Genomic DNA, 45,282 nt, shown 5'->3' on the forward strand with positions numbered 1-45,282 from the left:
GTCCTCTCGATTGGTCATGGCGCTGCTCCCTGCTTGATACCAACAGGAAAACAATCGGCCAGAAAAGGGTTAATCGGGAGGTCAAATTAAACTGGTGTTTTGAAGACTTATTACATCGGTGATGACATTGGGAATCTGCTGCAGGATGGCACCTACCACAGGGAACAAGCCGAGAATGACCAGAATGCCAGCAACAAAATAACCAATATAACGGCTGGCCACACCAGTCAGTTGAATAACCCCGTTATTCTGGCTGAAAGTGGTGTTGGGGAAGGTATTGAAAATGGCAGCCAGCATGGAGTTGAATCCATCACCCAGAACACCACCTTTAATACGACGAAGGTAGTTTTTTCCCTGGATGGGCTGCCTGGAGATCATACAATTAGCGGTCAGGTCTCCGGTAGATTCAATGGCTGTGATCAGATAAATGATGGCAATGGGCAGAAAGGCGACCCAGTCAAAAGAGAAGCCATATTTGAAGGGAACGGGAATGCTGAGCCATGGTTGCTGCGAAATCGATTCCATAATGGCTGCAGTGCTGGTTTTACCCATAAACAGGGCCAGAGCCATACCGGTAATCAAACCAATGACAATGGACGACAGTCGCAGCCATTGGTTACTGGATCGATTGAGCATAATGATGACTGCCAGTACGGAACCACCCAGTACCAGGTTCTGCAGGCTGCCAAAGTCGGGTGCTTTGAATCCTCCAGCCAGATCGGTCATGCCTACCTTGATGAGTGAAATTCCGATAATGGTGATGACAATACCGGTTACCAGAGGCGTAATAATTCTTTTCAGTTTATCAAGAAACTGGGACAGGACTATTTCCACAAACGCACCCAGAAAACAGATACCAAAAATCAAAGAGAGAATCTCATCAGGGCCTCCTCCCTGACTTTTAGCAATAAACCCCGCTGCGAGCACAGAGCCCAGGAAGGCAAAACTAGTACCCTGAAGGCAGATCATGCCTGCACCAACAGGCCCAAATCGTCGGGCTTGAATAAAGGTACCCACCCCGGAAACGATAAGCGCCATACTGATCAGGTAGGGAATGTGTTCTCCCAGGCCAAGGACCCCACCAATGATCAGTGTTGGAGTAATCACTCCGACAAAACTGGCCAGTACATGCTGAAGGGCTGCGAAAAACGCCTGCGGTGCTGGTGGCCGGTCATCCAGTTGATAGATAAGATCCTGATTTCCAGCTTCTGCCTGTTCACTGTGCATATGTTTCCCCTTTCAGCTGTCACCCTGTCAGCTGTTTATTTTTTATAATTGTCAGGCTTGTTAATTGCTGACTAAATCATCAGCTTTTAGTGCTTAAGCAATTAACTGGCCAATTAGTCAGATTTACTGTCGCTTAACAGGATATGGCTTCTAACTATTTGTTTTTTCATCTGTTGATTCATGGATTGCGGTGATTGAAGAGCAGTTGAGAATTATGCTGTAGCGATAAAAATGTTACCTGCCCAAAAAGCAGGCATAAAAGTGACCCTGTTTGGTGCGCATATCTGGAGCGCTGTGTTCATTGTCCGGTCTATAGTGGAGTTATCGAAACTGACTGACTTGGAATATGAAAAGTCTTGTTAAGCCAGCACTTCTTGCCTTGGTACTCTTTGGATGTCACCAGGGAGCCCTCACTGAAGCTGTTACCTGGCAGCAGATTAAGTCCGGGCAGCTCCTGCCGGTAAGAACAACAGAAGGTCAGCGTATTTACGATGAGTATCTTGCTGAGTTGAAGGAACAGAAACTTTCGCCAGAGTTCTCTGTGTATCAGAATATCTTTAGTATGGATAAGCAGAAGGCTATCTGGTGTATAGAGAAGGGGTGCCCTGAACAATACCGGCTGGTAACCAATAACTATGGTTATTGGCTGGAGGACGGTGTCTACCAGCTGCTGATGTTTTCCACAGACCCATTCTGGGACAGGGAAGCCCTGGAACAGAAATCAGAAGAGTTGCTAAAGCTGCACTTTCCAGAGCTATTCAGTGAATCAGGCTTTGAGTGGGTGGTGCATATCAACCCCCCTACCAACCGATCGGTAAAGGGGTTGGCCCATGCCCATATTTTTTTACGGGACAGGCGGAATACACCCTCTAGACTACCGGCGTTAATACATCGACTGTCTTATAGCCGGTCATCAGTGAAGGTGGAGTAATGGTATTAGGGCCTCCAAGGTTTGTGAATGTTTAGTGGAGCTTTTCCCTTTTTATAAGATGACTGCCACCAGGCATGGCCAAAAGCTTCTGCCTATCCTTAAAGACAGAAATCCAGCGATTAATATCTTCAATAGGTTGATGGAATGTCTGAGCAATTTCTTGAGGCGTTTTTCCTTGGTTTATTTGCTTTTCAAATTTCAGTTTCCAGTTGTTGAAGATAGAATCACTCATTTTAAGAATAAATGGTTTATAAGGCTGTGAATCAATATAGGCTTTACATGTTCCTCCCATGCTTGGAACATTGCTTGCAGACGCATAAAAAATATTGAAAAAGTGGGTTGCAGCATCAACAACAATACGAGATTTGAAGGAAGCACAGGAAAATGGGTGTCCTGAAAGATAGTAGTTGTCTAACCAGGTACGAGCCTTTTCTGGGGTGATGTTATACTCCCTTGCCAGTTCATCGACATTTCTTTCATATACGTGTGTATTTTTGTCCCAGTCGGTGAATATGGCGGTTCTTTCTCTAAAGGTAGATACTGGAAATTGTTGCTCTGCTAATTTTTCGATATTTGCTCTTTTGAGCTTGTCGGATGTTGGATTATCGCCATATAGTTTATCTAACATAAAACCTGCCACAAGTAGATGTTTATCGTCTGTCTTTGACTCTTTTTCTAAATTTGAACGCCACAGTTCAATAGTGGTTTTAGGGACTTTATATTTTGTAGCTTGAAAATGAATACTTTTACGGCCTTTAACCTCTTCCTTGAAGTGTCGAACCCATCGCCGTACTGAGTCAACGTTACGTGGATAGCGCTCTTGTATCTTTATTCTTTCTTCCTGATCAAATACAGGACCATTGCCGCCATAAAGCAAACCAAGTAAATGGGTACGAAGATAGATGCTGTTATTTCTCTCTTTACCAGATGGTAATGGCTCAGGATGTTCACTGCCAAAATCACTGGAAAGTTCAATAGCAGTTTCATCAGCGATTTTCTGGCGCTTGGACTCAGTATGCTCTGAAACAATGGAGCTGACGTCTGTGACTGTTAAATGGGGGCGTTTTTTTCCTCTTAAGTTTGACGCTCTCTCTATGGGTATATCGGTAAAATTATCTTCCCATTTTATTTGTTTCCAACGCACGGCATTTTCAATATTAGTATCAAAGTATTCGCTGAGGGCTTCAGCAGTTTTATGGATTCCTGCTTTCAGAAAGTAATCTTTCTGTGCTCTGAGGTCGGACATTGATACACTGTGATCCTGACGAATAAGTAATCCAATGGCACGATCAAAGCTGTCAGCCTGGCCAGTTTCCATGAGGTGAATAACCTGTACGAATGAACTTCTGGCGACAGGAATTTGAGCCCTAAATTGTTGAATTAACTTCTCGATTTCGTTTTCATTAAATCCGCTTTTAAGTAGTACTCTTCTGTCATGTTCATTGTTTCTTCTTGCTCTTCTCCTAATCTCACTTAGCCGTCTGATAACTTCTTCTATATCATCACCTTCAAACTGAGCACTCAACTGTTTGTTCGGGAATCTTGAATTGAGCGCATATAAAGACTTGGTGTGTTTTAATGAAAATACTTTAAGTTTTTCCAAAAACTCAGGAGAGTGCTTTTCTATTTTTTTCATTGTTTTTGCATCCCGGTCAAGAACTGCCTTGACTTTATCTTTCTTGGATAGCCAGGTTTTTGCAGTGGATTCTTTAACCTGGCAGAATGATTTTACTTGCTCTGCCGTTTCCATATTGAGAAATTTTCGTAAATAAGTTGCCGCCCTGAATCTATCAACTTTGCAATTGATTTCTGCCAGTTTTAAATGAAGTTCATGTTTTGAATGAATGTCAGTTCTTAGTGCAGTATCAATAACAATCTTTTGCTTCCCCACATACTTCTTCTTTTCAAATCCATCAGCGAATTCAAAAACCTGAGATCTGGTTAGTCCATAAAGTTGCATGACTTTTTGAATGCTTTTATTATCGCCTTTTTCGATGGCCTCTTTTAATGTTCCGATAACCGTATTTATTCTTCTTCCAATAATATCATCGTTAATGAAATTAAAATTAGGAAACAACACATGCTTTATGTTTAAGAAAGATAATCCATCTATAATGGATAATTTTAACATTTGAGCTGTGTGTTTTCGTAAAAGCTGGTTCTTTTCTACCTTTTCGTGTGTTTTTCTCTGCTCCAGAGAGGTGAGCCTGTATAATTTATCTAGATGGTCTCTAGTAATACCAAAATGATGACAAAATTCACTCTCTAATAATACCCTTCTTTCTGGGCTTGCTCTAGATAGTAAATCTAAGTTTGGCAGTATGTATTTTTTTTTGAAGTTATAGAGTCTGCCATGTCGACTTGTATCATTAATATGATCTCTTTTCTCTATTTTTTTAATCAGCAATAGGCAAAGACCTCTGCTTTCCTTCTTTTCCATAATAGGGGGGGTGCGCATTTTACTTATTTTTTGCTCTCTATCCTCTTCGAGTTTTTTTAAAGATCTTCTAGATTTTTCTTCTTGTAACTCACTCAATCGCAAATAATTTCTATGCTCATCAATAACAGTTCTGCAGCTTAGGTCATATATGTGACCTCTAAAAGCTTTCTTCGTTCTGGCAGTTGTAGCGCCCTCTGAAAATATTTTACCTGCTATTTTTGGCAGACTGATATCTTTAGCTTCATTTAATGATGAAAGCTTCATCAATTGTTTGTCTTCTGGGCTCTTCGTGTTTCTATTCTCAACCTGATGCACTATTAATTGTCGTATAGTAGGTATCCCCCAGCTATCGTCCCATTCGCTATTCCAGTGTGTATCAAAGTGATCCGATGGTGGTAAAAGGTCTAATCGACGACAATCCATTAATGTTCCGTGACACTCCTTAGGATCCCGAAAATCTTTTATTAAAGAGCTGATGACCAGTTGTTCAGTCAAGCGACGGATAGTACTCCGATCTGTTGGACTCACAGGTGTTGAGTCAATAATGTCAACTTGTTTAACCTTCAAAGTTGCTGATCTAAGTTGAGATAATGGAACTTTATGCCCCATTTCTTTAGTAACCATCATGACAAAATTATGGAAATCATCGTTATCATAATTTTGAATGTAGAAGGAAGTTGGCACTGTATCGGAATGTCCGGAGAAATATGGATCGTAGAGGTAATAGCCTCTGAAGCCTGGTGGAAAAGGGAAGCGGCCATGTGCTCCTACCGAAAGAGTCTCTGAACCAGTCACCATTACAGTATTAAAAGACTCAGACATTTCTGGATCATTGACAACAACTGGACTTTCTAGCTCAGAGGATTCTATTGTATTACCTGAATCAAGGCGTTCAGGCTTAACGTCAGGAACAGTATTTTTTATTCTATCTGTGGAGTGGACTTTACTGTCTACTTTAATCAGTTGGAAAAAATGATTATAAATCACTTCTCCATCAAGCATGAATTCATACATGTATGTAGCCAGCTTCATATGAGGCTTTTTCAAACTTGGTGGCATATCATGCCAGCATTCTTTAGACAGGTAACAGTAACTATCACATCTGCCAACTTTATGTAATCGAAGATTAATTCCCATGGCTAATGAGAAATTTTTGTTATCATTATTGAAGCAGGGGATAGCTTCTAACTGATCCTGTACCATTGAAAGTCGCTTATATCGCTGTTTACGCTTAGTAACTTCTATCTTAGGATCTTTACCCTGTTTTCTTCTTCCAGGTATTTCTTCTCCATCTTGGTAGAGAAGCTCTTTTGATTTTTCAACTCTTCTTGATAGTTCATTACATGCTAATCTGAGCTCTCTGGCTGACTCCCGTGTTAATCTATGTGGCTGCTCATAAAAATAAGATACTTCAGTATCTGTCTCATACTTTACTTTTTTATTTGAAGGCCCACCAGAACTGACTTGTGCAATAGAATCATGCGGTGAATCGAATTTAGCACTTGTTGTAAGCCTTGAGGCTAATCTTTGAACGTCTGGCTTAATATCAACTTCAGGAAGGTGAGCCAGGTATTTTTTACTATTGTCATGGGGTTTTATTTTGGTTGTTGTTGAGTTGTCAAAGGTGTCAGGTGCCTGTTTAATTTGTGTAGGTTGGAATAAATCGAAAATGTTTCTGTTGCTTACTGGAAGAGACATGTTTTCACCAGATAATAAATTGTTTGAAATTTGTATGATTGTTTATTTATTGCTTTTAATAGGTTATTTGATGTTGTTTTTTTAAATTACATATTTTAGAAATATAAGTATGTTATTAATAATTTTAGGAAAGCTTAGGCCCCAGAGATTCAGTGATAGAGCTAACACCAAACTTACTTGATGCGATCATCACAGGAAATGCATATTTATGAACAGATTGTAAAGCTGAAAACCAGTCATCATAAGTACGTATGGGAGGTTTTATATCATCAATGACAAGCCATCGATTAGCATCTCTTTGGATTGCGACGTAATGTCCTTGAGTTCCTTCATCATTGGTAAAGTAAACAACCATTGTCTCGAATCTGTACCAGCATTGATAAAAATTATTATCTGTTGAGCAATGAAAACTAATATTGATCATGTCGTTACTATAATTCAGAATAGGTGTTATCAGTTCAGATATTCTTTTCCTGGTCCAGGTTAATTGATTATTTGTTACTAAGTAGGGATAAGCAAAAGATAGGAGCATTACTGGAGGAGCTGAAGCCATTTCAGGATAAGATAGCTCCATGACTACTTTCTGCACATTTGGCCTGTTTGTATTCGTCAAAGATTTTAGATATACAGTTTGCAATGTATCAGTATTTTTCAGCTCATCAAGTCGCAGATTCATTTCATGCATAAAATGTTCACAACCATCGACTTGGCTATGAAAAGTCCAGTCAGATCCATCATGAGAATAGACTTCTTTATATTGTCTGATTGGTGGGAATAAAAAAGTTTCAAATGGTTTACCTTGGTATCGATACGAGGGGGTGTATAAATCATGAATATTCTTGATCAACGTTAATAACTCGTTACAGAAATGAACTGCATCACTGAACTCTGATTGAAAACTACCACTCCGATAATAAGAAGATCCATACCTGTTCTTTTGTTCAAAAAAAACCTTAAGCTGGGTGCTTTGATAACTATTTAATAATTCGTTTAGAGCATAGTTAATAGGATCTGCTCCAGTACTACCTTTAGCTTGCTGCATTTTTGGAAGAATTTCTGACAGATTTTTAATAACCTGATACTCATTAAACTGGCCACTGTAGAGAATGCTTTGCTCTTCACACCGCTCTGTAAGTGTTTGCAAATACATTCTAATATTTATAGAAGAATTGATGCCAAACAGCAGTTCAATTACTGCATTATGAAAACAAAGGCCCTTACTATTGAGAAGTACCGGGTTGCCATTTCTAACAACTTCTACCAGCGGACCGTCATGTACAGCAAGTGGTGCTGGAGCGTCAGAACGTCTTTGAATCTCTGCCAGCAGGCGTCTTTTAAAATCTTCGGATGCTTTAAGGCAGTTACTATGGCTATCACTCAGGACGCTTGATAGCAGAAGAGGCTGAGAGCTGGCAGGTGTTAAGTCATTTCCGAACGTATTATTAAACAGAGTATCTACGTTAAATGCTCCAGGTGAAGCAGCTGAAAAATCTGTATCGCAGAGAAGGTCTTCTAAAGAGCAGTTATTATCTTGGGTATCTAAAGTGGGTGGCTGAATTGCTGGAAGGAGTGAAGCCTGGCTGTTTCCCTGTTGTTGAAAGCCGATGGAATCATGAGTCAAAGTAACTCTTCTGGTACGAACCTGCTCTACCACCATGCTTGGTCTTGGTTGATTCATCGTATGAAATCTACTTGATGTTGAGGATAACAGCGGTGAAGGATCTGATGAACTATATGGCTGCTGGAGTCCTGGGATAAGAATAGAGCCTTGTTGTAATTGGTCGAATAGATCGTCGGTAAAATCAAAACCTGTTATATGGCTTGTACTGGCTTGATCAGCTCTATTTTGGAGCGCAAGTGTATTTAATGCCGCGGGCACAACCGGTGCTACTGCCCATGGTTGTAGAGGATCAGTAAGATCAGAACTCTGAAATTGCTGCTGGCTTGCTTGGGGGGGGAATAGCTGTTGGCCTAACCTTTCGCGAAGAGCTTTATTTTGTTCTTCTTTTTCCTGTAATAGTTTATTTGCATTTTGCAACTGTTGTCTTAAGTTTTGAGCTATACCTGAATCCATCTGAACTAAGTGTATGTTCTGGTTTAATGTGTTACTGGTCACATTCGCATTGTCTTTCGCCCGGTCATTAGCTGCTGTTAATTGCTGTTGCAGTGAAGTAAGCTGTCTATATTGAGTTCTATTTTCATTTTCAAGAATTTTATTCTTTGTCTCCATGGTAACTAGCTCTGCCTGATAGCTCCTCTCTCTTTCCTCTGCCCCTGTTAGCTGTGAAATTTTTGATTCGATACTCCGTTCAAGTGCTGACTTTACCTTTGAAAGAGTACTTTTTTCTTCCAGTAGTCTATCACGCTCGGACATCATTTCTTCAAATGCTGATTTTTTTGATGATAACTCTGTCTGAGCCGTAGCCAGCTCGAGTTGGACCTCTTTGGATGCTTTTCTAACTACTGATAACTGTCTTTCAAATAAGGTTTTTGATGATTTTATTGCTTCTAATTGTTGTGCTGTGCTGTCTTTATCGGTATTTGATAATTCTAGATCTGCTTCTGCTTTAATTAATTCACGTCTCAATCTATGGTTTTCTTTTCTGTATTCCTCAATTTTACTGTTTGTATTTGAGTCACTTTTTTGTGCTGAATCAAGAGTGTTTCTTGCCATATCCAGCTCTGCTGTGAGCTTTGAATTTTGCTCTGTAAGGTATGACAGTTTTTGTCTTAAACTCGTATTGTCATCTTGAACTCTCGTAATGTTAGTGACTTTCTGTTCAAAGTCAGCCGTTTTAGCCTGCGATTTTTCAAGTTCAGATTTAAGAGATCTTTTCTGTTTTTCTAATTTTTTCAGGCTTTTTTGGGTGGATTTTAGCTCCGATTTTAGCCGATTGCTTTCATCATTGAGTTGATTTATTATTTCTAATATTGATTTTTTCTCGTCATTTAATTCTATTTGCTGCCGTAATTTGAGTTCCTGGTTTTGTATGGAATCAAGAACCGATGTTACGGACTTTAGTTCTTTTTCCTTTTCTGATAGATCTTGTAGTAGTTGAGCTTCCTGTGACCTAACAGATTCTAAACATTTTTCTTGCTCATCAAACAAATCTTTAACACGAAGAGATTTTCTCTCAAGCTTTTCATATTTTTTTTGCTCTTCAGTTAGTGATTTTTCTAAATCCATTATTTTCTCTTCACAGGATTTAATGACTCCTGCTTTATTTTTTATCAATTTTCTTAGATGGCTGTCATCAGACTTTATGGTTGATTCTCTTTGAGCTTTTACAAGGTTCTCTTCTAGTCTGGTTATTTTTTCTTTGTGTTTCTGTTCATCATCTTGTAGTTTTTTAATATTTTCTTGCAGTTGTGAAATTTTATCGGAAAAATCTTCGTTTAATTGTTTGATTTCCTCTTTCTTTTTCTCAGAAAATGTTTTTTGTTCACTTTTTAGTTTTTCCTCTAAGGAGGATTTTTCAGCTTGAGTGTCAAGCAGTACCTGTGTTACCGTCGATAGCTCCAGTTCAAGATCTTGTAGTTTTGTATCCAGTGATTCCTCTTTTTCTTTATGTTCTTTTAGTCTACTATTGAGGTCTTTTATCTCTTCTTTCTTTTCTAATAAATCATTTTGCAATGAAGTAATTTCTTCTCTTAACTGGCTGCTTAGTGTTTTTGAGATATCTAATAGTGTATTTAACTCTTCAGTATCGGCCAGTCTTTCCTCAGATGATTTTAATTCGTCCTTTGTCTTTTTTAATGACTCTTCTAAGTGCATCTTGCTGGTTTTTAAATCGGATATTTCTTGGGTTTGTGATTTTAATGTTTCTTCAAATTCTTCTGACTCTTTTTTAAGTCTGTCTATATGCTTCTGATAATCAGCAGATTTATCGGCTTTTGCTTTGATTTTAACTTCAGACTCTTTAAGATCCTCTTTTGACTGTTTTAATGCGTGCTCAATTTCTTTTTTGTTTTGTAGAGATAATTCCAATTCTGTCTCTTTCTCATCTAAACTGTCCTTAAACTCTTTGTGTTCTTTTTCAAGTCTGGTTAGGTGATTTTGTAAATTTGATAATTCCTCCTTCTTACCAGCAAGATCATCCTCCGATATTTTTAGTCTTTCTTTCGACTCTCGTAATGACTCTTCGAGACTTTTTTCTTTCTCGCTTGAGTGTTCCATGTGTGATTTTTGTTCATCTAGTCGTAGCTGTAACTCTTTATATTCTTTTTCAAGCGTGCCTAGGCGAAGCTGAAGGTCTAATGATTCTTCTGTTTTTCTTTTGAGCTCATTGTTAGATATTTCAAGCTTGTCTTCTGACTCTCTTATTGAATGCTCAAGTTGTTTTTCCCTGTTTTTTGAGGATAGTAAACTTGATTCCTTTTCATCGATTTGTGCTTGTAGAATTTTATGTTCGTCCTTCAGTCTGACGATACGCTCCTGTAAATTTGAAGATTCTGAATTTTTTGTTGAAATTTCATCTTCCTGGCTTTTTAGCCTTTCTTTTGATTCTCGTAATGACGCTTCGAGGTGCTTTTTATTTTCTCCTGACCATTCAATATGCTTTTCTTTTTCTTCCAGCTCCCCCTGAAGTGTTTTGTGTTTTTTCTCAAGGGTTGCTATATGATCTTGCAAACGTGAAAGTTCTCCTGTTTTGCTTGTTAGTTCGTTTTTTTGTTCTTCTATTTCTTTTCTTAGCTCTTTTTTCTCATTTTGTAGTGTAGTTATGGTTTTTTGAAGAGATGTGAAAGTTTTCTTTTTGGCTTTTTCCTGTTGATCAGACTCTTCTATTTGCCGTTTAAGGCAGTCAATTCTCTCAGTAAGGTGATTGTTTTCTTCTGTTAAAGATAATCGTGATCTTCCGTCCTCCTCTTTTATTTTTAGTGTTTTTCTGGCTTCATCCAAATCATGCTCTGCTGATTTTAATTTTTCTTTATATTCTTCAGAAATGCGTTGCGCTGATTGTGTATGCTCTTTGAACTCAGTTGCTTTCTCTCTGGATTTTGTTAGTTGATGTTCTAGTTTTTTTATTTTCTTGGTTGTGATTTCCTTATCCGTAGTCAACTCTGCTATTATTTTCTTGAGAGTTTCTTTTTCTTTCGTCAGGTTTGCTGTTTTTTCTTCACTATCATTTAGTTTTGATTCAAATTCTATTTTTTTAGCTATTGCTAGTGATAATTCATTTTCTAGATGATCCTGCTTTTCTTCTAGTTGGGCGACCAATTCAGAGTGCTCTTGCTCTTCCTTAGGCTCAAATTTTTCAGCATCAGATTCAGAAATTCTAATATTAACGGAAAGCTCTCTTTTACTTTTCTGTGAATGGACTTCTTTTTCCCATTTAGATTGAGTATCTGATTTTCTTGATTTTTTATTTGGTGTTTTTTCTAGATCTTTTTTCGGTTGATTAGGGTTTGACGCGATTTTTCTTTTCGATGGTATCGGGGTAGTGCATTGTTCTGGTTCAGTATGAGAAGGTCTGGGTTTTTTACGGGTATGGTGCTTTGGTGTTACTGTTTCTGGAGAGAAACAGGCTCTTAGTGCCTCGTAATCTATATTTTCTCCTATCTCGCCAATATCAGGAACTGTACCAGTGGGTATAGAACTTACACCTGGTTTAAAGGCTATCAGAAAAGGGAAAATAGAGCAGTATTCGTGCTCCTTTTGCCATAATTCTTCATCTCTGAAACCATCTCTCTGAGTCTTCACGAAGTCCACTACGGGAAAATAGTATTGTTTATGTTCCATTATTGCGGCTAAAAGAAACTCATATTTCTCAATATCACTTTCAGTCAGCCCATATTTTTCAGGATGAGCAAATGGGAGCATTAATGTGGCATACAGTTGCTCTGAATTCAGTTTGTTTTTCGTTGTACTTACATTAAACTCGGTCGTGGCGACAGTTCTTCTTATGGGTACTTTGGTTTTCGGGTGAACATCATTTGTCTCATTTTGACTTGGGGGGTTTGGCATTATTTGAATAAGTTCTTTCAGTACCAAGTGGAAAATATCAGAAACATCAGATGTTGTGCCTGTACTTTGTAAGGGGTCATAACCTTGATAGGAGGTATCGATAAGGTTTAAAATTTCATACCACTGATTTTCCCCAAAGAGAGCTCTGCCTTTATCGTGAATTTCATTAGCTTTCAGAAACTGACTGCAATGCCTAATGGTCAATTTACTCCCATCTGATTTGTTTGGTTTTGGATCCTGCAACGAGGAAATCAGTTTTTCTCTGAGAGCTTCTGCTGAAACTTCCCATCCTTTTCGGTCTATATATTCTGCTAAAAATAAATCCAGGCACTCCCATGCTGTTATTTGTTTTTTACCTGATTTGTATTGAGTGTCATAAGAGAATAGCTTTTCACCATTATCAAGTCCTCTGAGTAATAAGTTTTTTGCCTGATCCCACTCAAAACTAACAGTGGTTATTTTATGTGGCTTATTGTCCCATTTAACGATCACAGGTTTGCTATCTATGTTCCCTCTGGAAGGTTCTGGTGCCCATTTAGAGAATATTTGAAGATCAACAATTGGCTTTTTACTGCCTTCATGATATAGAGGGCTGAAAGCATCTAAAATGCTAATAAACGCGTCCCAGAAATCACCAAAGAGATCTTTTCCTGGTCCTTGCCTTGCTACTGAAGTTAACTCTTTGAATATTTTTTGCTGGAGATGAGCTACCTTCAGAGCTGAAGATGTGGAGGTTTGGCGTGCTTTCAGCGTCTTTGCAGGACGAGAAAGTTCATCTATGGCTTGCGATGTGCGGCGTTTTCTTTGAGTAGTTAAATCAGAGGACTCTGCCTTTAGCTCGTGACGGCCCATCGTGGCTCTTGTTTTATTTTGTCTGCTTTTCCTCTCACTTTTATAAGAAGCTGTTGTAACCGTCTCGCTGAAAAGAGGCTGGGCTGATAAATTTTCCATGATTTTCAGGTTATGCTCTGAGTGACTGCGTTTGCATCGCTTAATATAAGCAGACAATGTAACGTAGCCACATATATATTCTTATGTGACCTGCTGCTTAATGGCCTGCATTCAACCTGCATTCTGTTTTAAAAAATACTGTTATATCAGGAGATAACTGATTTTCAGGTTTCGTGCACCAGTATTACTAATGCCTGTTAAAGGAGCGATTTGAATTACCATACGATTATACGAACGTTAGAATTCCAAAATTTAAGAAAGTTCCCAATGTTTGTTTTGGGCAAGGAGTTCATTTTTATGGAAATGGGCTCGAGGGGGATGGAGTATTCCTGCCCTCTTCGAAGCAAACGGTATTTATCGTCAGAACAAAGAATTGCTATTACTTCCTAATATCCAGTTGATAGCGGCTTCTGCGTGGATTTGAGTTGTGTCATAAAGCGGAACAGAGGCATGTTCCTGTTGAATCAGCAGGCTGATTTCCGTACATCCCAGGATAATGGCTTCAGCTCCCCGTTGCTGCAGATTTTCAATGATATCGATATAGGACTGACGGGATGATTGCTGAATGTCCCCCAGGCAGAGCTCGTTATAGATGATATCGTGGACTGCTTTTCTCTGGGGCTTGTCTGGCGTGAGAACCTGCAGACCATAGCGCTCAGTTAACCGGTCTTTGTAGAAGTCCTCTTCCATGGTGAATGCCGTACCCAGCAGACCAACGGTTTTGATACCATCAGCTACCAGCAGCTGAGCAGTAGCATCGGCGATATGAAGCAGTGGGATCGATAGCTCATACTCAATGGCTGGAGCCACTTTATGCATGGTATTGGTACAGATCATCAGACCTTCTGCACCAGCGGCCTCCAGGCTTTTTGCCGCATTGGCGAGTAACACTCCAGCTTCATCCCACTTTCCTTGATGTTGCAGCTGCTCTACTTCCGAAAAATCCACGCTGTAGAGATAAATTTTGGCTGAGTGGAGCCCCCCCAAGGCCTTTTTTACACCCTCATTAAGGAGTCGGTAATAGCTTGCAGTGGACTCCCAGCTCATTCCGCCAAGCAACCCAATCGTCTTCACAAATGTTTATCTTCTGGCTTAATCATTCCGCTCACGATCATATACTGGGCCAGATAATAGGTCACCATAATTGCAATGCTGGCATAAGGGAGTGGTTGTATGAACTTATTAATGGCAATCAAGCTGTCAGATAGAGCAAACGTACTGGCACCCACAAACAACCATTGCCATGGTCGATTGCAGAACGCTGCGCCAAGCACCATTGCACTGATGGCGATTAAATAGGCAGTTACCGGAATAAGGAGTTCTCCACTGGCTGGTAAAATAAACCAGGCAAGGGTAAATGCAATGGGAATATAGCCTGCAGCCAGCCATTGTCGTTGGCTATTAAATCTGCAGTGTTGCCAGAAAAGGATGGCATAAGTCACCTGTGCTATTAAAAAACTGGCCAGGCCAGGAACAAAGAAATCCCCAATGGCACCATCCAGGGCCAGTAAGATGTCCCCGCCGGCAGAAAATAAAATCGCAATTATCATACCGGTTCGAAGTTTTCCAGATAGTGACAGCCAGATGGGGATTAGCAGCAGAAATATGGGGGCTGACTTTGCTACAACGGCCAGCAGGACTGGCAGCTGATTCATCAGCAGAATGTAAATAATGGCCAGAGTGCAGAAGATAATACTGATAGCTTTTGACATGACTTCACTATTCTTATTGTTAGAACAGTGGAAGATTATGATCTGATCTTAACCTCAGGCCAAGGGGGGCTGTGTATATACCCCGACAGGCTCCTAGTACAGCGGGTATGTTCCTTTGTCGATTAACTCGTAACTTGCGCCCTGATCACTTTTCACAATACTGACATCAAAGTGATCTTCTTTAAACCGGACCAGCATGTACTTCTGGAATACCGCTGCACCTCCCAGAAAAACAGGGAGGTGCTTACCTGGCCCATAGAAATTCCACAGGGTATGAAAATTGACCTGGCCTACATAGGAGTGCAGGTGTCCGGCAAAAATAGCGGAAACTTTATATCGACGCAGGATATCTTTTATCCCATCGGTAAAACCGGATATATGGTAGTTCAGGATGATATGTTTTCCTTCTTTGCTGGCCTGTTCCAGGTCTTTGGTTAGCCACTCCCTGGCGGATTGAATAGTAAAGTAATCTCTTCGGGCCTTTCCAAAGTTCCAGCCATCCCATTGCGCAGTATAGGTTGGGTAATTATTGAGTTGAACGAAATGGATGTCACCAATATCCCAGGAATAGGCAAAGCTTTTGCTGTACTTTTTTTTCAGCGATGGGAACTCGTAATAAGTCCCTGTACTGTGATAGTCAAAACTTCGGACATTCAGGGTTTGGACATGATCTTTCAGGTAAAGAATCATTCTGGAAGCGCAGTTATTCACAAAGCAGTCATTCACATTGTTTGAAATGTCATGATTGCCCAGACCTGGATAGACATTCATTTTCAATTGCTTGTGGTACAGCTCGTAATAGGCATTGAATTGCCAGTCATGACCAAAAGCCGTTAAGTCACCATTGATGACTACGCCAGCGAACTGCTCTTTCCCAAGATTGCTCTTTAATGCATTTAGGCTTTGTACATGATTTATATTTTCCTGCCAGGCTTTATCCCGGTCATCGCAGTTTTCCTCTGGTGTTTTACATGACCATGGGTACTGAGGATCTGACATGAATGCCATATAAAAATCGCGATAGTTGAATGGGATCAGCCGTGCATAGGAAAAAGAGTCATCCAGCTCTTCTCCCACGTTGGTTGCAGAGCTGTAATAGGTTCGGCAAACACCATTCCCATCGGGCTCGTCACAGGCCTCCAGTGCCTGATCTGGAGCCAGCTGGATTGATGTTATCGAATCATCAGCAAAATGCTGATTGCCATAGAATTCCTGTGAGCCAGCATCAGTTTCACACAGAGAAAATACCTGGCCAGAATATTGAGAGTGTTCATAGAGGTTTGTGCAGTCTTCTTCTGCGGCAATGGAGTGATTCATTAAAACCATGCCCAGAATGAATGATGAAAGTCGCGCAAATAAGTTCTGGATTTTAAGGTTGGGCATTGTGGCCTCTTATTTTTGAACAGAAAATGTTGTTCAGAGCTTTTTTTATTATTTTCCTGATATTATTTTTAATTAACTAACACTATGAAAAAGCTAAAAAATATATCGACAGGTGATTGTTCTCTTTGAACAAACCAGGGAACTCTTTGCTATTCTGTACTGGGTCTTAATTAGCATGGATTTTGTTTGAGATTTGCTACGAAAAACAAATGGCTTTTGTTTTCAGAGGGTTAAATGGATATTGCATCATAATCCGGTACTGCCGAATAATCATATATGGATTGAATAGAGATAAGTGTTATGACAAAAGGACGGTTATTAGGAATAATCCTGTCAGGTTTTATTGCATCGGCCTGTTCTCAGGAAAAACGCTTGGCTCTTGACGAGAGCGTCATGTTAGAAAAGCCCATGTATCACAAACACAGTGTTGAAGAAATTCTGAACGCATCAGACGATGAAGAACTGGTTAGGCTTTCTGGTGAAATTGTTAAGAAAATCAAAGGTAAAATATACCTGTTTCGTGGTGAAACAGGTGAGATTAATGTGGTTATTGATGATTCAGCCCTGCCCGATAAGCGAGTTAAGCTGAACTCTCCTACTGTTATTAAGGGTGAGGTGGACAATCCACCCGACAGAACTCCCAGGATCGAGGTGGATGATATTCATTATGTTTTTTAATCGTTATCAAGGGAACAGTTAAGTCTCGAAAAAGAGACTGCTGTTTTATTCGGGGTGTCTTTTGTAAGGTGAGCACTCTCACGAGTGCGGTGGCCAGAAACGTTGCCATTGAATAGTTTTATCACCCAGTACGAGAAAGTTGGGATTAATCAGGCTTTCTTTCATGTTATAACAGAAGCGCTGGCCATCCGGATTGAGAAACACCCCCCCGCCCCCTTCAACAATCCCCTGAACAGCACCGGTATCCCATTCAGAAGTAGGGCCAAGCCTTGGATAGATATCAGCCTGACCCTCAGCAATCAGGCAGCTTTTCAATGCACTGCCTACTTTTCTGGATGTGAGGCCCGGGTAAATAGCTTTTAGAGAGTTAAGGTAATTGCGGGCCTCGGCGGTTCCATAACTCCGGCTGCCAAGAACGATAACTTCCTTCTCTGGAGCAAATTTTCTGGGCTGAATCGTCTGAGCTACACCATCTTTCTCCTGTTTCCACGCCCCAAGGCTTCTCCCTCCCCAGTAAGTGATGTCAGTCGTGGGAATATGTACGATGCCAAGCAGAGGGTAGTTATTCTCAATCAGGGCGATATTGACTGAGAATTCACCATTTCGGTTAATGAATTCTTTGGTTCCATCGAGGGGGTCAATGAGCCAGTATCGTTGCCAGTTTTTTCTTTCCTGCCAGGGGGGATGAGCCGATTCTTCAGAAAGCAGAGGGTACTTTATGGATAAACTGTTAAGCCCATCAACAATGACAGCATTTGCCGCAAGATCAGCATTGGTTACAGGCGTCGTATCTGCTTTGGTTTGTACCCCGAGATCATCCTGATGATAAACGGCAAGAATACGCTTTCCTGCCTCTCGGGCAATGTGAACTAACTCAGGAGTTAAATACTCAAGATCGCTGCTCATATCTCGTACTCGTCTTGCCAAAGATGGGTTAGGTTCTGTTGACATAAGGTTGCTGGCTAATTGTGAATATTTCCTAATAACCCAGCGTTAAGTTGCTCGCGTACCAGAAAGAGTGCTGCGATCACTCTTGCTTCAGTAAAGTCTGGCCGAGCACACAGTTCCATCAACTGATCAAATGAAAAAGTGTCTACTTCCAGGGGTTCAGGCTCATCTCCCTCCAGCCTCTCTTTATAAAGATTCTGAGCTACCATAATATGAATACTTCGTTTCATATAGTTTGGTGAGAGGGTGAAGTCTCCAAGGTGATGCCAGCTGCGAGCACCAAAACCGATCTCTTCCTTTAGTTCTCTGTTGCCCCCTTCTTCCAGAGTTTCCCCGGGCTCAGCAAGGCCTTTCGGAAGGGTAAGCTGGTAATCTTCGGTTCCGGCAGCGTATTCCCTGATCATCATGAAACGCTGATGATCGATCAGTGGCACAACCATAACGCCCCGGTGTCCTGTCTCAAACTCCCCCAGACGTTCATAGATACGTTCTTCACCGTTTGAGAATTGGATATCCAGCTCTTCAATCCTGAAGAGGCGGGTACGGGCAATTTCCCTGCAAGCGCGAATCTCTGGCTTATTTTTCTGTGGAATGTGTTCCGTCATGATTTCCTGATGGTATTTGCTTGAAATATCTGGTCATTATAGTGGGCATAGGTAGCTGGTCATATGGAATCAAAATATTTCTGACTGATTGGGTGGGTGCTTTGCATGACGTAACGAAAGAGGGGGCGCAAGGAGCCTGCTGGGTTTAACCGGCGACCGTAGCGAGAAAAAGTTCGGCAGGCTCCTGGAAAACACTATCCTGACCTGCATTAGCAAGAGGATAGGGGCTGTTCACTTTGCAGCTGCCTGACTGGTTTCAGCAAAGGTCTGTGCCAGAAGCAAAATATTCATAAGCTCGTCCAGGGTATCTTCGAGAAACCATCCCAGTGGTCTCCACTCTCCTGCAATGTTGACAAACTCCATGGTTTCTTCAGAGATATCATCCGGGTCAGTGGTATTTGAGTCTAATTCCACATAAGTCAGGATGGCTTCTTTGCCATTATTGGAAAGCTCAATGTTGGTGATGTTTGGATAGGCAATATTGATGGGCATGCCGAGGCTCAATGTCAGCTTGTCAAACATATGTGTATATACAGTGGCGATAAAATCAGCAGGTGGAAGCGCTTCAAGTCGACCCGCTACCTCAGGGATCGCTTGTTGAAACTTGTTGATTTTATCCCTTTTCAGAAAACGGTACTTGAAGTTGGTTTGGGCCTCTTCACTGTAAAAGGAGGCAAGTTTTGAATAGTCCTGCTCTCTTACGCTGTTGAATATTCCCTCCAGAAGCCTGGTCAGTGCCTCCCTGTCTTTAGCGGTTACAGGTAAAACGCTGGTATCCGCTGGTGTCTGTTTGCTGCTTGCTTGTTTGTTTGCCTTAGCTTGAGATGCGTTCGCTTCGGGTATTCTCTGCCTGGCCTCAGCACTGGCGGCGGTGAAGAGAGCGATGAATGCAAACGTGGCCAGTGTTAAGGATAGATACTTCATTTCTGGTAACCCCGGGATTTCTGATGTTTATAACATGACGCGATGTCCAGGAGCCTGTCTGAAAAAAGCGCCCATCTGTTCGATCTTGATAAAAAAATCGGTTTTGTGAAGAGAATAGAGCTTCTATTTATCAAACAAAGCCGAATGTTTAGACCAATTTTCTGCCAACGCAGTAGGGAGCCTGTTTTCGGACAGACGCCTAGTATCCATGGATGTCTACAGAGACTAGACCACTGTGACTTTTCTGGAGTTGAAAGCACGGAATTTCATTCAGATTATGGCACTGATAAAATGGTTGGAAACGATTGAGGTATTGGTGCATTTGTTTCAGATATGACCCGTAGCCTGATAACCATTTGCTTCCTCAACATGCCTTTGATGAGATGCCATCATGATTGACTGGACTAAGATCAGCACAGTGCTGCTGGATATGGATGGAACATTATTAGACCTCCATTTTGACAACTATTTCTGGCAGGAGTACGTGCCGGACAGGTATGCAGAAAAACACGGTATTTCGTTAGCCAGGGCAAAGGAAGAGCTTAGCCCCCGTTTTGAGCAAACCTATGGCAAGTTGCAGTGGTACTGTCTGGATTTCTGGGCCAGAGAGCTGGATCTGGATATTATGGCCATGAAGCATGAGGTCACTCATCTCATCTCTTTCAGACCTTACGCCGATGCGTTTCTTCAGAATATCAAGGATCATGGCAAGCAGGTGATTATGATCACCAATGCTCATCGTGACAGTCTCTCTCTGAAACTGGAACGTCTCCCCATGGCACACTACTTTGATAAGTTAATCAGTTCCCATGACTATGGGTATCCCAAGGAAGACCAAAGTTTCTGGCGGGCACTGGAAGACGATATTGCGCTTGATAAGGAGCATGCTCTGTTTATTGATGACAATATCGGCATTCTTGACTCAGCAAAAACCTATGGCATAGCCGAGTTGCTGGCCATCCGTCACCCGGATAGTCAAAAAGGACCCTGGGAAACAGGCTCCTATAATGCTGTTGAGGACTTCCGGGAACTGTTTATTTCTTCTTAAAGAGTCATTTGCCCTGAAAAGGTTGTCTGCCTGAGGTTTTGATCTCGAAATGCCGAAGCCTTTTCACGATAAAAAGCAGTCAGGGTGACAGAATGAGTAATAGTGAAAAGATCAGACTTGATAAATGGTTATGGGCTGCACGCTTTTATAAAACCCGAAATATCGCCAAAGAAGCTATTGATGGCGGCAAAGTGCATCTGAATGGCCAGCGTTGCAAGCCAGGCAAAGAGCCTCGGGTTGGTGATGTGATAAAACTTCGGGCTGGCTGGGATGAGCGAATCGTTATCGTTAAGGCGCTTAATGATAAGCGCCAGAAGGCAGAGCTGGCTCAACAGCTCTATGAGGAAACGCCTGAGAGCCTTCAGGCTCGGGAAGAGGCTGCCGCTAATCGAAAAGCCTTGAGAGGCGCAATGCCAAGACCCGATCACCGTCCCGATAAAAAGCAGCGTCGTGAGATCCTGAAGCATAAGGCTGATTACTGATTTCAACTGGCTTCATTAGGGGCTGTTGGCGTTTTATTGCGTTAACAGCGTATCAGAGTCATTGTTAACGTAGTGAAACGTCAACAGATCCTGTCTCCGTATACTGTACGGCTACTTTGATCGCTTCCGTCAGGCTGACTTCACTGGCCTGACCAGTGCCAGCAATATTATAGGCTGTTCCGTGATCGACAGAGGTCCTCAGAAATGGCAGGCCATAGGTCATGGAAACAGTACGTTCAAAGTCCACCATTTTTGTCGCAATATGGCCCTGGTCATGGTACATGGACAGCACGCCGTCGTAGGCTCCGTTAAGCGCCTGATGAAAAACTGAATCTGCAGGAATTGGGCCGCTGATACTCCATCCTTGCTTTTTGGCCCGCATAACCGCAGGTTCAATGGCGCAGACTTCCTCATCTCCAAACAGCCCATTTTCTCCACAGTGGGGATTCAAGCCGGCAACTGCCAGCGATGGGGAATGTATGCCCAGTGACTTGAGAATCTGGTATGACTTGTAAATGCCCTTGAAAACCCGGTCTTCAATGATGGCATCACAGGCCTGTCTCAGTGACAGGTGGCGGGTAAGAAAGAAGACCCTGAGATCAGCAACCTGGAAGAGAGTAATGGGGTCATGGGTGTGAGTCAGTGATGCCAGCATTTCCGTATGGCCAATATGAGGAATTCTTGCTGCCTTGAGAGACATCTTATTGATGGGAGGGGTAACGATTGAGCTGTTTTGTTGACGTTGAACATAGTGAACAGCCTGCTCAATGAACTGGTATGCTGCCACTCCGGATGCCGCAGAGACTTTCCCAAAGATAATATTGTTGATATTTGAAATTGGGCTGTGGATCAGGTTGATTTGTCCTGGACAATGCAGGTCGGGTGGGGAGTCCTTGATCAATTGGAAACTCACCTTTCTCTTACAGATGCTGGCAGCCTGTCCCAGCCATTGCTGGTCACCAATCACTACTAACCTGCAGATTCCTGCAAGCTCTGGGCTGCATAGAGATTTGATAATGATCTCAGCGCCGATACCGGCTGGGTCACCCATTGGAATACAGATCAGGGGAGGCATTTCTGCTATCGGTCATACCAGGACCGCCTGCAAGACTGGAGAACTTTATCAGCTTAGCAGTAATGTCGGGTGTCATAAAAAAGGGAGCCTTATGGCTCCCTGAAAACACGACCCTGCTGATCAGGATGGCAGAATGATGTTGCCACCGGCTTCGCGGATTGCAGCCAGATTCTCTTCATCAAACTTGCTGTCGGTGATAATGCAATCCAGATCCTCCAGACGTGCGATGGTTTTCATGCTGGAGGCGCCAAATTTACTGGAATCAGCCAGCAGAACAGTTTTATTGGCCCGTTCCATCATTTTACGACGAATGTAGTAATGATCATTGGATGCCGTAGTCACACCATTGTTCAGGCTCCAGCTGTTGGTTGCCAGGAAGGCTATATCCGCATTGATGCTGTCCAGGAATGACAGTGCAGCCACGTCAGTATGAGCTTTGGTAATAGCACTGACGTTACCACCGGTGGTGAATACCTTTACGGTTGAAGAGTCTGACAGCTGCAGGGCAATTTTCAGGTCAGTCGTGATCACGGTGACCTTCATTCGCATCATGAGCTTGGCCAGAGCCATTGTGCTGGTGCCGGAGTCCAGCAGGACGATCTGCCCTTCACGAACCTGTTTCAGGGCTTCATGAGCGATGGATTTTTTCTCTTCGATATTAACAGCGTTTTTCTTTTCATAAGGAATGTCTTCCATCAGGAAGCTTTTGGACACGGCGCCGCCATAGGTCACGCGCAGTTTGTCTTCTTGCTCCAGGGTACGAATATCACGACGGATGGTCATTTGGGATACATCGAAACGTTCGGCCATCTCTTCGATGTTGGCACAGCCTTTTTCTTCAACAAAAGCAAGAATGTGTTCGCGACGTTCAACCGGGAGCATAGTTGTACCTCTTTAAATGGAGCATGATCAGTTTGCCCGTTCTGTTGATCTAACCGGGTAGCAAATCGGGTTTGCAGGACTCGATCAACGGTAATGACGCTTGCTGCCGATGAGTATTCAGAGATAGTAATTTCCCGTAAGAGGGGCTTACAGGGTTACCTTGCAGTAATGAACTGATAGCACTCGAATGCAGAAGACCGGTCAATGGGCATTTTGCGGGGGATTATATCACCAGAATGAGGAAGTATTCCCAACTTTTCATGCAGGAATATGGTCTTATTTGCTCTGGATTCAGGTATGGAAAATAGAACAACAATTAAAGCCCTGAGTGGTTATCTTCATAATCACCTGAAGCAAAAGACCAAAAAGGTAGCGAAGGAGGAAAAGCCCCATGAACTCCTGTGCCCTGAGTGCGATTTACTGGTGGTTATCCCGGTATTGATACAACGTCAGGTCGCGAGCTGTCCCCGTTGTTTATGTGTATTGGAAAAGCATGCCTATTACCGGGTGCAAACTCTCCTTGCATTGGTAGTAACAGGATTATTGCTCTATATACCCGCCAATATTTATCCGGTACTTACTCTGGAACTGTTTGGTCGACAGCACAGCAGTACCATATGGGGAGGGGTTGTTGCTCTCTGGCGCAGTGGCTTGCCGGTGGTTGCCACACTGGTCTTTGTGTTTGTTATGTTGGTTCCTCTCCTTCGACTGTTAATGCTGCTTCCGTTTATCTGGGCCTCCCTCCATCAGGGCGGAACCCGGTTTTCAAGGTTACTGTTCCGTGATTATCTGTTTCTCTGTCAATGGGGAATGGCGAAAATCTATATGCTGGGCGTGTTGATTTCAGCCATAAAGCTTATTGATATGGCCACTGTGGAAGCAGGGTTAGGGGTATTTTGTTACACCGGGTTGATGCTGGTTGAGATTGCCATCAGTCTGACGCTGCATGAGGAAAGGCTATGGCTTTCCCTTGGAAAAAGCAAAAGAGTTAAGGTAATAGAAGGGACTCGTACGATTAATGAATGGAATTGACCTGGGGGTTAAGCTCTGTCTTGTCTGTTATCAGATCTGTCCACAGCACCAGCGGCGTTGCCAAAGGTGTGGCGGCCGAGTGCATTTACGGCGCACGAACAGTATCGGCAGAAGCTGGGCCCTGACTCTGGCAGCAGGCCTGCTTTATATTCCGGCAAACATTTATCCAATGATGTCAGTCAGCTGGCTTGGTCAGGGGGGAGAACCAGACACCATCCTATCCGGAGTCGTGAAGCTTGTTGAGCATGATATGGTGTTTATTGCTGTGTTGGTATTTGTTGCCAGTATCCTGATTCCGCTGATAAAGCTCATGGGTATGGCGGTTTTACTCCTGTCAATTCAGTGTGGCTATGAAATGGGGTTGGGAATCAGACAGAAAATGCGATTGTACCGGCTTATTTCCTGGATAGGGCGCTGGTCCATGCTGGATATTTTTATCATTTCTCTACTGGCCGGATTGATTCAGTTTGGGCAGTTTGGACAGGTTGAGCCAGGGGCCGGTGCCTGGGCATTTGCTGCGGTCGTTATTCTCTCTATGCTGGCGAGCAGCAGTTTTGACCCAAGGTTGTTATGGGATAGCCGGAAGTCATTGTAAAAGTATTGGGGTCGCCTAGCGGTTTAGCACAGGAGGTGCTGTGAAATGAGTCGGGAACATGATCATTTTGTTGCGGATGACTCAGTATCCAGTGATTCGTCTGCGACAGCCCATGTCGAAGATCGTTTGAATTTTACACCTATCTGGTTGCTGCCACTGGTCGTTTTAATTGCAACAGGCTGGCTACTTTGGCGTGAGCTTGGTCATGGTGGTATAGAAGTCATGATTCGCTTTGACAATGGCCGTGGCATTGCTGTGGATAAGACAGAAGTACTGCATAACGGTATTCCTGTAGGGCATGTTACCCAGCTCTCGCCCAGTGAAAACTTTGATGCTGTTAATGTTACCGTAAAAATAAATCAGCGTTTCCAGCCTCTGCTTACCGAAAACAGTGCCTTCTGGCTGGTGGAACCACAATTGAGTCTGACGGAAGTTTCTGGACTGGATACGCTGATTACCGGAAATTACATTGCGTTCAGCCCATCTTCAGAAGGTACTTTTCAGACTGAGTTCACTGCTTTGAAAAGAGCACCTGGAATGATGGGGGGAAAAGACGGTCTCCGTCTGGTATTGAAGTCTGATGAATTACCCTCTCTGGACATTGGCAGCCCTGTTTTCTATCGAAAACTTAAGGTTGGGGAAGTATTCAATTATGGACTTTCAGAGAATGGGCAGTTCGTTGAGGTGCATATTTATATTCAGTCAGGGTTTGCTCATCTCGTGCATGAAAATACCCGCTTCTGGAGTGCGGGTGGCCTGAAAGTCTCTGCCAATATGGCCAGCCTGGAGGTACAGGCACAATCATTGGTTTCCATTTTAAAGGGAGGTGTTGCCTTTTACACCCCTGAATGGGAAGAGGATACTCCCATGGTTTCCAATGGTTCTGAATTTGCCCTTTATAGTGATTACGATACTGCAGAAGCGGGTATACCGATCACTATCGAGTTTCCTCTGGGGGTGTCGCTGGGCGACAGCAATATACCGATTCGTTTCCATGGGCAGGAGATAGGACGGATACGATCCGTGGATGTCAGCGAAGATGTTAGCCGTGTTATTGCTGAAGCGATCGTCAAGCCAGAAGCAAAACCTGCGTTGGTAGCGGGTACGCGATTCTGGATTGTTGAGCCCAAGCTGGGGTTTGACGGTATATCTGACCTGGACACACTGATCAGTGGTCGCTACGTAGCAATGGACATTAATAAGAGGGTTGTGGATGCGGCCGTTGCTATCAGCCACTTTAAGGGGATGGAAACCCGGCCGGTAACACCGATAGGCGCTATTGGTTTGAGTCTGACGCTACAGGCCGAAGCGCTGAAAGGTGTTGATATAGGTAGCCCTGTTCTCTACCGAAATGTTCCTGTCGGGTTTGTTCAATCCTATGACCTGAAAGACAGAGGGCTATTCATTCATGTGCTGATTGAGGCTCGTTACCAGCATCTGGTGAATAAAAGTAGTCGTTTCTGGCATGTCAGTGGCCTCAAGCTTGAAGGGGATCTTCGTAATTTTCGTGTTGATATGGCCTCGATGAAAAGTCTGATTTCCGGTGGCATCACTTTCAGTACTGGCAGGCCGGATGCGCAAAGCATTGAAAGTGGCACGAGGTTTACTCTCTTTTCAGATCAGGCCATGGCGCTTAGTGGTGACCAGCAGATTGAGATTGCTTTTGACCGAGCAGAAGGATTACGTGAAGGAACCTCAATTCGTTTTCGTGGGGTTGAGGTTGGGAGAGTCACCCGCTTACTGGTTAACAGAGAACAAAAGGGTGTTACGGTTAAGGCATTGATTGACAGCGATAAGTCCTGGTTGATGAGAAAAGGCGTGCACTTCTGGCTGGTGGAGCCAAAACTCGGCCTGGCACGAACCGCGAATCTGGATACATTGATTATAGGTCCGTTTATTAATGTTGAAATGCCTGATATTCCGGGGCCAAAGGCTACAGAGTTTATCGGTCAGCACAGAGAACCTGATGATATTCCAAAGATAAAAGGTCTGGTAATCGAGTTGGTGAGTCAGAGTCTGGGCTCAATTCAACGGGGCAGTCCTGTTTATTACCGGGATGTCCCGGTTGGTGAAGTCACGGGTTATCGTCTGGATAATCCGGCGAATCAGGTGATTATTAGTGTTAACATTGAAGATCGATACCGTAGACTGGTCAGCAGTGAAAGTCGTTTCTGGAATGTCAGTGGTATCGATATAGATGTTGGTTTGTTTCGAGGAACCCGCATCCGGGCAGAATCACTGGAAGCACTTCTGGCCGGAGGGATCGCTTTTGCGACCCCTGAAAAGCCAGAGAGGCCTATTAAATCAGGGCATCGTTTTGATCTTGCCCATGAGCCCAAAAAAAACTGGCTGCTGTGGCGGCCGGAGATTTGGCTGCATTAGTTTATCTAGGCTAGGCAGCCTCTTCTCTGGAATGATCTTCCTTGATCGATAGGATCAATTGATCCTTTTGAGTCCATAGCTCATTCACCCACTTCTGACACTGCTCTCGAAATATCTCATCATTGCTGTAATCCCGGCCTAGATAAGCGTCAGAGATTGTCTGTTTTTCAATTTTTACACTGATCTTGTCACCCCTGCCACAGAGGAAACCCCAGAATGATGGGGTCCCATCCTGGTACACAATGGTGATATTAATCAATGTGCGCAGCTGTTGCCCCATTGCTCCAAGCACAAAACCAGCGCCACCGGCTCTTGGTTTCAGCAGGTGTTGAAAAGGCGACTTTTGTTGTCTGTGCTTGTTGTCTGTGAATCGGGTTCCTTCCATAAAATTAAAAACGGATACAGGAACATCACGGAATTTTTCACAGGCTTTCTGGGTGGCCTTAAGATCTTCACCGCGTTTCTCCGGGTACTTTTCCAGATAGGCCCGTGAATAGCGCTTCATAAAAGGAAAGTCCAGAGCCCACCAACACAAGCCTATGACCGGCACCCAGATCAGCTCCTGTTTCAGAAAGAACTTCAGCATTGGAATTCTGCGGTTCAGCAGGTGCTGAACAATAAAAATGTCCGCCCATGACTGGTGATTGCACGTTACAAGGTACCATTCATCTTTCTGTAGATTCTCAAGTCCTTCAACCTGCCACTGCATGGTGCGTGTCAGTTTCATCCAGCCACTGTTGATACTGATCCAGCATTCAGCAATAGCGATGCATATGCGGGTACATAGTTTGTGCCACGGTTTTATGGGAATCAGAAAACGGCTAAGACTGAACGCAAGTAGAGGTATACACAGAATAAGTGTGTTTATCCCGAGTACGCTCGCAGATATAAAGCCTCTAAGAAAAGTAGGAAGAGATGACAGCATATGGTCGACACAAGTTAGTTATTATCATTTAGCAACTTCATGCTCATGAGAATGTAAGAGTTTTTTTAAGTCTTGCCAAGCAATACCTTCCCGCTTTTTATTGCTATCACCCCGGTTCCCATTTTGGATGGACAAGATTTCAGCGGCAATCGCAATGGCTATTTCAGCGGGCTTTCTGCCTCCAATACTTTCCAGCCCAACCGGACAACGCATATGCTCAATTTGGGCTTGTGAGAAATTGCCTTTATGTTCCAGTCGTTGACGGAAACGCTTGGCCTTGGTTTCTGAGCCAATAACGCCCAGCCAACGGCTGTTATCATGCTTCAGTGTTGCTTCGGTAATTGCGAAATCCAGCTGATGGTTGTGAGTGACGACCAGAACAAACGTATCCTCTGGCAGGTTTTCGACTTCCAGCTCTGGCTGATCGCTGATACAGATCTGGACATTTCCCGGTATCTCCTCTGGAAACAGCTCTGCTCTGCTGTCGATCCAGGTAATCTGGCAATCCAGAGGAGCCAGCACATTCACCAGTGCATGACCAACATGACCGGCGCCAAACAGAGCAATACGAAAACCACAGGTGGCGATGGGTTCCAGCAGGGCACTGACACTGCCTCCACAGCACTGCCCGAGTTTGGGGCCGAGAGGGAAGTGTTCCAGAACTGGCTCTGAATGATCGCTAATCAGCAGCTCCCGGGCTTTCTGGATCAGCAGAAACTCCAGCTGCCCGCCACCGATGGTATCAAAGCACTGGTCAGCAGTGACTAGCATTTTACTGCCGGACTTTCTGGGGGCAGAGCCTGCTGAACCCAGAATGGTAACCAGTACACCAGACTCACCGGTTTTCTGAAGATTAGCCAATGCGTCAATCCACATACTCTGTCCCTCTCACATCGGTCTTTTTATAGCGCTGCATTTTTTATGGATGTGACTGCCGTCAATACCCTTTCCGGAGTAGCAGGCACATCAATTTGTGGATTTACCCGATAATCAGCAAGGCTGGATACGGCATCCCGAATGGCACACCACACCGACATACCCAGCATAAAGGGGGGCTCACCGACTGCCTTTGAGTGATAGATCGTGTGTTTTGGGTTCGCCTGCTGGAACAGCTCAACATTAAATATCGGTGGTATATCTTCGATGGTTGGGATTTTATAGGTGGCAGGGTTGTTACTTAGCAAGCGTCCACTGTCGTCCCATACCAGCTCTTCAGTTGTCATCCAGCCCATGCCCTGGATAAAGCCACCTTCAATCTGCCCCTGGTCAATAGCCGGGTTCAGTGAGTGACCCACATCATGAAGAATGTCCACTCGATCAACCTTGTACTCTCCCGTCAGAGTATCCACTGTCACTTCTGAAACGGAAGCACCGCAGGCAAAGTAATAGAAAGGCCGGCCACTGGCCGTTTCCCGGTCGTAGTGAATTTCCGGAGTGCTGTAGAAACCACTGCTGGATAGAGAGATACGGTTCAGATATGCGGCCTGAATAAAGCCTTCAAACGGCATTTGACGTTCACCCAGATGAACTTCGTTATCATGGAATGAAACTTCCTGGTCTGAAACACCATAGTGCTCAACAGCAAATTCGATCAGACGATTCCTGATTTTCTGACAGGCATCCTGTGCTGCCTTGCCATTAAGGTCTGAGCCACTGGATGCCGCGGTAGGTGAAGTGTTGGGTACTTTATCGGTTCGGGTCGACGTGACCTGAACCCGTTCAAGAGAAACGCCAAACTCGTTGGCTACGATCTGGGCAACTTTAGTGTAGAGACCCTGGCCCATCTCTGTCCCGCCATGGTTGATCTGAATACTGCCATCGGTATAGACATGGACAAGGGCCCCGGCTTGGTTCAGATGTTTCGCGGTAAAAGAGATCCCAAACTTTACCGGTGTTAAAGCCAGTCCTTTTTTCAGTACCGGGCTTTGCTGGTTGAAGGCGCTGATTGCTTCTCTTCGTTGCCAGTAGTCAGAGCTTTCTTCCAGCTTACCGATAACATCGTGCAGCACGTTATGTTCTACCCGCTGGTGATAATGAGTAGTGTTCCGTTCAGTAATGCCATAGAGGTTTCTCTTGCGAACCTCCAGGGGATCCAGACCAGTTGAGCGTGCGATGTCGTCCATAATCCGTTCAATAACCAGCATGCCCTGAGGCCCACCAAAGCCCCTGAAGGCGGTATTGGATGCGGTATTGGTTCGGCAGCGATGACCGATCACGGTAGCGTTATTCAGATAATAGGCATTATCTGAGTGGAACATGGCCCGGTCGACAATGGCGTCGGTCAGGTCCGGGGAGTGTCCGGCATCACCGGCCAGCTCGATATCAACACCTTCCAGCATGCCTTCCTGATCAAAACCTACATTATAGCGATGGCGGAAAGGGTGACGCTTACCGGTAGACACCATATCCTGCTGTCGATCAACTCGAAACTTTACCGGTCTGCCGGTTTTTACAGCGAGAAGTGCTGCTATACAGGCCGGGGCAGCTGCCTGGGTTTCCTTGCCGCCAAAACCGCCTCCCATACGACGGACGTCGGCCACTACTTTACTCAGTGGTACGCCGATGACTTCAGCGACCAGTTTCTGAACCTCAGAAGGGTGCTGGCTTGACGTGTATACATGAAGCTGACCATCTTCCTGGGGAATAACACTGGCGATTTGCCCTTCCAGATAGAAATGCTCCTGACCACCGTTGGACATCTGTCCTGACAGCTGGTGACCAGCATTAGTGATGGCCTGTCTGGCATCACCTTTCTTCATGGTGTGGTCAGGCCGAACAAATGAGTTTTGTTCCATGGCCTGATCGATACCCAGGATGGCATCAAGTGCGCGATATTGAATTACGGCTTTTCGAGCGGCTCTTTTTGCGGCTTTATGGGAAGTGGCAGCCACTGCAAAAATCGGTTGTCCGATATAATCCACCCGACCTTCAGCCAGCAGCATGTCTCCCGGAAAAACAGGGCCGATATCTTTGTGACCCGGGATGTCGTCTGCGGTTATGACCGCTACAACACCGGGAGTATTCCATACTTCATCAAAATTAATGCTGATGATCTCTGCATGGGCTTCTGTCGAAAGGCCAAATCCTGCATGCAGCTGGTTGGTCATTTCCGGGCGATCATCGATATAAAGTGCTTTACCAGTCACATGAAGGTGAGCACTGTCGTGTTTAGCTGAACGGTTTCCGCTCATGTGAAGAGCGTGACGCTCGTCAGCCGAAATCGGAGTTTCAGGTTGTTTGCTCATGATCAGTTCAGGGCTGTTAGTCAGCTCATGGCTGTCATTGAACTCAGGGCTGCCATCGAGCTTATGAGTCTGTTTCAGTTCACTGGCCAGATCCGGTAGTTTACGCATGACAGATAATCCTTACATTCTGGCCAGACAGTTCCATAAAATAACGCTCCAGCAAATTGCAGGCAGCTTCAAGGCGGTACTCGCTGCTGGCCCGAACATCCGACATGGGTTTGAACTCCTGACGGATAGCTGCTTTTGCCTGGCTGAGCGTTTCATTATCCAGTGGTGATCCGGTTAAAATCTTCTCACACAGTTCCGCTCGCTTGGGAATGGCCGCCATGCCGCCCAACGCAACTCTTGCCCTTGTTATTTGACCATCACCATTGGTCTCCAGATTAATCGCGGCAAGGACGGTAGAGATGTCATCACCATAACGCTTGCTGAGTTTATAAACTTTTAGCTGGTGAGGTTTTTTGGGAATACGAATCCGGGCAATGTATTCACCCGAGGTAAGTTCGGTCTTTTTGTAATCCAGGAAAAACTGGTTAAGCGGGATATTCCTGATGTTATCTCCGTGACGAAGATCCAGAGAAGCATCAAGAGCCAGTAAAACAGGAGGCGTGTCGCCTATGGGTGAGGCGTTACCGATGTTGCCACCCAGGGTTCCCTGGTTGCGTATCTGCTGGGAGCCCAGTCGGTCCAGCATATGAGCAAACTCAGGAAAGTATTTTGTCAGTAAGGGGCTTATCTTTCGATAAGTGACCGCAGAGCCAATCACCAGTTCATTGTTATCTTCATGAATGGTCTGCAGAGAAGGAATATTCTTAACGGAGACCAGTTTTTCAATTTTCTTCAGTTGCTGGGTTACATCGAGCCCAAGATCGGTACCACCGGCGAGAATTCTGGCGTCAGGGTTATCCAACAGATACTGGGCGAGCTCACCTTCACTGGTAGGAATAAATGCACCGCTACCACTCACACTGCCTTGCTGCTCTATGGTTTGTAGCTTGGACAGGGTTTGTTGACGGTTTCTGAAAAACTCGTCATCCGCTTGGGCATTGGCCAGGCTGTTAGCCGCATCAACCAGGGGGCGGTAGCCGGTGCACCGGCACAGGTTTCCACCAAGGGCTTCAAGAACATCGGGTTTGTCTTCTGCACTTTCATGGTGAAGAGCAAACAACGACATCACAATGCCCGGTGTGCAGAAGCCACATTGGGATCCATGGTGATCAACCAGTGCCTGCTGTACAGGGTGTAACTCACCCTTTTTATTGCGCTGGTTGGTCTCGGGGGAGCCTGCAAGATCTTCTACCGTCAGTAGCTGTTTGCCATGAAGTGAAGGCATCAGTGCAATACAGGCGTTCATGGTCTTGTATTTGAGCTGGTCACCCTCTGGCTCACCAACCACAACGGTGCATGCGCCACAGTCACCCGAACAGCAACCCTCTTTGGTGCCGGTCCGCTTTTCATGAGATGTGGTACTGGTTTCAGTATTGCCTCGAAGATAATCAAGAACCGTGGTATCTGAAGCGGTGTCCTCAACTACGACGAGCCGATCGTTTAGAAGAAAGCGAATCACGATGGCAATGTCCCTTTTTCATTCTTTTTATTATGACTTTCTATGACGAGAATGCCATGACAGCTCGTTGAAGCTTTCATTGGGTAGGCTGTATGACATTTCCAGCTTTTTAATTTTAATTAATTTGACTATTTGGTCAGGAAAATAGCAAGTAATCAGCTGTGAATTTTGTTGACTATAAAGTCAGAAATTTGCATTGATTCAGATCAACTTGTTAGTCTTGCCAGGCTGGATAAAAAATCCTCAGTGCACAGAGCATAAAAAATAAAAAATACAGGACTGGAAGTTTCTATGAACTCAGTGGATACGAAGTCACTATCATCGGCAGATGAGAAACCAGCGTTTCTGGATCGGCTGTTCAAGCTTAAAGCTCATAATACAACGGTAAAAACAGAGCTGGTGGCCGGTTTCACCACCTTTATTACCATGTGTTACGTGGTGTTTGTGATACCGGGTATGCTGTCCGATGCAGGAATGGATAAAGGCGCCTTGTTTGCGGCTACCTGCCTTGTCGCAGGTTTAAGTTCCATCGCTATTGGCCTGTATGCCAACTGGCCGGTAGGCCTCGCTCCCGGTATGGGCTTGAATGCTTTCTTTGCCTATGCCGTTGTTCTGGGAATGGGCTACTCATGGGAACAGGCCATGGGCGCCGTTTTCTGGGGTGGTATTGGGTTCATGCTGCTGAGCCTGTTTAAAGTCCGTGAGTGGATTATTGACAGCATTCCGAAGGGGCTGCGAGTTGGTATTACTGCAGGTATCGGCCTTTTCCTCGCACTGATTGGTTTGAAAAATGCCGGTATAGTGGTTGCCAGTCCGGGGACGATTATCACTCTGGGTGATATTACGCAGTTCAGCCCTGTGATGGCCTGTCTGAGCCTGCTGTTGATTCTGGGTCTGGCTTACCGTGGTTTTAAAGCGGCAGTGCTGTTAGCCATTGTTGTTGTCTCGGGAATAGGCCTGCTGGCCGGAGATATCTCCTTTCAGGGAATATACTCTGCACCGCCCAGCCTTGAACCTGTGGTTGGCAAGCTGGATATCATGGGTGCTTTGAAACCGGAGATGCTGGGCGTTATCGTAGCTTTCATGTTTGTGAATCTGTTTGATACCACTGGAACACTGATCGCCGTGGGTGATAAGGCTGGTCTGGCTGATCAGAATGGCAAGATGCACAACATGAACCGGGCGATGATTACCGACGGAACCGCTTCCTGGGCTGGAGCGCTGGTGGGAACGCCGACGGTTACATCCTATGTAGAAAGTGCTTCAGGTGTGGCTGCAGGCGGTCGAACAGGCCTTGTAGCCGTCACTGTGGGGGGGTTGTTCCTGCTCTGCATGTTCCTTTCACCACTGGCAGCAATGGTTCCAGCCTATGCGACCGCAGGTGCCCTGATTTATGTTGCGGTGTTGATGGCCGGTAGCCTGGCGAATATTGACTGGAATGATTTGACAGAAGCGGGCCCGGTACTGATTACCGCCATCATGATGCCGCTGAGTTTCTCTATTGCTAATGGCATTGCGCTCGGGTTTATTGCTTATCCTCTGGTAAAACTGCTGGCAGGCAGGGCCAGTGAAGTCAGTATCAGTGTGTGGGTGCTGGCCGCATTATTTATTCTGAAGTTTATCTTTTTTGGCATTTGATTGGGCAATTGCATTAGGTATCCGGTTCTGCGAAATCAGTAAATATGGTTTTAACAGATCGGCGGGTTACGTGCTGTTATCCCTGTTGGTAGCAGTAATCCGCCGTTTTTCCGGGTGTCTACTGACTATGGCTGTGGCTTGAGTTTCCTTAATATCCGCTCGGATTTTTATATGAATTAGAGTGGATCAGAAATACCATGAAAAATCTTTTAACTTTAGTATTGATGAGTGTGCTGAGCTTTGGCGTTATGGCCGATGACTGGAAAAAGCTCGGCGAGCGTCGTGTTTCTTTTCAGAGCGAACAGGATGTAATCCATGTTAGTGGCTTCAAGGGTAAGTACGATACTATCGCATTCAAAGTGGACAGAGCTCCGATTTTCATGAAGAAAATCAAAGTTGTCTTTGGTAATGGCAAGTCACAGACCATTCACATCAACAAGCGTCTGCACAAAGGCAAGCGTTCACTGCCGTTCCGTCTGATAGATGGTGATCGCATCATCAACAAAATTGAGATGGACTACAAAACTGCTATAGGTGGTCATAAGTATGCTGAAATTACCGTATACGGTAAGCGCAGCTGATTCTATTTAAAGAGTCTTCTATGGGGCAGCTTGTCTTGCTGCCTTTCATTTCCTTCCTAATTCCTTCCATTCGCCTAGCAGAACTGCAATTTCTGTCTATCTTTACTGTTTCTATTTATCGACAACCTTGATCAGGGAATACCGTTTACTCAACTTATTGTATATCCGGCTAAATAGTGCTCTAGAGTGGCGGCGTTCATATCAGTTAAAGAGTGATGCTAGTAAATGCTACGAACGGCGGTGATTGGTGCGGGTTATCTCGGGAAATTTCATGCAGAGAAGTATGCTCGACTGGCATCCAGCCATCTTGTGGGCATTGCGGATATTGACAAGGTCTGTGGCCAGCAAGTGGCCAGTAACTGCAATACCCACTATTTCAGTGATTACCGGGATCTGATTGGCCAGGTTGATGCCGTCAGTATTGTTGTCCCTACCTCCATGCATCACTCCATTGCCAGTGACTTTCTCAGGGCTGGCGTACATGTGCTGGTGGAAAAACCTATCGCCAGTAATTTATCTCAGGCCGAGGAAATGATTAAGCTGGCTCGGGAGAAACATCTCATTCTACAGGTTGGCTTTCTGGAGCGTTACAACGCTGCGCTGGGCAGCGTTTCTGATAAGGTTAAGCAACCCCGGTTTATTGAGTCGCATCGACTGGCCAGTTTTAAACCTCGATCCATGGACATCAATGTGATCATGGATCTGATGATTCATGATCTGGATATTATTCTGAATATTGTTGATGCACCGATAATGGATATTGCTGCAAATGGCAGTGCGGTATTGTCGGAGACGATTGATATTGCCCAGGCGCGTTTGTCTTTTGCTAATGGTTGCGTTGCAAATGTGACCGCCAGCCGAATCAGTCAGAAAAGCAAAAGAAAGATGCGTATTTTTCAGAAGAGCTCCTGCATCTGTGTTGACTTTCAGAAATTAAAAGTCAGCCATTTCTTTAAAGGTGAAGGTGAGTTGCATCCGGGAATTCCTGCCATTGAGTGTAATGAGCAGAGCTATCAGGGCAGTGATGCTCTCAGGTTGGAAATTGAAGACTTTCTTCTGAGTGTTGAAGCATCAAGCCCACCAAAGGTCAGTGGTGAAGATGGTAGAGATGCACTGAATGCGGCCAATAGAATTTCGGAAATCATTGCAGAGACAGGTTTGAGTCTATAAGCGCGGTATAAACTATAAAGGATAGAAAGCCATTGGTTTGAGGGAAAGATCGATACCATTTTCTGAATTGCAAAAGGGGAGTCATGACTCAAAATAGTATCAATAACATTCCAATGGTGGATGTGCAGGCATGGCATCGTCCAATTCAGGAGCGGTTAGAAAAAAAAGCACTGGAGATATTGCGCAGTGGTCGTTTTATCATGGGGGAAGAAGTTGAGGCTTTTGAACAGGAAGTCGCTCATTACCTTGGAGCTAAGTACGCCATCAGCTGTGCGAATGGTACCGATGCTCTTGTTCTGACACTGCATGCAGCCGGTATTGGGCCAGGGGATGAGGTATTAACAACCGGGTTTACCTTCTTTGCTACCGCCGAAGCCATCATGCAGGTGGGAGCAACTCCCGTTCTGGTTGATATAGACTCTGAGACATTCAATATTGATCCGCTTGAGCTGGAGCGAAGTATTACGTCCCGCTGTAAAGCCGTCCTGGTTGTTCATCTTTTTGGTCTGCCTGCGGCTCTGTCAGAGATTCAGGCTGTTTGTGATCGCCATGGTTTAATTCTGCTGGAGGACTGTGCACAGTCTTTTGGTGCATCTTACCACTCTCGAAAAACGGGCAACTTCGGGTTGCTCGGTACCTTCAGTTTTTTTCCCAGTAAAAACCTTGGCGGGTTTGGAGATGGTGGCCTGATCATTACCAGCGACTTAAAAGCAGCCGAAACGGTACGCATGCTGCGTAATCATGGCAGTGCCTGTCAGTACTATCATGAATGTGCAGGCTACAATAGTCGCCTGGATGCACTTCAGGCTGGCTTGTTAAGAGTTAAGCTCAAACATATCGATGAGTTTAATGCTCAGCGTAGAAAAGTCGCCCAATGGTACCGTGAACTTTTGAAAGGAACGGAAGTTATTTTTCCTGAAGACCGAGAGAACCATATTTATCATCAATATACGGTTGTCTTGCCTTCAGGGAGAGATATGGTTAAGAAGCGACTGGCCAGTAAGGGGATTGCCAGTGCGATCTATTACCCTTTGCCTTTAAATAAACAAAGAGCCCTGGTAGGGGTTGCCAGTGAATATGAGTTGCCAGTCTGCGAGCAATTGTCTGAACACTGTCTTTCATTGCCAATATTTCCCGGGATGACAAATAGTCAGGTTGAGACTGTTGCGAGCACGCTGATTAAAGAGATGTGTTAATCGTTTATTGATGAACGTAGCTGATCATAAGAACCTATAGTTGTTGTAATGGGAGTTGCCTATGCTCTCTATCGGATTTGAAGGATCTGTTAATATAAATGGTGTTGACCTCAGTAGCCCTAGTTCTGGTGCATCTAATCCTACTGCTACCTGGAAAGGGTTTCTCGTATCAGAAAGTAAAAGCAGGGTTTCAAAGCTAACTGTGGCGGGCATTTTTCTTGTAGGTGGTATTTGTACCGGCGTTGGAATAGAGCTAAGAAACCCTGCTATTTATTTTGCGTTTCCAATAATTACAGCTCTGGCAGAGGCTTTTTATTTGGGTGGGAGGGCATATCACTATTTTAAGCCTAGACACCACGATATTGAGACCGTTGAAGAACTTATAGATGATGCTAATAAAGATACCTTTCCCGTTAAGAAAGCTATTCGAGAGACTTCTGAGTATGTATCTCAGGAAGGCGTTTATTTGCTGGGGCAGAAAGAATTTTGTCAAAGCCAAGATGTAGATGATAGTGATCCGGTAGCTCTAATGCCGTATTTTGAAATGTTATGGAAACACAGTGTTTCTATCAAAAGTTATGATTTTGTTCAGCAAGAAGGCTTGTTAAAGAGTTTAAAGAGAACTTTTCCAGATTATTTTCTTACCCACTCGCATTTACAAAAACAGTCACTATTTCAGGATGATGACCAGTGTAAGGCTACTTTTGAAGGTATTTGCAAACATTATAATCTTACACTTGTTAGGGCTAATGCATTCAGTCATGCAAGTGTTTCTGAAGAATTTATCTCAGAGGATAATGGTGACTGTCTGTATGACTCTGTATGGCAGTTTATCAGTGATGATAAAAAAAGAGAGCTGTACGACCAATTCTATTCAGAGCTTAATAATGAAGAGTGGTCATGTAGTAAGCAGCGACCAGACTACGATGTTCTTAAGGTAGTCTTACTAAAGACATTAGAAGACGATGAGGTGCTAAAACTTCTGGTGATGACAAATAATCAGGATCCACAATCCCCAAAATATTCAAGTTTTTCAGAATACCGGTCATTAATTATAAATGGTGGAACCTTTTGGGGGAGGCATAATGTAGAAGGAGTAGTTCTAGCAAAAGCTCTTGGAATAAATATTGTACTAACTGGTGACTCTGAATTTGATTATAGAATGGTTTTTTTTGAAAGAGAAGATGCTGCTGTCAATGAAATCAATGAGCAGCTTCCGACAATATATATAGGAAATAGACACCATCATTATTATCCCGTTAGAAAAGTGGATAATACATTAGGTGGCTGTTAACCAGACTGTACAGAAGTGCTCTGTACAGCGGCGCCGATTAAACACTGTAATTTTATATTCTGGTAACCAAGGAGCTATACCTTAGCTACCAGGTGTTTACTTATGAGGCGGAGAGTTTCTTCAATGCCTCAAACTTTTCCAGCTGCTCAGGCAAAATGTTCTTCTCTTTATCCCGGCGCAGGTAAACTTTAAACAACATACGGCCCTGCTTGCTCAGGAATTGAACAGAGCGTGTTTCAACACCATGGAATGGCTTGCTGACCAGCGCGATAACTGCAACATTATCCACCTTCAGGTGTCCTTTCAGTGGTGTACGGCGATCACTGAGATTGTAATAGCCGAACTTCTCGCCGCCTTTTGGAAAATGGCCGACCATTTCAAAAATAGAACCATCCACATCAATAACCAGAGTCAGTTCGCCCCAGGTTTTGATGTCTCTCAGTACATCCAGGTAATGGCTGGCATCAATCAATGTCACCATGTCAGCAGGCATGGCCTGAATCACGTCCAGTTCGCTGGCATTCAGCTGGTTAGCAATTTCTGCAGGTAAAATTGCCGGGTTTTCGGTCAGAATATCCTGCACCTGTTGAGCCAGAGTCATGCAGCTTTCTCCGTGTTTTGTCCGTCTAATGGGTGTTGTTCAAGAAAGTTAATCAGTGCCTGGTGCATCGTGACGTTCCAGAACTGTCCAGGCAGCGTCAGGTCGAGAATTCCATGGTGAATAGTGGCCAGTCCGTTGTCCTGCCACGCTTCAAAAAGTGACATGCAGTGCTCGCTCATTCCTTCTCCGCCGACATGATCAAGCTTGCCAATTTCCAGCCAGCCACGGTCAAAGCCAGAGCCGATGGTGCCCAATAGCGGCTTATTACCCGTAGCCTTGCTCATCATCATCAGGGGTTTTTTGCCAGTATCCAGAGCTTCGTAATAAGCTGGTAGCGTTCTAAGACTCATGGCATTGTGCCCAGCAAAGTTACCACCTGCACCGGAACCAAATGGCATGATTTCGGCACCAGACTTTACACCATGGTTGTAGATATTCCGTTCCCGGGTATCCCTTCCCCAGTGGCTGACGCTCAGTCGCCCTACTTTGTGGGAGCTCAGGATATCAACACCCCTGCGGAACATTTCAGCACGCTCAGGTGAGCTGGCTGGCTCTGGCATGGAACCTTTTTCAATGGACTGTTTCATTCGGCTGGAGCCCAGAAGAATCAGCTGATAAAGGTCTACACCATGAGCTTTGGATTGCAGGAAGGTGTGAAGGTCCTGCTCCCAGTCATCCAGGGTTTGACCAGGCAAACCAAACATCAGGTCTACGACGACTGCTGCGTTGTTGAGACTGTTAAAGTAATCCAGTCTTTCCAGAAGAAATTCACCAGAATCGATACGACTCATACGACGACGGATGGTTGTATTAAAGCTCTGTGCCCCCAGGGAAAACCGGTTAAACCCTGATTCCAGGCAGGCAGCAATTTTGTCGTTATCAAAGCCATGAAAGCGACCTTCAAAGGTCATCTCTACGTCATTGGCCAGCGGCAAGGACTCTCGAACCGCATTGCCAAGACGAAGAATTTGTTCTGGTGTTAGATCCGTGGGGGTACCACCGCCAAAATAAACACCATGGAACAGGCCTTCCTGTGTCCAGGCATCTTGCGCCGACATGCGAATTTCCCGTTCCAGGTAATCAACATAACGGGCTACCTCATCTTTCTTCGTGGTGTTCTGAAAGAAACCACAATAAGAGCAATGAGTGCGACAAAAAGGGATGTGGATATAGGCCAGTCGCTTACCAGAAGCGAGCAGCAGAGGGTTTGCAGGGCTATCCATCAGTTGCCGGTACACGTCCTGAGTCTGCTCTGCAGGAACCGGAATGGAGCCGCTGTGGGTATGGGCTGACTTTTTGCCGGCAAAGGCAAACTTCAGTGGATCAGGGGATGATATCCCGGTCAGCTCGGGACCCAGGGTGTGTCTGGCAACCATAATTGGATCGTTCTAACTTAAAAATGAGAATTATTATTATTTGTATTTATCGCACGGTGTGCAATTGATACAGATCAACAGATTTCAGGTGAAAAACTTCGGTTTACCACCGTTTGGCTGGTGTGGTTACGTGATGGGAAGATTGGCCTTTTCAGGATTAAGCAGCTGAAGTGAATTTCCATCTAAGTATTGACAATATTTTGAGTAATATCAGCATGCCAATAGGCTATAGGGCTTTTACGATTTTAAATAAGAACACTGCTTTTATACAACGTGCTTTTTAATTTTTGCCCTCTAATAAATAAAGTTATCTAGACTTTCCAGATTTGCTGGTTTTATTTCAAATGTATCTTGGTTATTGGAAAAAGTGCTCCATGTGAACCTTGGTAAAAAAAAAATTGTCTATCCAAATGGTAAGTCAATCTAAAGTAATAAGGTTGAAGTTAATGAAGCAGTTTAAACAGTTTTGCATTTCCTTTTTGGTTTCTATTATTTTGATTCCCATAGCTCAAGCAGATGAGACTACGGTAACGCCGGATAAATTACATATCAGTTATGTCAGGCAGTATATGGCAAACAACCGTTTCTTTGATCGTATTCAAGTTGCCGGATATGCGGGGCAGCCAGTTGATGCCCAGGTTAGAGCTGGCAGGGCAGAAGCAAAACGACAATATGACTGGGTGCTGCGCGAGTATTCATTGTATGAGTCGTTACCCTATCTTGCGTTTTATATTCCAGCTTTTATCGTTGGAGGCACAGCGCTTGCCTACAAAGACGCTATTTCGAACTTTATGGTTACTAGCTCAGCTTTTGGTCACATATTAATTTCAGCTGCTATTGGATTAGGTGTCGGGATAACAGTCGCCACCGCTATTCCATTTGGTATGAATGTCTATTACGGAATATTTGCTCCAAAACTTGCAGAAGAGAATTTGATATTGGCCTATGGTGCAAAGAAAGCACTGCTGGATAAGCGCACTCAGCATTACATTGAGGATGAACTGTTTTACAGTTTCTGGCGAAGCCCCAGCAGTGAAGCTCTTAGCCGGTTGCAGAAAATTCTTGATAAAGCATTAAGGCTTCCGTTTTACTCTAAAGAACTGGTGTATGATGAAGACAAAATCGATGAGGTTCTTCGAGATTATCCAACCTATGTGGCCGACCGGTTAAAACTGTTTGCTCATTCCGAGTTGATTTATCAGCAGACGGATGCATCAATTTTCGACAGTCATTATCCGATTTATTTCTTAGGTGCACCAGGTACCGGAAAAACCCATGCAGCCAGGCAGCTTGCTGAAGCGATGGGGACTAACCTTGCCGTCGTCACTCTGGATGGTGCAAGTATTGATGATATTGTCGGAACCCCTTTTGAAAGTGCCAATGCAAAGGCGGGAAGAATTCTTGATGCTATCGTTGCTCGTACAGATTCGAGCCAGGATATTAATCATCACAATCAGGTTCTGTTGATTGATGAGTTTGATCGTTTGTTCATATCCGGAAATGAGAAAAGCAAGGACGTTCTGTCATTTATGTTGAAGCTGCTCGATCCATCGAATCGTTCTTACTACAGTCCATACCTTAAAACAGAAGTGCGTTTGCCCGATACGATCATTCTTGCTGGTAATCGTGATATTCACGAGTTAAGTGCCCATGACCCTGAGCTTGAAGCAATAGCCTCCAGGCTGGATAAAGTAGTATTTGAAGGTTTTGATAGCAGGGCGAAAAAGAAAATTGCATTTGAAATCATGGTTCCAAATAAGGAAAGGCGCTATCAGTCTGCAGGTAAGCTTTTCGCAGACTTTACGCTACCTGAAAGTGGCCATGAAATGATTCATGCCTTTATTGAAACTGATCAAGACCCAGGGCTGCGCTCCCTTGAAAAATATATATCCCAGGTTTTTGAGAAGTACGCTCATAGCCTTGGGCCAAAGAGCCTGATCCCTGCTGGAAATGAAGCTGAACATTGGGGTAGGCATCCGCTTCCTGCAGGAGAGTAGTTTTTGTTAATTGATAAAAATATGGCTTGGTTCACCAGCATCAAGCCATATTTGAATCAAAAGACACAATTAATGATTTACCACAAGCGGGCAGTGGTAGACAGGGTGCTCTGACACACTGACCTCAATATCAAACACCTCTCCAATGGTTTCTGGTGTCAGAACCTGATGGGGTGTTCCTTCCGCAGCCATCTTTCCATTCTTCAGGATTACAATCCGGTCAGAATATCGTGCTGCCAGATTCAGGTCGTGCATGATGACCATAACGCCGATACCCTGGTCCGCTTCCTGTCGGGCCATTTTCAGGGTTAGCTGCTGATGGGCTGGGTCCAATGCAGATGTCGGTTCATCAAGTAACAGATAACGCTGGCCATGAGTGCTTTCATCCCAGATCTGTGCCAGAACCCGTGCCATATGAACACGCTGGCGCTCACCACCGGAAAGGGTGGTGTAATGACGATCCTTAAGGTGTAAGCCATCAACTTTCTTAAGGGCTTCCCGGGTGATCATAAGATTTTCATCATGATGACTGGCGCAGGGAATTCGGCCAAGCAGCACCACCTCTTCCACAGTAAAGGGAAAGCTCAATGAGGACGACTGTGGCAAAACACCGAGCATCAATGCCTGGTGATTCAATGGCCAGTCATTCCGGCCATTAAGCAGTACATCGCCACTGGATGGTTTTCTCTCGCCACTGATGACTTTCATCAACGTACTTTTACCGGCACCGTTCGGGCCAAGTACAGAAACCACTTCACCTGGCTTCAAGGTCAGGTTAATGTCCTGAAGCAGACTCCTGCCTTCGATATGAACCGAGACTCCCTGAACTTCCAGAGTATTTACTACTGCTCTTTCCATATCAGGCAATCCTTTTACGCTGCTGCCACAACAGTGACAGGAAGAAAGGGGCACCCATCAAGGCAGTGACAATACCAATGGGAAGTTCTGCAGGGGCGACAATGGTGCGGGAAATCATATCCGCTGCCAGTAACAGAATGCCGCCCAGCATGGCTGAGGCCGGCAGAAGAATACGATGATCGGGGCCAACGGCTAATCGGATCAGATGCGGAACCACCAATCCTACAAAGCCAATAACACCACTGACGGAAACGGATACACCCACTGCCAGAGCAGTCAGGAAGATCAGTTTCAGTTTGACCTTCTGTACGTCAATGCCCAGATGACGGGCTTCAGACTCACCCAGCAGCAGCGCGTTTAGTACCAGGCCATAACGACCCAGGATCAGGATAACGGGGACTAATAACGTGGCACAGATGATGACCAGATCCCAGGTAGCACCACCGAGGCTGCCCATTTGCCAGAAGGTCAGGTTGCGCAGCATGGTGTCATCAGCGATGTAGTTCAGCATGCCCATACCAGCACCGGCCAGGGCGTTGATAGCGACACCGGCCAACAGCATGGTGGCAACAGAAGTACCATTGTTGGTTGTACCCACTTTATAAACCAGCCAGGTGGACAAAACCCCGCCTGCAAAGGCCAGAATGGATACGCTGTAGCTTTGAATCAGGGACGATGCACCAGCAAACAGCAGGCCACCAAGAACGATAGCAATGCCTGCTCCCAGGGCAGCTCCCGTGGACACACCAATGATACTGGGGTCAGCCAGTGGGTTCCTGAACAAGCCCTGCATGGATGCACCAGCCACGGCCAGCGAACCACCGACAATAAGGCCCAGCAGGGTTCTGGGTAAACGAATTGACTCAATAATCAGAGCTGACTGGCTGCTGATGGCGCTGTCAGATAAACCAAGTCGGTCAAGCAGTATGGTCAGAATATCGCCTGCGGGAATTGGAACAGCGCCAACTCCAATGGACACAATCACCACGACTGGCAGCAGGATTGCCAGTCCGGTTAACAGCAGTGCCCCCTGATGGTTACGACTCATTGGAGGATGGATTACCTTGGTCTAAGTAAAAAGATTTTGCCAGAGACAGTGCAACGTCTCCTGTTCGTGGGCCGAGACCGCCCAGTAGCATATTACCATCGATGGCAACCACCCGGCCGCTTTTACCCGCAGGCGTCTGCTTCAGAATAGGCATCTGCTCCAGCAGTGTTTCCGGTGTCATATCCGGGTTACTGGTGGACCCAGGGAAAATGATCACCTCGGGTGCCAGCAACAACATGGCTTCATTGGAAAGCGCCTTATACCCTTTGAACTGCTCTGCTGCAGGGTTGTATCCGCCTGCCAGACCAATCATGGAGTTAGCCGCCGTACCCGTGCCTGCGATGGTTGGAGAGCGTCCGCCCATGGCCAACACAAAAAGAACCGGTACTTTCTTCTCATGTTTTTTCTCATAAGAAGCGGCCAGCGCTTTTGCTTCGTCCAGAGAGTCTTCAATGTCCTCCCATAGGGTGCTCTCTCTGAATGATTGAAACAATAGTGCTCTATTTTCACAGCTACTATGGGAACACCACTCATAATAGTTAACTGTCATGCCCGCTTCTGTTATTTCCAGCTCTACCAAAAGCATCGTTTTGCAAATTGAAGTTTCTATAGATTCAGGCAACATGCTGAATCTTGAAGATAGTTTACAGCGTGCACTCAATGAAGCCGGGCAGCTTGGAACAAAAGAGTTATTGGGGCTATTTGAATCACCCAATAAAGAACCTATCGTCGTTAATCAGCAGAAGTGGAACTACAAAGGAAAGGTTCTTAAGCACTATGAAACCTTATACGGTCGTATACCTTTGGAGCGCTCCGTATATCAGGGTG

34 protein-coding genes are annotated in these 45,282 nt (G+C 44.6%); 14 read left to right on the forward strand and 20 right to left on the reverse strand.

The window, feature by feature from the left end:
• Window positions 1-81: 81 nt before the first annotated feature.
• Window positions 82-1,227 (reverse strand): solute carrier family 23 protein, encoded by a 1,146-nt coding sequence (locus AK963_RS03415; RefSeq protein ID WP_238593631.1) that lies wholly within the window; start codon window positions 1,225-1,227, stop codon window positions 82-84.
• Window positions 1,228-1,573: 346 nt separating this feature from the next.
• Here AK963_RS03415 and AK963_RS03420 point away from each other — a divergent pair, with 346 nt between their 5' ends.
• Window positions 1,574-2,158 (forward strand): DUF3605 domain-containing protein, encoded by a 585-nt coding sequence (locus tag AK963_RS03420; protein WP_066014076.1) that lies wholly within the window; start codon window positions 1,574-1,576, stop codon window positions 2,156-2,158.
• Between the two features lie 31 nt (window positions 2,159-2,189).
• On the opposite strand, the gene AK963_RS03425 is transcribed toward AK963_RS03420, so the two are convergent.
• The 5 genes from AK963_RS03425 to AK963_RS03445 all read right to left on the reverse strand — a co-directional run bounded on the left by AK963_RS03425 (window position 2,190) and on the right by AK963_RS03445 (window position 16,307).
• Complete coding sequence (locus tag AK963_RS03425; protein WP_066014077.1) at window positions 2,190-6,296, reverse strand: hypothetical protein; 4,107 nt, start codon at window positions 6,294-6,296, stop codon at window positions 2,190-2,192.
• Window positions 6,297-6,420: 124 nt separating this feature from the next.
• Window positions 6,421-13,212 carry a hypothetical protein gene (locus AK963_RS03430; RefSeq protein WP_066014078.1) on the reverse strand — a complete coding sequence of 2,264 codons (6,792 nt, stop codon included), beginning with the start codon at window positions 13,210-13,212 and terminating at the stop codon, window positions 6,421-6,423.
• A 360-nt stretch (window positions 13,213-13,572) separates the two neighbouring features.
• The gene (locus tag AK963_RS03435) at window positions 13,573-14,286 is read right to left on the reverse strand and encodes an aspartate/glutamate racemase family protein (protein WP_066014079.1); all 714 of its coding nucleotides are present in this window, start codon (window positions 14,284-14,286) and stop codon (window positions 13,573-13,575) included.
• The gene (locus AK963_RS03440) at window positions 14,283-14,924 is read right to left on the reverse strand and encodes a lysoplasmalogenase (RefSeq protein WP_083232428.1); all 642 of its coding nucleotides are present in this window, start codon (window positions 14,922-14,924) and stop codon (window positions 14,283-14,285) included. The genes AK963_RS03435 and AK963_RS03440 overlap by 4 nt, the downstream gene beginning before the upstream one ends.
• A gap of 93 nt (window positions 14,925-15,017) precedes the next feature.
• The gene (locus AK963_RS03445; protein ID WP_066014080.1) at window positions 15,018-16,307 is read right to left on the reverse strand and encodes a metallophosphoesterase; all 1,290 of its coding nucleotides are present in this window, start codon (window positions 16,305-16,307) and stop codon (window positions 15,018-15,020) included.
• Window positions 16,308-16,607: 300 nt separating this feature from the next.
• Here AK963_RS03445 and AK963_RS03450 point away from each other — a divergent pair, with 300 nt between their 5' ends.
• Window positions 16,608-16,985 (forward strand): NirD/YgiW/YdeI family stress tolerance protein, encoded by a 378-nt coding sequence (locus tag AK963_RS03450; RefSeq protein WP_083232429.1) that lies wholly within the window; start codon window positions 16,608-16,610, stop codon window positions 16,983-16,985.
• Window positions 16,986-17,063: 78 nt separating this feature from the next.
• On the opposite strand, the gene cysQ is transcribed toward AK963_RS03450, so the two are convergent.
• The 3 genes from cysQ to AK963_RS03465 form a co-directional block, all read right to left on the reverse strand.
• Window positions 17,064-17,891 carry a 3'(2'),5'-bisphosphate nucleotidase CysQ gene (gene cysQ / locus AK963_RS03455; RefSeq protein WP_066014082.1) on the reverse strand — a complete coding sequence of 276 codons (828 nt, stop codon included), beginning with the start codon at window positions 17,889-17,891 and terminating at the stop codon, window positions 17,064-17,066.
• A 56-nt stretch (window positions 17,892-17,947) separates the two neighbouring features.
• A complete protein-coding gene (gene nudE / locus AK963_RS03460) occupies window positions 17,948-18,538 on the reverse strand; it encodes an ADP compounds hydrolase NudE (protein ID WP_066014083.1) in 591 nt (196 codons plus the stop codon).
• Window positions 18,539-18,769: 231 nt separating this feature from the next.
• A complete protein-coding gene (locus tag AK963_RS03465; RefSeq protein WP_066014084.1) occupies window positions 18,770-19,462 on the reverse strand; it encodes a hypothetical protein in 693 nt (230 codons plus the stop codon).
• Between the two features lie 391 nt (window positions 19,463-19,853).
• Here AK963_RS03465 and yrfG point away from each other — a divergent pair, with 391 nt between their 5' ends.
• Both yrfG and hslR read left to right on the forward strand, forming a co-directional pair.
• Window positions 19,854-20,510, forward strand: coding sequence for a GMP/IMP nucleotidase (gene yrfG, locus AK963_RS03475; protein ID WP_066014086.1), 657 nt, complete (start codon window positions 19,854-19,856; stop codon window positions 20,508-20,510).
• 92 nt (window positions 20,511-20,602) lie between these two features.
• Complete coding sequence (gene hslR, locus AK963_RS03480) at window positions 20,603-20,992, forward strand: ribosome-associated heat shock protein Hsp15 (RefSeq protein ID WP_066014087.1); 390 nt, start codon at window positions 20,603-20,605, stop codon at window positions 20,990-20,992.
• Between the two features lie 64 nt (window positions 20,993-21,056).
• Here hslR and pdxA read toward each other — a convergent pair whose 3' ends face one another.
• Window positions 21,057-22,067: a 4-hydroxythreonine-4-phosphate dehydrogenase PdxA gene (gene pdxA, locus AK963_RS03485; protein ID WP_066014088.1), complete on the reverse strand. Its 1,011-nt coding sequence runs from the start codon at window positions 22,065-22,067 to the stop codon at window positions 21,057-21,059.
• A 120-nt stretch (window positions 22,068-22,187) separates the two neighbouring features.
• A complete protein-coding gene (locus AK963_RS03490; RefSeq protein ID WP_066014089.1) occupies window positions 22,188-22,949 on the reverse strand; it encodes a DeoR/GlpR family DNA-binding transcription regulator in 762 nt (253 codons plus the stop codon).
• 297 nt (window positions 22,950-23,246) lie between these two features.
• Here AK963_RS03490 and AK963_RS03495 point away from each other — a divergent pair, with 297 nt between their 5' ends.
• Genes AK963_RS03495 through AK963_RS03505 form a run of 3 tightly spaced genes read left to right on the forward strand, consistent with a single transcriptional unit; the run spans window position 23,247 to window position 26,958 of the window.
• Entirely contained in the window at window positions 23,247-23,981 is a 735-nt protein-coding gene (locus tag AK963_RS03495; RefSeq protein ID WP_175404423.1) for a paraquat-inducible protein A, read from the forward strand.
• A complete protein-coding gene (locus AK963_RS03500) occupies window positions 23,968-24,576 on the forward strand; it encodes a paraquat-inducible protein A (RefSeq protein ID WP_066014090.1) in 609 nt (202 codons plus the stop codon). Before AK963_RS03495 ends, AK963_RS03500 begins: the two co-directional genes overlap by 14 nt.
• A 45-nt stretch (window positions 24,577-24,621) precedes the next feature.
• Entirely contained in the window at window positions 24,622-26,958 is a 2,337-nt protein-coding gene (locus AK963_RS03505; RefSeq protein ID WP_083232431.1) for a PqiB family protein, read from the forward strand.
• Window positions 26,959-26,968: 10 nt separating this feature from the next.
• Here AK963_RS03505 and AK963_RS03510 read toward each other — a convergent pair whose 3' ends face one another.
• From AK963_RS03510 to xdhA, 4 genes are read right to left on the reverse strand one after another with little or no spacing between them, the layout of a single operon-like run.
• A complete protein-coding gene (locus AK963_RS03510) occupies window positions 26,969-27,883 on the reverse strand; it encodes an acyltransferase (protein ID WP_066014091.1) in 915 nt (304 codons plus the stop codon).
• 24 nt (window positions 27,884-27,907) lie between these two features.
• On the reverse strand, window positions 27,908-28,759 hold the full coding sequence (xdhC, locus tag AK963_RS03515; RefSeq protein WP_066014092.1) for a xanthine dehydrogenase accessory protein XdhC: 852 nt from the start codon (window positions 28,757-28,759) through the stop codon (window positions 27,908-27,910).
• 26 nt (window positions 28,760-28,785) lie between these two features.
• Entirely contained in the window at window positions 28,786-31,236 is a 2,451-nt protein-coding gene (gene xdhB, locus AK963_RS03520) for a xanthine dehydrogenase molybdopterin binding subunit (RefSeq protein ID WP_066014093.1), read from the reverse strand.
• Window positions 31,229-32,695: a xanthine dehydrogenase small subunit gene (gene xdhA / locus AK963_RS03525; protein ID WP_066014094.1), complete on the reverse strand. Its 1,467-nt coding sequence runs from the start codon at window positions 32,693-32,695 to the stop codon at window positions 31,229-31,231. Before xdhA ends, xdhB begins: the two co-directional genes overlap by 8 nt.
• A 291-nt stretch (window positions 32,696-32,986) precedes the next feature.
• Here xdhA and AK963_RS03530 point away from each other — a divergent pair, with 291 nt between their 5' ends.
• The 5 genes from AK963_RS03530 (at window position 32,987) to AK963_RS03550 (ending at window position 38,574) form a co-directional block, all read left to right on the forward strand.
• Window positions 32,987-34,333 (forward strand): NCS2 family permease, encoded by a 1,347-nt coding sequence (locus AK963_RS03530; RefSeq protein WP_066014095.1) that lies wholly within the window; start codon window positions 32,987-32,989, stop codon window positions 34,331-34,333.
• Window positions 34,334-34,530: 197 nt separating this feature from the next.
• Window positions 34,531-34,914 carry a DUF2541 family protein gene (locus tag AK963_RS03535; protein WP_139117224.1) on the forward strand — a complete coding sequence of 128 codons (384 nt, stop codon included), beginning with the start codon at window positions 34,531-34,533 and terminating at the stop codon, window positions 34,912-34,914.
• A gap of 225 nt (window positions 34,915-35,139) precedes the next feature.
• Window positions 35,140-36,084: a Gfo/Idh/MocA family protein gene (locus AK963_RS03540; RefSeq protein WP_066014097.1), complete on the forward strand. Its 945-nt coding sequence runs from the start codon at window positions 35,140-35,142 to the stop codon at window positions 36,082-36,084.
• A gap of 83 nt (window positions 36,085-36,167) precedes the next feature.
• On the forward strand, window positions 36,168-37,280 hold the full coding sequence (locus tag AK963_RS03545) for a DegT/DnrJ/EryC1/StrS family aminotransferase (protein WP_066014098.1): 1,113 nt from the start codon (window positions 36,168-36,170) through the stop codon (window positions 37,278-37,280).
• Between the two features lie 61 nt (window positions 37,281-37,341).
• Window positions 37,342-38,574: a hypothetical protein gene (locus AK963_RS03550; protein ID WP_066014099.1), complete on the forward strand. Its 1,233-nt coding sequence runs from the start codon at window positions 37,342-37,344 to the stop codon at window positions 38,572-38,574.
• 100 nt (window positions 38,575-38,674) lie between these two features.
• Here the strand turns inward: AK963_RS03550 and hutX are convergent, their stop codons facing one another.
• The gene (hutX, locus tag AK963_RS03555) at window positions 38,675-39,175 is read right to left on the reverse strand and encodes a heme utilization cystosolic carrier protein HutX (RefSeq protein ID WP_066014100.1); all 501 of its coding nucleotides are present in this window, start codon (window positions 39,173-39,175) and stop codon (window positions 38,675-38,677) included.
• On the reverse strand, window positions 39,172-40,551 hold the full coding sequence (gene hutW / locus AK963_RS03560; RefSeq protein WP_066014101.1) for a heme anaerobic degradation radical SAM methyltransferase ChuW/HutW: 1,380 nt from the start codon (window positions 40,549-40,551) through the stop codon (window positions 39,172-39,174). Before hutW ends, hutX begins: the two co-directional genes overlap by 4 nt.
• Before the next feature lie 446 nt (window positions 40,552-40,997).
• On the opposite strand from hutW, the gene AK963_RS03565 reads away from it, so the two are divergent.
• On the forward strand, window positions 40,998-42,548 hold the full coding sequence (locus AK963_RS03565; protein ID WP_066014102.1) for an AAA family ATPase: 1,551 nt from the start codon (window positions 40,998-41,000) through the stop codon (window positions 42,546-42,548).
• A 69-nt stretch (window positions 42,549-42,617) separates the two neighbouring features.
• Here AK963_RS03565 and AK963_RS03570 read toward each other — a convergent pair whose 3' ends face one another.
• From AK963_RS03570 to AK963_RS03580, 3 genes are read right to left on the reverse strand one after another with little or no spacing between them, the layout of a single operon-like run.
• Window positions 42,618-43,406: a heme ABC transporter ATP-binding protein gene (locus tag AK963_RS03570; protein WP_066014103.1), complete on the reverse strand. Its 789-nt coding sequence runs from the start codon at window positions 43,404-43,406 to the stop codon at window positions 42,618-42,620.
• A gap of 1 nt (window position 43,407) precedes the next feature.
• Complete coding sequence (locus tag AK963_RS03575) at window positions 43,408-44,454, reverse strand: FecCD family ABC transporter permease (protein ID WP_066014104.1); 1,047 nt, start codon at window positions 44,452-44,454, stop codon at window positions 43,408-43,410.
• Window positions 44,444-45,004, reverse strand: a complete 561-nt coding sequence (locus AK963_RS03580) for an ABC transporter substrate-binding protein (RefSeq protein ID WP_066014105.1) — start codon at window positions 45,002-45,004, stop codon at window positions 44,444-44,446. Before AK963_RS03580 ends, AK963_RS03575 begins: the two co-directional genes overlap by 11 nt.
• On the opposite strand from AK963_RS03580, the gene AK963_RS03585 reads away from it, so the two are divergent.
• A partial coding sequence (locus AK963_RS03585) for a hypothetical protein (protein WP_420795593.1) occupies window positions 45,003-45,282 on the forward strand: 280 nt, incomplete at its 3' end. The genes AK963_RS03580 and AK963_RS03585 overlap by 2 nt on opposite strands.

Source organism: Endozoicomonas atrinae, assembly GCF_001647025.1.
Lineage (GTDB): Bacteria > Pseudomonadota > Gammaproteobacteria > Pseudomonadales > Endozoicomonadaceae > Endozoicomonas > Endozoicomonas atrinae.

What these genes read in the sequence shown, in the direction of transcription:
- AK963_RS03550 (WP_066014099.1), top strand. Translation starts at nt 37,342, where the DNA reads ATGCTCTCTATCGGATTTGAAGGATCTGTTAATATAAATGGTGTTGAC.
- AK963_RS03440 (WP_083232428.1), bottom strand. Translation starts at nt 14,924, where the DNA reads ATGTCAAAAGCTATCAGTATTATCTTCTGCACTCTGGCCATTATTTAC.
- AK963_RS03415 (WP_238593631.1), bottom strand. Translation starts at nt 1,227, where the DNA reads ATGCACAGTGAACAGGCAGAAGCTGGAAATCAGGATCTTATCTATCAA.
- AK963_RS03450 (WP_083232429.1), top strand. Translation starts at nt 16,608, where the DNA reads ATGACAAAAGGACGGTTATTAGGAATAATCCTGTCAGGTTTTATTGCA.
- hslR (WP_066014087.1), top strand. Translation starts at nt 20,603, where the DNA reads ATGAGTAATAGTGAAAAGATCAGACTTGATAAATGGTTATGGGCTGCA.
- yrfG (WP_066014086.1), top strand. Translation starts at nt 19,854, where the DNA reads ATGATTGACTGGACTAAGATCAGCACAGTGCTGCTGGATATGGATGGA.
- AK963_RS03505 (WP_083232431.1), top strand. Translation starts at nt 24,622, where the DNA reads ATGAGTCGGGAACATGATCATTTTGTTGCGGATGACTCAGTATCCAGT.
- hutW (WP_066014101.1), bottom strand. Translation starts at nt 40,551, where the DNA reads ATGGTTGCCAGACACACCCTGGGTCCCGAGCTGACCGGGATATCATCC.
- AK963_RS03510 (WP_066014091.1), bottom strand. Translation starts at nt 27,883, where the DNA reads ATGCTGTCATCTCTTCCTACTTTTCTTAGAGGCTTTATATCTGCGAGC.
- AK963_RS03530 (WP_066014095.1), top strand. Translation starts at nt 32,987, where the DNA reads ATGAACTCAGTGGATACGAAGTCACTATCATCGGCAGATGAGAAACCA.
- AK963_RS03565 (WP_066014102.1), top strand. Translation starts at nt 40,998, where the DNA reads ATGAAGCAGTTTAAACAGTTTTGCATTTCCTTTTTGGTTTCTATTATT.
- hutX (WP_066014100.1), bottom strand. Translation starts at nt 39,175, where the DNA reads ATGACTCTGGCTCAACAGGTGCAGGATATTCTGACCGAAAACCCGGCA.
- AK963_RS03490 (WP_066014089.1), bottom strand. Translation starts at nt 22,949, where the DNA reads ATGCTCCCGGTTGAACGTCGCGAACACATTCTTGCTTTTGTTGAAGAA.
- AK963_RS03535 (WP_139117224.1), top strand. Translation starts at nt 34,531, where the DNA reads ATGAAAAATCTTTTAACTTTAGTATTGATGAGTGTGCTGAGCTTTGGC.
- pdxA (WP_066014088.1), bottom strand. Translation starts at nt 22,067, where the DNA reads ATGCCTCCCCTGATCTGTATTCCAATGGGTGACCCAGCCGGTATCGGC.
- AK963_RS03500 (WP_066014090.1), top strand. Translation starts at nt 23,968, where the DNA reads ATGAATGGAATTGACCTGGGGGTTAAGCTCTGTCTTGTCTGTTATCAG.
- AK963_RS03465 (WP_066014084.1), bottom strand. Translation starts at nt 19,462, where the DNA reads ATGAAGTATCTATCCTTAACACTGGCCACGTTTGCATTCATCGCTCTC.
- AK963_RS03580 (WP_066014105.1), bottom strand. Translation starts at nt 45,004, where the DNA reads ATGACAGTTAACTATTATGAGTGGTGTTCCCATAGTAGCTGTGAAAAT.
- xdhC (WP_066014092.1), bottom strand. Translation starts at nt 28,759, where the DNA reads ATGTGGATTGACGCATTGGCTAATCTTCAGAAAACCGGTGAGTCTGGT.
- AK963_RS03425 (WP_066014077.1), bottom strand. Translation starts at nt 6,296, where the DNA reads ATGTCTCTTCCAGTAAGCAACAGAAACATTTTCGATTTATTCCAACCT.
- AK963_RS03420 (WP_066014076.1), top strand. Translation starts at nt 1,574, where the DNA reads ATGAAAAGTCTTGTTAAGCCAGCACTTCTTGCCTTGGTACTCTTTGGA.
- AK963_RS03545 (WP_066014098.1), top strand. Translation starts at nt 36,168, where the DNA reads ATGACTCAAAATAGTATCAATAACATTCCAATGGTGGATGTGCAGGCA.
- AK963_RS03575 (WP_066014104.1), bottom strand. Translation starts at nt 44,454, where the DNA reads ATGAGTCGTAACCATCAGGGGGCACTGCTGTTAACCGGACTGGCAATC.
- AK963_RS03495 (WP_175404423.1), top strand. Translation starts at nt 23,247, where the DNA reads ATGGAAAATAGAACAACAATTAAAGCCCTGAGTGGTTATCTTCATAAT.
- AK963_RS03570 (WP_066014103.1), bottom strand. Translation starts at nt 43,406, where the DNA reads ATGGAAAGAGCAGTAGTAAATACTCTGGAAGTTCAGGGAGTCTCGGTT.
- AK963_RS03445 (WP_066014080.1), bottom strand. Translation starts at nt 16,307, where the DNA reads ATGCCCAACCTTAAAATCCAGAACTTATTTGCGCGACTTTCATCATTC.
- cysQ (WP_066014082.1), bottom strand. Translation starts at nt 17,891, where the DNA reads ATGAGCAGCGATCTTGAGTATTTAACTCCTGAGTTAGTTCACATTGCC.
- nudE (WP_066014083.1), bottom strand. Translation starts at nt 18,538, where the DNA reads ATGACGGAACACATTCCACAGAAAAATAAGCCAGAGATTCGCGCTTGC.
- AK963_RS03430 (WP_066014078.1), bottom strand. Translation starts at nt 13,212, where the DNA reads ATGGAAAATTTATCAGCCCAGCCTCTTTTCAGCGAGACGGTTACAACA.
- AK963_RS03540 (WP_066014097.1), top strand. Translation starts at nt 35,140, where the DNA reads ATGCTACGAACGGCGGTGATTGGTGCGGGTTATCTCGGGAAATTTCAT.
- xdhB (WP_066014093.1), bottom strand. Translation starts at nt 31,236, where the DNA reads ATGCGTAAACTACCGGATCTGGCCAGTGAACTGAAACAGACTCATAAG.